Origin of the sequence: Mycobacterium asiaticum (assembly GCF_001673365.1) — a bacterium.
GTDB classification, from domain to species: domain Bacteria; phylum Actinomycetota; class Actinomycetes; order Mycobacteriales; family Mycobacteriaceae; genus Mycobacterium; species Mycobacterium asiaticum_A.
This window is the reverse complement of record NZ_LZLS01000181.1, coordinates 1-57,671: the sequence shown is the minus strand read 5'-3', so window position 1 is coordinate 57,671 and position 57,671 is coordinate 1. Positions and strand designations below refer to the sequence as shown.

The following is a 57,671-nucleotide window of genomic DNA, read 5'->3' as shown; positions in this document are numbered from 1 at the left end:
CCGCACCCGCTGCCGCGCAGAGCGAGCCCGGCGAAAGCAAGTTGGGGCTGTACCTGACTATCGCGGTCGCGTCGCTGGGCCTGTTGGCCTACTTCTTCAGTTTCGGGCCGATGCTCACCTATAAGTCGGAAGTCAGCGGGCTCGGCAGCGAGATTTCCGCGGACGCTGGATACGCGATTCCCATCGCTGTCCTGGCCGCCTTGCTGGCCGGTGTCAGCTTGCTGCCCAAAGCCAAGAGCTACCTACCGGTCGTCGCGGTGCTTTCGGTGCTCAGTGTGCTCTTGATTATCTACGTGATCTTCAACAAGCCCGATTCGTTCTCGGCCGGGTGGGCACTGTGGATCGTTCTGGTGTGCCTCGTGTTTCAGGCGGTGGCCGCCGTGGGCGCGCTGCTCCTGGACGCTGGCGTTATCACCGCGCCCACGCCGCGTCCCAAGTACGACCCGTTCGGTGGATACGGGCAATACGGCCAGTACGGGCAGTACGGCGGTCAGCCGGGCGGGTACTACGGTCAGCCCAATGCCCAGCAGCCCGCGCAGAACCCTGGCCAGTCCGGTTACGGCTCGCAGTACGGCGGCGGCTACTCGTCCAACCCGTCGTCGGGCGGGTTCGCGTCTCAATCGCCCACCCAGGTGGTGCCACAGTCCCAGCCCCAGTCCCAGCCTCAGCAGGGACAGTCTCAACCTCAGTCTCAGCAGGGACAGTCCACCCACACCCCGCCGACCGGTTTCCCGAGCTTCAGCCCACCGCCCGCGGTCAGCGCCGGCACCGGCTCCCAGGGCGGGTCGGCCCCGGTCAACTACGGCAACCAGGCCGGAGGTCAGCAGCAGTCCTACGGCCAGGGCCAGCAGTCGGCGCCTGGTTCAGCGCCGGTTTAACCGTGCGCTGTCGCGCCTAGTCGGGCCCGTGCGCGAAGAGTGACACGGGTGTCGGAAAGCCGCTGGGACAGGGGCCCCGAAAGACGCCCTGAAAGAGGACCTGGAAGAGGATCCGGAAGCGGGCAAGACCGGACAGCGGGAGCCCGCCAGGCGCGTGACCTGGTCCGGGTCGCGTTCGCACCGGCCGTGGTGGCGCTGGTCGTCATCGCCGCGGTCACGCTCCTGCAGTTGCTGATCGCCAATAGCGACATGACCGGCGCGCTGGGTGCCATAGCCAGCATGTGGCTGGGCGTGCACCAGGTGCCTATCTCGATCGGCGGACGCGAGTTGGGCGTGATGCCGCTGCTGCCGGTGCTGTTGATGGTGTGGGGGACCGCGCGGACTACGGCCCGGGCCACTTCGCCGTACTCGTCGTGGCTGGTTGTGCGCTGGGTCGTCGCCTCGGCGCTGGGCGGACCGTTGCTGATGACGGCGATCGCTCTGGCGGTCATCCACGACGCGTCGTCGGTGCTCACCGAATTGCAGACGCCCAGCGCGCTGCGCGCCTTCACCAGCGTGCTGGTGGTGCACCTGATCGGCGCCGCGATCGGGGTTTGGTCGCGGGTAGGCCGGCGCACCGTGGCGTCTTCGCCGCTGCCGAATTGGTTCGGCGATTCGCTGCGTGCCGCCACCGCCGGGGTCCTGGCCTTGCTGGGACTTTCCGGCATCGTGACCGCGGGATCGCTGGTGGTGCACTGGGCGACCATGCAGGACCTCTACGCGATCACCGAATCCATCTGGGGCCAGTTCAATCTCACCGCGCTGTCGGTGTTGTACACGCCCAACGTGATCGTGGGCGCCTCTGCTGTCGCGGTCGGGTCCAGCGCCCACATCGGTTTCGCGACGTTCAGCTCTTTTACCGTCTTCGGTGGTGATGTGCCGGCGTTACCGATCCTGGCCGCGGCCCCGACCCCACCGTTGGGACCGGTCTGGGTTGCGCTGCTGATCATCGGTGCGTCGTCCGGGGTGGCGGTCGGGCAGCAGTGCGCCCGACGACCGCTGCCGCCTGTTGCGGCCCTGGCCAAATTGCTGGTCGCGGCCGTGCTGGGGGCGTCGGCGATGACGTTGCTCGGCTACGGCGGGAGCGGCAAGTTGGGAAACTTCGGCGACGTCGGCGTCGACCACAGCGCGTTGTTTCTCGGTGTGCTTTTCTGGTTCACCACAGTCGGTGCGCTCACCGTGCTGATGACCGGTGGCGTCCGGTTCCGGCGTCCTGCGCTGCGACGGTCGCGCCCTAAGCCGGCGGAACCCGATCAGGAAGAGCCGGTGCTGGGGCGCTTCGACGACGACGTCATACTCGAGGAGAACGATACCGTCGAGCCCGCCTCCGAAGAACCCGAGCAACCCGAGGCGGACGGTCCAGCCACAGGGGATTCACCCGACAACCCGCCCCACTAGGCTCGCTTCGTGCCCGAACCGCTCCGTGTGCCCCCGAGTGCGCCTTCGCGACTGGTGGTGTTGGCATCCGGCACCGGTTCGCTGTTGAATTCGCTGCTCGAGGCCGCCCAGGGCGACTTCCCGGCGCGGGTCGTGGCAGTCGGCGTCGATCGTGCTTGCCGGGCCACCGAGATCGCTGCCGACGCCGCGATCCCGGTCTTCGCCGCCCGGGTCGGAGATTACGACAGCCGTGAGGCCTGGGATGCCGCGATCACGGCGGCCACCGACGCGCACCACCCAGATCTGGTGGTATCCGCGGGGTTCATGAGAATCCTTGGGCCGCAATTCCTTTCACGGTTCAGCGGACGCACCCTCAACACCCATCCGGCGCTGCTGCCGGCATTTCCCGGCGCGCATGGGGTGCGCGACGCGCTGACCTACGGGGTAAAAGTCACCGGCTGTACTGTGCACCTGGTGGATGCCGGCGTGGACACCGGTCCGATCCTGGCGCAACGGCCCGTCGAGGTATTCGACGGCGACAACGAAGAGACCTTGCATGAACGCATCAAGGTCGTAGAACGACAACTCCTGGTTGATGTGGTGGCCGCGATAGCGACGCGCGGCGTGACGGTATTTGAACGAAAGGCTGTGCTGGGATGAGCGACAAGAAGCCGATCCGGCGGGCGTTGATCAGCGTGTACGACAAGACCGGGTTGGTCGAACTCGCCCAGGGGCTGGCCGCGGCCGGCGTCGAGATCGTCTCGACCGGTTCGACGGCCAAGACCATTGCCGACAAAGCGATTCCGGTAACCCGCGTCGAGGAGCTCACCGGGTTCCCCGAGGTGCTCGACGGCCGCGTCAAGACGCTGCACCCCAAAGTGCACGCCGGGCTGCTGGCCGACCTACGCAAACCAGCGCATGAGGCGGCGCTGGAAGAGCTCGGAGTCAAGGCATTCGAACTCGTCGTGGTCAACCTCTACCCGTTCACCCAGACCGTCGCATCCGGGGCTGGCGTCGACGAGTGCGTCGAGCAGATCGACATCGGTGGGCCGTCGATGGTGCGCGCCGCGGCAAAGAACCACCCCAGCGTCGCCGTCGTCGTCGACCCGCGCGGCTACGACGGTGTGTTGGCGGCGGTGCGCGACGGCGGCTTTACCCTCGCCGAGCGCAAAACGCTGGCGTCGTTGGCTTTTCAGCACACCGCCGAATACGACATCGCCGTCGCCACCTGGATGCAGTCCACGTTGGCCCCCGAAGGGCCGGCGCAGGAATTCCCGCATTTCTTCGCACGCAATTGGCGGCGCGAGGCGACCCTGCGCTACGGCGAGAACCCGCATCAGCAGGCCGCGCTCTACGCCGATCCGGCCGCCTGGCCGGGTCTGGCGCAGGCCGAGCAGTTGCACGGAAAAGAGATGTCCTACAACAACTTCACCGATGCGGACGCGGCGTGGCGGGCCGCCTTCGACCATGAGCAGACCTGTGTGGCGATCATCAAACACGCCAACCCGTGCGGCATCGCGATCTCCGATGTCTCGGTCGCCGACGCCCACCGCAAGGCCCACGACTGCGACCCGCTGAGTGCATTCGGCGGCGTCATCGCGGCCAATACCGAGGTCAGCGTCGAAATGGCGGAGTATGTCAGCACCATCTTCACCGAGGTGATCGTCGCGCCCGCCTATGCGCCGGGTGCCGTGGAAGCGTTGACCCGCAAGAAGAACATCCGGGTGTTGGTGGCGTCGGAACCGCTGGTTGGTGGGCACGAGTTGCGGCCGATCAGCGGCGGACTGCTCATTCAGCAACGCGACCAACTCGATGCCGCCGGTGACAACCCGGCCAACTGGACGCTGGCCACCGGCGAGCCCGCTGATGCGGCCACCCTCACCGATCTCGTCTTCGCCTGGCGCGCGTGCCGGGCGGTCAAGTCGAATGCGATCGTCGTCGTCGCGGGCGGCGCCACGATTGGCGTTGGCATGGGCCAGGTCAATCGTGTCGATGCGGCGCGGCTGGCCGTTGAAAGAGGTAATGCACGCGGTGGCGACCGGGTCAAGGGCGCAGTCGGGGCCTCAGACGCGTTCTTCCCGTTCCCCGACGGACTGGAAACCCTGACCGGCGCCGGGGTCAAGGCGATCGTGCACCCGGGCGGGTCGGTGCGCGACGACGAGGTGACCGCCGCGGCCGCCAAGGCCGGGATCACGCTGTACTTGACCGGCGCCCGCCACTTCGCGCACTAACCAAGCGCCCGCGGCTACGCCGAGAGTGAAACTCACGACGCGAAACGCGAGAAATGCGTCGGGAAGCGCACTCTCGTCGGCGGAAGAAATCGCGGCGTCGTAGCGTGGAGAGGTGACTTCACCGACCAATCTGCCCCGCACCCTCGGCGAGCTGCGCGACTCCGGTCATCGCGAGCGCGGAGTCAAGCAGGAAATCCGCGAGAATCTGCTGACCGCGCTGGCCGACGGTGACGACGTGTGGCCCGGAATTCTCGGTTTCGACGACACCGTGATCCCGCAGTTGGAGCGGGCCTTGATCGCCGGGCACGACTTCGTTCTGCTGGGCGAACGCGGCCAGGGCAAGACCCGATTGCTGCGCGCGCTGACCGGACTGCTCGACGAGTGGACGCCGGTGATCGACGGCTCCGAACTCGGCGAGCACCCCTACACGCCGATCACCCCGGAGTGGATCCGCCGCGCAGCCCAGCTGCAGGACGACCTACCGATCGCCTGGAAGCACCGCAGTGAGCGTTACACCGAGAAGCTGGCGACTCCCGACACCAGCGTCGCCGACCTGGTCGGCGACATCGACCCGATCAAGGTGGCCGAAGGCCGCAGCCTCGGCGATCCCGAGACCATCGCCTACGGCCTGATCCCGCGTGCGCACCGCGGGATCGTCGCGGTGAACGAACTGCCGGACCTCGCCGAGCGCATTCAGGTGTCGATGCTCAACGTGATGGAAGAGCGCGACATCCAGGTCCGCGGCTACACGTTGCGGCTGCCGCTGGACGTACTGGTGGTCGCCAGCGCCAACCCCGAGGACTACACCAACCGCGGCCGCATCATCACCCCGCTCAAGGACCGCTTCGGCGCCGAGATCCGCACCCATTACCCGCTCGAACTCAGCGCAGAGATCGGCGTCATCGCCCAGGAGGCACACCTGAGCGCGCAGGTGCCCGACTATCTGCTGCAGGTGATCGCGCGGTTCGCCCGCTACCTGCGCGAGTCCAGTTCGGTCGACCAGCGTTCCGGGGTGTCGGCGCGGTTCGCCATCGCCGCAGCCGAGACGGTGGCTGCCGCCGCCCGGCACCGTGGCGCAATCCTGGGCGAGACCGACCCGGTGGCTCGGGTGGTCGACCTGGGCACGATCATCGACGTGCTGCGCGGCAAGTTGGAATTCGAGTCCGGCGAAGAGGGCCGCGAACAGGCTGTTTTAGAACATCTGTTGCGGCGCTCGACCGCCGACACCGCCTCCCGCGTGCTGGGCGGCATCGACGTGGGCACTCTGGTATCGGCGGTCGAAGGCGGTTCCGCGGTGACGACGGGCGAGCGGGTGTCGGCCAAGGACGTGCTGGCCGCTGTGCCCGGGCTGCCGGTCGTGGACAAGATCGCGGCGAAGCTGGGCGCCGAATCCGAAGGTGAGCGGGCCGCGGCATTGGAGTTGGCGCTCGAAGCGTTGTATCTGGCGAAGCGGGTGGACAAGGTGTCCGGGGAAGGGCAGACGGTCTATGGCTCGTAGCGGGCACTCATCGCGGTACTCGGCGTATACCGGCGGACCCGATCCGCTGGCTCCGCCGGTGGACCTGCGTGAGGCGCTCGAGGCGATCGGACAGGACGTCATGGCGGGCACCTCGCCGCGGCGCGCACTCTCCGAGCTATTGCGGCGTGGCACCGAAAACATGCGCGGTGCAGATAGATTGGCCGCCGAAGCTAATCGTAAGCGACGAGATTTGTTGCGCCGCAACAACTTAGACGGGACCTTGCAGGAGATCAAAAAGCTCCTGGACGAGGCGGTGCTGGCCGAGCGCAAAGAACTGGCCAGAGCCTTGGACGACGACGCCCGGTTCTCCGAGCTGCAGTTGCAGGCGCTGCCGCAGTCGCCGGCCAAAGCGGTTCAAGAACTCTCCGAATATGACTGGCGCAGTGGCGAAGCCCGGCAGAAGTACGAGCAGATCAAGGATCTGCTTGGCCGCGAAATGCTCGACCAACGCTTCGCCGGCATGAAAGAGGCACTGCAGGGCGCCACCGACGAAGATCGCCAGCGTGTCAACGAGATGTTGAACGATTTGAATGATCTGCTGGACAAGCACGCTAAAGGCCAGGACTCACCGCAGGATTTTCAAGAGTTCATGGACAAGCACGGCGAATTCTTCCCGGAAAATCCGCAAAACATCGAGGAGCTGCTCGATTCGCTGGCTAAGCGCGCCGCGGCCGCGCAACGTTTCCGCAACAGCCTGTCCCAGGAACAGCGTGATGAGCTGGATGCGTTGGCGCAGCAGGCCTTTGGATCACCGTCGTTGATGCAGGCGTTGGGTCGGCTCGACGCGCATCTGCAGGCTGCGCGTCCCGGTGAGGACTGGACCGGCGAGCAACAGTTCTCCGGCGACAATCCGCTCGGTATGGGGGAAGGCACCCAGGCTCTGGCCGACATCGGCGAGCTGGAACAACTGGCCGATCAGCTCTCCCAGGCTTATCCGGGCGCCACCATGGACGACGTCGATCTGGACGCGCTGGCCCGCCAACTCGGCGACGAGGCCGCCGTCGACGCCCGAACACTGGCCGAGCTCGAACGCGCACTGGTCAACCAGGGCTTCCTGGACCGCGGTTCGGACGGCAAGTGGCGGCTGTCTCCGAAGGCCATGCGGCGCCTGGGTGAGACGGCGTTACGCGATGTGGCGCAACAACTTTCCAGCCGACACGGCGAACGGGACCACCGCCGCGCGGGGGCCGCCGGGGAGTTGACCGGTGCAACCCGGCCCTGGCAGTTCGGTGACACCGAGCCGTGGAACATCTCCCGCACGCTGACCAATGCCGTGCTGCGGCAGGCGGGCACGCGCACGCTGGATGGTCCGCTGCGGATCAGTGTCGATGACGTCGAGGTCTCCGAGACCGAAATGCGCACCCAGGCCGCGGTTGCGCTGCTGGTGGACACCTCGTTCTCGATGGTGATGGAGAACCGCTGGCTGCCGATGAAGCGCACCGCGCTGGCGCTGCATCACCTGGTGGCCACCCGGTTCCGCTCAGATGCGTTGCAGATCATCGCTTTTGGACGCTATGCCCGGACCGTTTCCGCGGCGGAGCTGACCGGACTGGAGGGTGTCTACGAGCAGGGCACCAATTTGCATCACGCGCTGGCGCTGGCCGGACGTCATCTGCGCCGGCATCCCAACGCGCAGCCTGTCGTGTTGGTGGTGACCGACGGGGAGCCGACGGCTCACCTGGAGGACTTCGACGGCGACGGCTCCTCGGTGTTTTTCGATTACCCGCCGCACCCGCGAACCATTTCCTTCACCGTGCGAGGTTTCGACGAGATGGCACGGTTGGGCGCACAGATCACGATCTTCCGGCTCGGCAGCGACCCCGGCCTGGCCAACTTCTTGGATAAGATCGCCCGCCGCGTCGAAGGACGCGTCGTGGTGCCCGACCTCGACGGGCTGGGTGCCGCCGTGGTGGGCGACTACCTTAAGTCGCGGCGCCGCAGGTAATTTGGCTCGCGCTCTAGCGGCCCGCCATCCACGGTGTGATCAGGTCGGCGGGAAGTCCGGCCAGCACCACCGCCAGGTTGTAGGCGCTCATCCGGAGTTTCCCGTTGCTTCCCATTCGGGCGTACTCGGAATGCCCGTAGGCTCGCTCGTGCAACTGGCCGTCACCGTACCGGCCGCCGAGCGCATACCCCGTCTCGGTGGACAACGCCGCCATGCCCGGGACGTCCTGTGGTGGGGCACCGAAAGCTTCGAACTCCGGAATCAATTCGGCGACAACGTCGTCGGCGCCGACCATGAAGTAGGCGTGCCCGGGCCACACGCCGAGTTCTGCAGCGTCGGTGAGCTCGGCGCCCGGCGAGCCGTACAGCACGACATCGCTCACCGGGGCGCCCTGTTGCACAGCCAGGCTCGTAGTCAGCGAGCCGTAGGAATGGCCGAACGCCGCGATGTGCTGGTCGGCGACGTTGCTGGCCGCCGCCAAACCACGGTAGAAGCGATTGAGTGATCGAGCGCCGTCACGTGCCTGCCAGTCGTGGACCACGTCCCGCAAACTGTCTGGCGCGTCGTACCCGAGCCACGCGACGGAAGCCACCGCCTCAGGACGGGCGACGCCAGCCTTGCTCCGCAACGCGGCCGCCGCATCACGTTGAAAACCGGCTTGCTGCACCAGTTTCCCGACACTGGCACTGACCCGGCTGTTCAGTCCGCTCGCGGTGACGGCGACTCGTTCGGCGTTGTCGACGTCGCCGACGGCGACGGCCGACAGCACTTTGCTTCGGCTGGTGGTGGTATCGAGTAGCAGCAGAGCGGCTCCCGGGTTTGCGGCCAGGACGTCACGCAGCGCGGTCAGGTCCGCCACATGGCTGGGGTTGGTGTGCCACCCATAGGAGTCGATCCAGCCTTGCTGCAGTCGAGCCAATTCACGTTGCAGCGCAGGCCTGTTGAGTTCGTCGCGGACAGCACCGGGGATGCCGTCGAGGTTGCGCACCGCGTCGGGGAACCACTGTTTGACTCGGTCCTGCTGAGCGGGAGTGAGTGCTCGCCACCAAGCGCTCACCTCTTCGGCAGCGCTGTCGGGTTTCGGTAGTTGCGGCGTTAGCGGCGGCCGATGGCTGAGTTGAGTGTCGACTTGCGCGGCGGACAAGTCCCCAGCGCTGGCGCGGATCGCTGCGGCCAAGTCCTCGTCGGCGCGTTCGGCATCGGCTAGCAACCGCTGCAGGCTTTCGGTCAGCTGGACCGCGGCAACCAGAATGTTTTGTTGTTCCGTACCGGGAAACGAGGACAGATTCGATGGCGGCAATGCGAAACCGGTCTCGTCGTTGATGACCAGCCGGGCCTCGTGTGCGCTATCCCGAATCAGCCTGAGCCGCCACTTGATTGCGGCAACCTCCTCGGCCGATTGTTCGGCGGCGCGTGCCACGGCTTCGCACGCCTCGGCGTGCTCGTCGAGCATGAGGGTGGTCCGTTGGGTTGCCGCGTGTGCCGCCGCGGCGGCGTCACCGCCGAAGGTCCAAAGCCGCATCATCTCGGTAATTGCGGCTGATGCGGTGCGGGTGCCGTCGGCGCGTCGGATCGCGGCGTCGAACACGGTCCGGATGGTCACGGGATCCCAGTGGTCAATGTCGGCCAGGCGCAACGTCATCGCAGGGCGGCCGCGTTGCTCTGGTCCAGCTCGGTGAAGACGGCCGCCGCCACCCGCATGCCGCTCGAATGCTGATCGAAGCGGGCGACATGACCGGCGCTAGCCGACTCCCATAGCGTCAACAACCCCGACAGCGCGTGCGCCGACGAACCAACCCACCCTGCCTGGGCGTCGTCGGCATCGCGGTGACACGACCGCTGCAGCTCGGACAGCGATTGCCCATGGCCGGCCAGCTCGGTGCCGAGGTGGGACAGTACGTCAGGATTCGCCCGCAACTCATCTGCCACCGCGGCAGTCTGGCACCGTACAAATGCGACGGGCCACTCACTTGGAGTGGCCCGTGTGGATAGAAGTGACTCAGGTTCGCGGCTTGCGGGCCTTGCGCTTGATGCCCACGCCACCCCAGAACGAGAATCCCCCGATCTTCACCCTGGGTGCACCCGTTGAGCCTTCGCCTACCACCGTGCGGTCGAAGTTGCCCATCACCCCGTGGCCGTCGATTTCGACGTTGACCTCGGGAGGCAGCAGGATGGTCTGCGCGCCCATGACCGAGTACGCCTTGATTTGGACCTCGGTCGAGGTGAAGTCGGCGTAGCGCAGGTCGATCACTCCGCTACCCCAGAACGTGACGGCGGTCAGCTTCTTGGGCACGTTCCATCGGCCGCGTCGTTGGAACCCGCTCATGATGGCCAGCAGCAACGTGGACGGCGCCGGGTTGCAGTTGCCGCCGCGGCGCGCGCTGACGGCCGTGCCGGGTAGATCGGCCCGCAGTTGGTCGAGTTCCCGGTAAGTGGTCGCGGCGTAGGCCTTGGTTAGCCGGTCTTCGTACTCGTTGAGCTGGAGGCGTCCCTGCTCGGCCGCATAGGCCAGCAACTGGGCAACTTGGATGCGATCGGTGTCCTCAGCGCGCGACAGATCGTCGCGCGTGGCCTTAACATCACGCTGGGCTGGGTTGCTCATCTCACACGCGAGCTTACGACTTCATTTTTTTGCTGCAAGTAGTGTTGGCTAAACTGCAACCTCCGCGCGGCACGCACCCGGTGCTCAGCTCGAAGAAACCCAGCTCGGAGGCCTTTTTTGCAAAAAGGCGAGCATGCCTTCCCGCGCTTCGTCGGATACGAACAGCCGCGCAGACTCCTCGGTGAGCCGCTCGGCGTCGCGGTCGAACCCTTCGAGTACCGCGGCAGTGGTCAGCGCTTTGGACGCCGCCAGCCCCTGCGGTGAGCCGCGCCCGACGTCGGCGACCACCCCAGCCACCGCCGCGTCCATGTCGTCGACGGCCAGGGTGATCAACCCGATTTCGGCGGCTTCGCTGGCGCCGAACGTTTCACCGGTGAGGTAATAGCGCGCCGCTGCCCGCGCCGACAGCTTCGGCAGCAGAGTCAGCGAGATGATCGCGGGCGCGACACCGATCCGCGCCTCGGTCAGGGCAAAGGTGCAGCGCGGGCCGCCGACCACGATGTCGCACGCACCGACCAAGCCGAAACCACCGGCCCGGACGTGCCCATTGATGGCGCCGATCACCGGTCGCGGCGACTCGACGATGGCGCGCAACAGGGACGTCATCTCGTGGGCTCGCGCCACCGCCAGGTCATACGGAGCACCCTCGCCGGCCTCGCTCAAGTCCGCCCCCGCGCAGAACGTGCCGCCGGTGTGCCCGAGCACCACCACCCGCACCGCGGGATCGGCCGCGGCCGCTTGCAATCCCTCATGCAACTGGGTGACCAAGGTGGTCGACAGCGCGTTGCGGTTGTGCGGTGAGTTCAGCGTCAACCGCGCGACAACCCCGTCGCGGGTGTAGTCGACGAGGGTGTCCATCAGTAGCTGCGCGGCAGGCCGAGCGAGGTCTGCGCGACGAAGTTGAGCACCATCTCACGGCTGATCGGCGCGATCCGCGCCAGCCGGGACGCGGTCAGCATGGCGGCGACGCCGTACTCCTTGGTCAACCCGTTGCCGCCCATCGACTGCACGGCCTGGTCGACGGCACGTGTCGAGGCTTCGCCGGCTGCATACTTGGCCATGTTGGCCGCCTGCGCCGCGCCGCCGTCGTCGCCGTTGTCGTAGAGGGTCGCGGCCTTCTGCATCATCAGCTTTGCGAGTTCGACCTCGATGTGGCACTGCGCCAACGGATGCGCCAGTCCCTGGTGCGCCCCGATCGGGGTCGACCACACCTGGCGGGTCTTGACGTAGTCGACGGCCTTGTCGAGTGCGAACCGCCCCATGCCCACGGCACTGGCCGCGCCCATGATGCGTTCGGGGTTCAACCCGGCGAAAAGCTGTGCAATGGCCGCATCCTCGGCACCCACCAGCGCGTCGGCCGGCAATCGCACGTCATCCATGAAGACCTGGAACTGGCGCTCGGGACTGATCAGTTCCATCTCGATCGGTGTGTAGGTGAAGCCCGGCGCATCGGTGGGGACGACGAACAACGCCGGACGCAGCTTGCCGGTCTTCGCCTCTTCGGTGCGCCCCACTACGAGCACCGCCTGTGCCTGGTCGATGCCGGAGATATAAACCTTCTGGCCCTTGAGGATCCAGTCACTGCCGTCGCGACGGGCTGTCGTGGTGATCTTGTGCGAGTTGGATCCCGCGTCGGGTTCGGTGATAGCAAACGCCATGGTCAGGGAGCCGTCGGCAATGGGTGGGACCCAACGCTTCTTCTGCTCTTCGGTGCCGAACTTGCTGATGATGGTCCCGTTGATGGCCGGCGAAACCACCATCAGCAGCAGCGCACTACCCGCTGCCGCCATCTCCTCCATCACCAGTGCGAGCTCGTACATTCCGGCGCCACCACCGCCGTACTCCTCGGGCAGGTTCACTCCGAGAAAGCCCAGTTTTCCTGCTTCAGCCCACAATTCGGTGGTGTGCTCCTGCGCCCGCGCCTTCTCCAGGTAGTACTCGGCACCGTAGTTGGACACCCATTCGCGCACCGCCTTGCGCAGGTCTTGACGGTCCTCGTTTTCGATGAAGCTGGTGTCGGTCATTGCGAATCCCCTTCTGCGTCAGGCGCTTCCACTCTGGCTGTGTCTTGATGGTCGTGACCCGCTGCGCCCGGCTGCGCCGCGCTTGCGATCACTCCCAGCACAGCGCCTACTTCGACCTGTTGTCCTGTCTCGACATTGATTTCCGCTACCACCCCGTCGTTCGGGGCGGTGATGGTGTGCTCCATTTTCATCGCCTCCAGCCAGATCAATGGCTGGCCGGCGGTCACCGTGGCACCGACTTCCGCGCCGATGCGAATCACGTTGCCAGGCATCGGTGCTACCAAAGATCCTTGAGCGACGGTTGAGCCGGGCTCGGGGTAGCGCGGCAGTGCGACCAGATGTACTGGTCCGCGCGCCGAGTCGACGTAGACGTCGTCACCGAAGCGCGCCACAGCGAAGTTGTACGCCACGCCGTCGTCGGCAAGCACCACTTCGCCAGGGGACGCCGAGATCAGTTGCACGGAAGGGTCCTCCGGCAATGCTAAAGCTGTTCTGGTGAAACGGTACTGGACAGTCTGTTCGGTGCCCGAGTCATCGTGGTAGGTCTTGGTCTGGAACCCCGACGGCAGGTTGCGCCAGCCGCTGGGAACCGCGGGCAACGCCGTGGCGGTGACGCGGTTGTGGGCGGCGTCGGCGAGGGCTGCTGCCACAGCCGCAAGTCGCACCGTTGCGGCATCCGCAAGCGGCGCCGACAACTCCGAGAGGCCGTGGGTGTCGAAAAAGGCTGTGTCCGTGGCGCCGTCAAGGAATGCCTGATGACGCAGCACGTGCACCAGCAATTCGCGGTTGGTGCGTAACCCATGTACGTGAGTGCGGGCCAGTGCGTCGGCGAGCACCAGCGCCGCTTGCCGGCGACTGGGCGCCCAGGAGATCACCTTGGCGAGCATCGGGTCGTAATAGATCGACACCACCGAACCGTCGACGATCCCGGAGTCCAGCCTGATCCCGGTCCGGTGCTCCAGCGTGGCGAACTCGGCCCGCACCGAGGGCACGCGAAAGCTGTGTACCGCGCCGGCCTGCGGCTGCCAATCGCGCGCAGGGTCCTCGGCGTAGAGTCGCGCTTCGATCGAATGACCGTGAGCTGCAGGCGGTTCGGCGCCAAGTCGGCCACCGTCGGCGACGTCGAGCTGCAGTTCCACCAGGTCCAGACCCGTGGTTTCCTCGGTGACCGGATGCTCGACTTGAAGCCGGGTGTTCATCTCCAAGAAGAAGAAGTCGCCGTTATGGTCGGCAAGGAATTCCACCGTCCCGGCGCCGGTGTAGCCGATCGCAGCAGCGGCCAGCCGCGCCGCCTCGAACAGCTTGTCGCGCATGCCCGGGATGCGTTCCACCAACGGCGAGGGTGCTTCTTCGATGACCTTCTGATGGCGGCGCTGAATCGAGCATTCGCGTTCCCCAACGGCCCAAACGGTGCCGTGGGTGTCGGCCATGACCTGCACCTCGATGTGGTGCCCGGTCGGCAGGTAGCGTTCGCAGAACACGGTCGGGTCACCGAACGCGGACTGTGCTTCGCGTTGGGCGGCTTCGACTTCGCCTGACAGGGCGGACAATTCGTGCACCACCCGCATGCCGCGGCCCCCGCCGCCAGCGGACGCTTTGACCAGCACCGGCAGCTGCGCCTGCGTGACGGTCGCCGGGTCGAGCTCCTCGAGGACCGGGACGCCGGCGGAAGCCATCATCTTCTTGGACTCGATCTTGGAGCCCATGGCGCGCACCGCATCCACCGGTGGCCCGATCCAGGTAAGTCCGGCAGCTTGCACGGCGGCAGCGAATTCAGCGTTCTCCGAGAGGAATCCGTAGCCGGGATGGACTGCGTCGGCGCCTGAAGCGCGTGCCGCCGCGATGATCGCCTCGGCATTGAGATAGTCATTCGTCCTCGCCAGTCGCACGCGCGCGTCTGCCTCGGCCACGTGTGGCGCGGCCGCATCCGGGTCGGTGTAGACAGCGACGGTGCCCAGACCTAGACGACGGCAGGTAGCGAACACCCGTCGGGCGATCTCGCCGCGGTTGGCGACCAGCACTCGAGTAATCATCGGGCTCACATCCGGAAGACGCCGAAATTCGACGTCCCCTTGATCGGGCCATTGGCGATGGCGGACAGACAAATTCCCAACACGGTGCGTGTATCGCGCGGGTCGATCACGCCGTCGTCGTAGAGCATGCCGGAAAGGACCATGGGTAGCGACTCGGCTTCGATCTGGCCTTCGACGGCGGCCCGCATCGCGGCGTCGGCAGCTTCGTCGACCTGCTGGCCGCGGGCTTCGGCCGCGGCCCGCGCCACGATCGACAGCACGCCCGACAGCTGGGCACCGCCCATTACCGCGGATTTGGAGCTGGGCCAGGCGAACAGGAACCGGGGATCGTAGGCCCGTCCGCACATGCCGTAGTGGCCGGCGCCGTAGGACGCGCCGATCAGCAACGAGATGTGGGGAACGGTCGAATTCGACACGGCGTTGATCATCATCGACCCGTGCTTGATCATGCCGCCCTCTTCGTAGTCCTTGCCCACCATGTAGCCGGTGGTGTTGTGCAGGAACAACAGTGGAGTGTCGGAGCGGTTGGCCAATTGGATGAATTGGGTGGCCTTCTGGGATTCCTCGCTGAACAGCACGCCGCGGGCGTTGGCCAGGATACCGATGGGGTAGCCGTGCAACTGGGCCCAGCCGGTCACTAGCGACGACCCGTAAAGCGGCTTGAACTCGTCGAATTCGGAACCGTCGACGATGCGGGCGACCACCTCGCGCGGGTCGAACGGGATGCGCAGATCCGAGGGCACGATGCCGATGAGTTCCTCGGCGTCGAACAACGGCTCGGTGACCGGCTTGGGCTGCGGGCCCAGCTTCTTCCAGTTCAACCGCGCCACAATGCGACGCCCGATGCGAATCGCGTCGGGTTCGTCGACAGCAAAATAGTCGGCCAAACCCGATATGCGGGCGTGCATTTCGGCCCCGCCGAGTGATTCGTCGTCCGACTCTTCGCCGGTGGCCATCTTTACCAGCGGCGGACCGGCCAGGAACACCTTGGAGCGTTCCTTGATCATCACGACGTGATCGGACATGCCCGGTACGTAGGCCCCGCCCGCGGTGGAATTACCGAATACCAGTGCGATGGTTGGGATTCCGGCCGCCGAGAGCCGCGTCAGGTCGCGGAACATCCGTCCGCCGGGGATGAAGATCTCTTTCTGGGTGGGCAGGTCAGCACCACCGGATTCCACCAGCGATATGACCGGCAACCGGTTCTCGAAGGCGATCTGATTGGCCCGCAGGATCTTCTTCAGTGTCCACGGGTTACTGGTGCCGCCTTTGACGGTCGGGTCGTTGGCGACGATCATGCATTCGACACCCTCGACCACGCCGATTCCGGTGACCGTGCTGGCACCGACCTTGAATGCGCTGCCCCATGCGGCCAGCGGGCTCAGTTCGAGGAACGGGGAGTCGGCGTCGACCAACAACTCGATGCGCTCCCGCGCCGTGAGCTTGCCGCGCGCGTGATGGCGCTCAACGTATTTGGGCCCGCCGCCCTCGACCGCATTGGCAAACTCCGCGGCGATCTCGTCGAGTTTTGTGGTAGCCGCCGCGGCTGCCTCGGCAAAGGTGTCAGCGTTGGGGTCCAATGCCGACTGCAGCACGGTCATGACTGGTACCCAAGCAGTTTGGCGGCCAGTGCGGTGAGAATCTCGGTGGTGCCGCCGCCGATGCCGATGATTCTCATGTCCCGGTATTGACGTTCGATCTCGGATTCGGCCATGTAACCCATGCCGCCGAACAGTTGGACGCCCTGGTTGGCGACCCACTCGCCCGCTTCGACGGCGGTGTTCTTGGCGAAACACACCTCCGCGATCAGGTTGGTTTCGCCCGCCAGTTGCCGTTCCACCACATTGCGCGAGTAGACGCGTGCCACGTCGATGCGACGGGCCATCTCTGCCAAGGTGTTCTGCACCGCTTGACGCGAAATCAGTGGCCGGCCGAAGGTTTCGCGGTCGCGGCACCATTGGGCGGTGATGTCCAGGCAGCGCTGCGCACTCGAATAAGCCTGCGCGGCAAGGCCGATGCGCTCCGAGACGAAAGCCTGAGCAATCTGCGCGAAGCCGCTGTTCTCGGCGCCGACCAGATTGGTCACCGGCACGCGCACGTCGGTGTAGGACAGTTCGGCTGTGTCCGACGAACGCCAACCCATCTTGTCCAGCTTGCGGGACACCTCGAAGCCGGGTGTGCCCTTGTCAACCACCAGCAGCGAAACCCCGCCCGCACCGGGACCTCCGGTGCGTACAGCGGTGACGACGAAGTCGGCGCGCACCCCCGAAGTGATGTAGGTCTTGGCGCCGTTGACCACGTAGTGATCCCCGTCGCGCACAGCGCTGGTGCGCAGGTGCCCGACGTCGGAACCGCCACCCGGCTCGGTAATGGCCAACGCGCCGATCTTTTTGCCGGCCAGCGTCGGGCGCGCATAGGTGTCGATCAACTGTTCATCGCCGGACGCGATGATGTGCGGCACCGCGATCCCACAGGTGAACAGCGATGCGAACACCCCGCCCGGCGCGCCGGACTGATGCATCTCCTCGCAGATGATCAGCGCGTCGGCGCCGTCCCCGCCGCCACCGCCGGCCGACTCGGGAAAGTTTGCCCCCAGCAGGCCCGCTTCGCCGGCGAGTCGGTGTAGCTCGCGCGGTAATTCCCCGCTGCGTTCCCACTCGTCGATGTGCGGCAAGATCTCGCGTTCAGCGAACGAGCGCACCGTTTTTCGCAACTGCTCCCGTTCCGGCGTCGTCCACAGATTCACAACAGCCCCTCCGGAATTTCGATATGGCGACTGCGCAGCCATTCGCCCAGCCCCTTGGCCTGCGGGTCGAAACGCGCCTGATAGGCAACGCCCTGCCCGAGGATTCCCTCGATCACGAAGTTCACCGCCCGCAAATTCGGCAGCACGTGCCGGGTCACCGGCAAGTCCTTAGCTTCTGGGAGCAGCTCTTTGAGCCGCTCGACGGTCAACGTGTTGGCCAACCAGCGCCATTGATCGTCGGTGCGGACCCACACCCCGACGTTGGCGGAGCCGCCCTTGTCGCCGCTTCGGGCCCCGGCGATGCTGCCCAGCGGTACCCGCCGGGTCGGCCCGGCCGCCAGGGGTTCGGGAAGTGCCGGGGTAGCGGCGGGCTCCAAAGCCAATGTCTCGTCGGCACAAGCGATTTCGGTACGCGTGCCGTCAGCGTGTACCGCGACATGTGGCACCAGGGACGCGTCGACGTAGCCCGGGGTGAAGACCCCGTAGACCTGGCCGTCGCCGGGCGGGGTGGTGGCGGTGAATCCTGGGTAGCTGGCGAGTGCCAGTTCCACTGCCGCGCCGGAGAACTTGCGTCCGACGTTGGCGGGATCGGGATCGCGGACCACGCAACTCAGCAGTGCGCTGGCGGCCTCTTCGGTGTCGGCGTCGGGGTGGTCGGTGCGGGCCAGCGTCCACTCCAACTCGGCCGGCTTCACCGTCAACGTGGCTTCCAGCTGGCGCCGGACCAGCTCGGCCTTGGCCTCGATGTCCAAGCCGGTCAGCACGAACGTCATGGCGTTGCGGAACCCGCCGATGCTGTTCAGCGATACCTTCAGCGTTGGCGGTGGCGGTTCGCCGACCACTCCGCTGACGCGCACCCGGTCGGGTCCCTCGGCCGCCAGCTCGATGGTGTCCATCCGCGCGGTCACGTCTGGGTTGGCGTAGCGGGCGCCGGTGATCTCGTAGAGCAGTTGCGCGGTGACGGTGTCGACGCTGACCAGCCCGCCGGTGCCGGAGTGCTTGGTGATCACCGAAGACCCGTCCGGGTAGACCTCGGCCAGCGGGAATCCTGGATACGTCAGATCGGGAATCTCGGTAAAGAAGGAGAAGTTGCCGCCGGTGGCCTGGGTGCCGCATTCGATGATGTGGCCGGCTACGACCGCGCCGGCGAGCTGGTTGTAGTCGGTGCGGGCCCAGCCGAAATGCGCCGCCGCGGACCCGACGATCACCGACGCGTCGGTGACCCGCCCGGTGACCACCACGTCAGCCCCGCTGCCCAGGCAATCGGCGATGCCCCACCCGCCGAGGTAGGCGTTAGCGGTCAGAGGTGATCCCAGCCCTAGCTCGGCTGCCCGCGGCTGCAGGTCGTCACCCTCGACGTGGGCCACTCGTGCCGGTATGCCCAGCCGCTCGGCCAGCGCGCGCACGGCCTCGGCGAGCCCGGCAGGGTTCAAACCCCCGGCGTTGGCGACGATTCGTACACCGCGTTCGTGTGCGAGGCCCAGGCATTCCTCGAGCTGGGTCAGGAAGGTCTTGGCGTAGCCGCGTTCCGGGTTCTTCATCCGGTCGCGGCCCAGGATCAGCATGGTCAGTTCGGCCAGGTAATCCCCGGTCAGGTAGTCCACCTCGCCACCGGTGAGCATTTCGCGCATTGCCGACAACCGGTCGCCGTAGAAACCGGAGCAGTTCGCGATACGCACGGCGCCAGATTTGGGGGCCAATGCGCGTCCTTCCTCCGCTGGAATGATTCGGCGGGCGGATAAAAACCAACCAACCGGTAGGTTAGCGCGTGCGGGCCGCGCCGCGTCAACCGGACGCTCGATCGGCGCTTCAGATCGCCACCGCCCAATGCCCGCCGCGGCCCATTTTGGTGACCAGCAGCTCACCGACTACCCTGTGAGGCAACTGTCGTCGTTCGGCCTTTCCGGCCAGGAAGCGCGACAAACCCGACCGAAACCCCAAACCGAGGAGTTAGGCCCGACCATGGCCACACCCAAGCGCAGGATGTCGCGCTCGAACACCCGTAGCCGGCGCTCGCAGTGGAAGGCCACCGAGACCGGCCTGGTCGGCGTCAACGTAGCTGGTCAGAAGCACAAGGTGCCGCGACGGCTGCTCAAGGCCGCGCGACTCGGCCTGATCGATCTCGACAAGCGCTAGAGCAGCAAGCTCGGCGGATCGCCCGATTCCAAGCGGTCCGCATCGTCCTTCGTTCGGCGCGCCTCTCAGCCCGCTCTCAGACGTTCATACGAAACTAGGCAGCGTGCGAATTCTTGTCGTCGACGACGATCGCGCCGTGCGTGAGTCGCTGCGCAGGTCGCTTTCCTTCAACGGTTACTCGGTCGAATTGGCCCATGACGGGGTCGAAGCGCTCGAGCTGATCGCCAGCGACCGCCCAGACGCCGTGGTTCTGGATGTGATGATGCCGCGACTGGACGGCCTGGAAGTGTGCCGTCAGCTCCGCAGCACCGGCGACGACCTGCCGATCCTGGTGCTCACCGCCCGCGACTCCGTCTCCGAGAGGGTTGCCGGACTGGACGCCGGAGCCGACGATTACCTGCCTAAGCCGTTCGCGCTCGAGGAACTGCTGGCGCGCATGCGCGCACTGCTGCGGCGCACCAAGCCCGAAGACGCCGCCGAGTCGGTCGCGATGACGTTCTCCGACCTGAGCTTGGACCCGGTCACCCGCGAAGTAATCCGTGGACAACGCCGCATCAGCCTCACTCGCACCGAGTTCGCGCTGCTGGAGATGCTGATCGCCAATCCGCGCCGGGTACTGACCCGCAGCCGCATTCTCGAAGAGGTCTGGGGATTCGATTTCCCCACCTCGGGTAATGCGCTGGAGGTGTACGTCGGATATCTGCGTCGCAAGACCGAGGCCGACGGCGAGCCGCGGCTGATTCACACCGTGCGCGGGGTGGGTTACGTGCTACGCGAAACGCCGCCCTGATGCTTCGCTTCCGGTTCGGCCGGGCCGGTCGGCGCGCACCGCTACGGGCAACCAGCTCCCTGTCGCTGCGGTGGCGGGTCATGCTGCTGGCGATGTCCATGGTGGCGATGGTGGTCGTGTTGATGTCCTTCGCCGTCTACGCCGTGATCTCGGCAGCGCTCTACAGCGACATCGACAACCAGCTGCAGAGCCGGGCGCAGTTGTTGATCGCCAGCGGTTCGCTGGCCGCCGATCCGGGCAAAGCCATCGAAGGCACCGCTTATTCGGATGTCAACGCGATGCTCGTGAACCCCGGCAAGTCGATCTACACCGCGAATCAACCCGGACAGACCCTTCCCGTCGGAGCGCCGGAGAAAGCGGTCATTCGCGGTGAGTTGTTCATGTCGCGGCGCACAGCCTCTGACCAACGGGTGCTTGCCATCCACTTGAACAACGGCAGCTCACTTCTGATCTCCAAGAGTCTCAGACCCACCGAGGCCGTCATGGGCAAATTGCGCTTCGTGCTGCTGATGGTCGGGGGAGTCGGCGTCGCGGTCGCCGCAGTGGCCGGCGGGATGGTCACCCGGGCGGGGCTGCGTCCAGTCGGCCGGCTCACCGAAGCGGCCGAACGCGTTGCCCGAACCGACGACCTGCGACCTATCCCGGTCTTCGGTAGTGACGAATTGGCCAGGCTCACCGAGGCATTCAACTTGATGTTGCGCGCGCTGGCCGAATCTCGGGAGCGGCAGGCGCGGCTTGTCACCGACGCCGGACACGAATTGCGCACCCCGCTGACATCGCTGCGCACCAACGTCGAACTGCTGATGGCCGCGATGGAGCCTGGCGCACCACGGCTTCCCGAGCAGGAGATGGTCGATCTTCGCACCGACGTGATAGCCCAAATCGAGGAATTGTCAACGCTGGTAGGCGATTTGGTCGACCTGACCAGAAGCGACGCCGGCCACGCGGTGCACGAACCGGTCGATATGGCCGACGTCATCGACCGCAGCCTCGAGCGAGTCCGGCGGCGCCGCAACGACATTCATTTCGACGTCGCTGTCATTCCGTGGCAGGTCTACGGCGACTCCGCCGGACTGTCGCGGGCGGCACTGAACCTGATGGACAACGCGGCCAAGTGGAGTCCCCCGGGCGGCCACGTCGGTGTCACACTGCGCCAACTGGACCCCTCACACGCCGAACTTGTGGTCTCCGACCAGGGGCCCGGTATCTCTCCGCAGGAGCGCCGCCTGGTGTTTGAACGCTTCTACCGGTCGACGTCGGCGCGGGCGATGCCGGGGTCGGGCCTGGGCTTGGCGATCGTCAAGCAGGTGGTGCTCAACCACGGCGGATCGTTGCGTGTCGAGGACACCGAACCGGGCGGCCAACCTCCGGGAACGTCGATTTACGTGCTGTTACCCGGCCGCCCAATGCCGGCCCCGACCTACTCGGCGTCCACCGAGAACGACGCTGCCGACACGCCGAACCGCGACCTCAAAAAAGACCCCGAAAAGGACCCCGCAAAGGGCGCGCGGCGGAATTCGGCCAGCAGCGCGAACTCACGGGGATCGTCGAACGTTATCTCAGTGGATTCTTAGTCCGCGCGCGCAAGGTGGTTGTGCAGTTAGTGTTGAAAATCAACGCCATGCAAGCAAGGCATGCTCAGTTTTGTCGAAGTAAGCCCCGAAGTAGAGGAAGAACGTTTTAGCGCATGACGAATCACCCGAGGTATTCGCCACCGCCGCAGCAGCCGGGTTTCAGTGCCACGCCTAACCAGCCTGTGCCGCCCGCCTATGCCCAGGGGCAGCAGAGCTACAACCAGCAGTTCGACTGGCGTTACCAGCAGTCGACCCAGCAGTACCGCACCTTCGACCCGCTCAGTGGCACCGGGCCGGGTCCCATACCGGGCGGCACCGGGCCGGGCCCCATACCCGGTGGGACCGGGCCGGGCCCGATACCGGGCAACACCGGCGTGGGTCCGATTCCGGGCGGTACCGGTGCGCGGCCGATCCCGGGCCTCAGCGGTGCCGCTCCGATGCCCGGCATGCTTCCCCCGATGGGGCCGCCACCGCAGCGGCGGCGTTCGGCTGGACTGATCTTCGGCGCGCTGGCGATAGCGGTGGTCTCCGCCGGCATCGGCGGCGCGGCGGCGACGGTAGTCGAGATGGGGCACCAGTCCGGCGGTGGTCACAGCGCGACGGCTTCGTCGGGTTCGGCACCCAGCGTTCCGGCGGCGAACATGCCCGCGGGCTCGGTCGAGCAGGTTGCGGCCAAGGTGGTGCCCAGTGTCGTCATGCTGGAGACCGACCTGGGCCGGGCGTCCGAAGAGGGCTCCGGCGTCATCCTGTCCGCCGATGGACTGATCCTGACCAACAACCACGTCGTAGCGGCAGCGGCCAAACCCCCCGCCGGAAGTCCGCCGCCGAAAACCACGGTGACCTTCTTCGACGGCCGCACCGCCGCGTTCACGGTGGTCGGTGCCGACCCGACCAGCGATATCGCCGTCATCAAGGTGCAAGGCGCCTCCGGTCTGACACCGATCGCCCTGGGTTCGTCCTCGGGGCTGCGAGTCGGTCAGCCGGTCTTAGCGATCGGATCGCCGCTGGGCTTGGCGGGCACGGTGACCACCGGCATCGTCAGTGCGCTCAATCGGCCCGTGTCGACCACTGGCGAGTCCGGCAACCAGAACACCGTGCTGGACGCGATTCAGACCGACGCCGCGATCAACCCCGGTAACTCCGGTGGTGCGCTGGTGAACATGAGTGGGCAACTGATCGGCATCAACTCGGCAATCGCCACACTGGGGGCGGACTCTGGCGATGCCCAGAGCGGCTCTATCGGTCTGGGCTTCGCGATCCCGGTCGACCAGGCGAAGCGGATCGCCGACGAGCTGATCAGCACCGGCAAGGCGTCCCATGCGTCGCTGGGTGTGCAGGTAACCACCGACAAGGGCGTCCCAGGTGCCAAGGTGATGGAGGTCATCGGCAACGGAGCGGCCGCCAACGCCGGCGTGCCTAAAGGTGTCGTGGTGACCAAGGTCGACGATCGTCCGATCAACAGTGCCGACGCCTTGGTGGCCGCGGTGCGATCCAAGGCCCCGGGCGACAAGGTGGCATTGACCTACCAGGATCCCGGGGGCGGCAGCCGTACCGTGCAGGTCACGCTTGGTAAGGCGGACCAGTGATGAAGGCGGACGGGCAGCTGTCCGACCTCGGATATACGGTTGCACCCATGGAACAGGGCGCGGAGTTGGTCGTCGGTCGGGCACTCGTCGTCGTCGTGGACGACCGCACCGCGCATGGCGACGAGGACCATAGCGGGCCGTTGGTCACCGAGCTGCTCAGCGAGGCCGGCTTCGTCGTCGACGGGGTGGTCGCGGTCGAGGCCGACGAGGTCGAGATCCGAAATGCGTTGAACACGGCCGTGATTGGCGGGGTGGATCTGGTGGTGTCGGTAGGTGGCACCGGCGTGACGCCGCGTGATGTCGCACCGGAAGCCACCCGCGAGATCCTGGATAGAGAGATTCTCGGCATAGCCGAGGCCATCCGCGCCTCCGGGCTGTCGGCGGGAATCACCGACGCCGGCCTGTCACGCGGACTGGCCGGCGTCTCCGGCAGCACGTTGGTGGTGAACCTGGCCGGTTCCCGTTATGCCGTGCGCGACGGGATGGCCACGCTCAACCCGCTGGCCGCCTACATCATCGGGCAGCTGTCCAGCCTGGAGATCTAAACTCCCGGCCGGCTCAGGTGTCGGCGCGGGGTCCGTGTTCCGGCGGCGGCGACAGTTCGGCGGCGGCGTGGGTGCCGCCGTGCTTGCCCGACGAGCTTCCATTCGTCTGGGCCAGCAGGTCGCGGATCTCTTGCAGCAAGACGACCTGCGCGTCGTCTGCCTGCTCGACCTCGCCTTGCTTGCGCAGCTTGCTGTATGGCAGCACGACCAGGAAGTACACCACCGCCGCTACCAGCAAGAAGTTGATCGCGGCCGACAGGACGACGTTGAAGTCGACGTAGAAATCACCGGCGATATGCCGTTTCAGCAGCCCGATGTCCGGGTTGTTGCCTACGCCGATCGAGCTCACCAGTGGCTTGATGATGCTGTCGGTGAAGGCCGTGACCAACGCGGTGAATGCGGTACCGATGACGACCGCCACGGACAGGTCGACGATATTGCCTCGCGAAAGAAACTCTTTGAACCCTTTGAGCATCGGATGTCCTTTCTGCAACTGTCAGCTGCTATCCCCGGATTGGCACCCAAGAAAAACCTAGCCCAGTTCGGTCCGCTTTCCATGGACCACCTCGTCAATTAATGCAGGGTCAGTGTGACCGTCTGACCCAATACAGATCCGGCCACTGCGTTGGCCACGTGAGCCGGCAGTGCGACCAGCACGACGCGGTCGGCCTCGGTGGCCTGGGTCCGTTGCTTGGCCGACACCAGCACCACGACGGCGTCGGTGGCAACGACGCGGGTGACGGGCCGGGTGGCGGTTTCGTTGGTCGGCGCGGCCAGCACGTCGACGACGTCACCCACCCTGATCAGGTCGATCAGCGCGCTGTCCGCCAACCGCAACGGCACTATCCGGGCGCCGGGCCCGGCACTCGACTCGGCCAGTCGGCTGCCCAGCAACCTCACGTCAGTCAACACTTCGCCGCGGCGCGTCGGACCGGCGACAGTCGAGCCGAGCACCGCGTCGAGGTCGGCCTGCGATCCGTCCGGGACCGTGGTGGCGAGGCGGCTCTCCAGTCGGACGTCAGAGACGGTCAGCGCGGTGCCGGAGGCCAGGTCGTGGGCGGCCACCAGCACATCGACCCGATCCCCGGCAGGGTTCGAGCGCAGCGCGGCGACGCCGGCCAGCACGACCAACCCACCTGCCGCGACCCGACGAGCCAGCACCGTGCGCGCCCAGTCGGGCCGCAGCAGTGTCGAGATGCGACTGAATACCGTTGTTTTTAGCGATGATTCGCCCACGCCGTCACGTTAGGCGCGCAGACTGACCGGCTAATGCCAGTGCGAAGGGAGTTGTGGATAACCGCTAGCTGGATGCGGCCGCGGTGGCCGAAGCGGTGCTGGCCTTCTCGGTCGACCCCGACGACTTTTTCTCGCTGGAGCCTGAACTCGTTGAGTCCGAGCTGGACCCGGAGTCGCTCGAGGACGTGGACCCGTTGGTCGAGCTCTTCTCTTTCTTGCCGGCCTCGCGGCTATCGGTGCGGTAGAAACCGCTGCCCTTGAACACCACGCCAACCGAATTGAACAACTTGCGCAGCCGACCAGAGCACTTCTCGCAAGTGGTCAACGCGTCCTCGGTGAAGGCCTGCACCTTGTCGAAGCGGTTGTCGCACTCGGTGCACGCGTAGCTGTACGTCGGCACAAAAACCTCCGGGTGATTATTAAGTCTGGCTTAGCACTCTACCGTCTCAAGTGCTAGAACCGCCACGTGATGACGATCATTCCCGGATTGGCAACGCGATCAGCCCGCGTTCGGGCGTGAGGACGTGCGTCATCGGCACGTCGTGGGGTTCGGACGGCAACTCGTCCACCAACTCCGCGTCCCTGACCACCGCAACCAGGCGCGCCTGCGGATCCCGGCTCCCCAGCGAGCGGTCGTAGAAGCCACGACCGCGGCCCAGCCGCACGCCGTGTCGGTCGACCGCCAGGGCCGGCAGCAGCACCAAGCTGGCTTCGCCCACTGCCGTTTCCGGTAACCACGGCTGCGGCGGCTCAAGCAGGCCCCATCGCGCGGTCACCAGGTTGCCGGCGCGGTACTCACCCCATTGCAGCGGCAAGGGCGTGTCGTCGGAGGAAGTACGCGCCACCGGCAACAGCACCCGCCCGGCGCGTTGTAGCAACTGGTCAAGCAGTTCGATCGAACCCGGCTCCGATCCCACCGGCACGTACGCACACACCGTGCTGCCGGGGCTTACCACCTGCTCGAGGTGGTCGGCGAGCATCCGTGCCTCCACGGCCCGAACGTCGTCGGCAACGCGCCGCCGAGCCGCCACAAGCAGTTCCCGCAACGCGGACTTGCTCGAGGTGGCCATGCGCTCAACCATGACAGCCGTGGTGTTCTTGCCGCCAGACAGGTTTCGGACAGTTCATGCGGGTTATGGTGTGCAACGATGCCATCCCCTGAAGTTGCGGTCCCGTTCACGGCGATCGTCCCCGCTGCCGGCTTAGGAACGCGTTTCCTGCCGGCGACCAAGACGGTGCCCAAGGAACTGCTGCCCGTCGTCGACACCCCCGGCATCGAGCTGGTGGCCGCCGAGGCGGCAGACGCCGGCGCCGAACGTCTGGTGATCATCACTTCCGAGGGCAAAGACGGCGTCGTCGCGCACTTCGTCGAGGACCTGGTCTTAGAGGGGACCCTTGAGGCTCGCGGCAAGAAAGCGATGCTGGCCAAGGTTCGCCGGGCTCCGGCGCTGATCAAGGTCGAGTCGGTGGTGCAGGCCGAACCGCTCGGCTTGGGACACGCAATCAGCTGCGTGGAGCCGACGTTGTCGCCGGACGAGGACGCCGTGATGGTGCTGCTGCCCGACGACCTGGTGCTGCCGGCCGGCGTGTTGGAGACGATGTCGAAGGTGCGCGCCGAACACGGTGGCACGGTGCTGTGCGCCATCGAGGTGGCGCCCGACGAGATCAGCGCGTACGGCGTCTTCGACGTCGAGCCCGTGTCCGGCGGCAACGACGACGTGCTGCGGGTCAAGGGCATGGTCGAAAAGCCCAAGGCCGAGGACGCGCCGTCGCCGTATGCGGCCGCCGGACGCTACGTGCTGGACCGCGCCATTTTCGACGCGCTGCGTCGCATCGACCGAGGCGCCGGCGGCGAAGTGCAGCTCACCGATGCCATCGCTTTGCTTATTGCAGAGGGCCATTCGGTACACGTCGTCGTCCACCGCGGATCCCGACACGACCTAGGAAATCCCGGCGGCTACCTCAAGGCTGCGGTTGACTTTGCATTGGATCGCGATGACTACGGCCCGGAACTGCGGCGGTGGTTGGTAGCGCGATTGGGCCTGACCGAACAGTAGCCGGCGAGTCGGCGTCCGGGTTCAGGTCCGGACGGCAGGAAGGCGCACTGTGCGTTCTGTAGAGGAGCAACAGGCACGGATATCGGCAGCCGCGGTGGCCCCGAGGCCGATCAAAGTTGCCATCGCCGAGGCGCAGGGACTTCTGTGCGCCGAAGAAGTGGTGACCGAACGCCCTCTCCCCGGCTTCGACCAGGCCGCCATCGACGGGTACGCGGTGCGCAGCGTCGACGTGCTTGGGGTCGGTGACACCGGGACCCTGGAGGCCGTTAGCGACGACGGTGGTGTCGAGGGACGCGACGGGGTGACCCTGCCCGTCATGGGAACCATCGAGGCCGGCGCGCGCACCCCCAGCAGGTTGCAGCCGCGCCAGGCCGCGCGGGTGCAGACCGGAGCACCGTTGCCGACGCTCGCCGATGCGGTGCTCCCGCTGCGGTGGACCGATGGGGGCATGAACCGGGTGCGGATCCTGCGCGGGGCGCCCTCGGGTGCGTATGTGCGGCGCGCCGGCGATGACGTGCAGCCCGGTGACGTGGCGGTGCGGTCCGGGACGATCATCGGCCCCGCCCAGGTGGGTTTGTTGGCGGCGGTCGGGCGGGAGCGGGTGCTGGTGCATCCGCGGCCCCGGGTGTCGGTGATGGCGGTGGGCGGTGAGCTGGTCGACATTTCGCGCAGCCCGGGCAACGGGCAGGTCTACGACGTCAACTCCTACGCGCTGGCCGCGGCCGCCCGGGATGCCGGCGCCGAGGTGAACCGGGTCGGCATCGTCAGCAATAACCCGAAAGAACTCGGCGAAATCGTCGAAGGCCAGCTGAACCGGGCCGAAATGCTGGTGATCGCCGGTGGGGTGGGCGGCGCGGCGGCCGAGGCGGTTCGTGTCGTGCTGTCCGAACTCGGCGACATGGAAGTGGTGCGAGTCGCGATGCACCCAGGTTCGGTACAGGGATTCGGCCAGCTCGGCCGCGACGGCGTACCCGTGTTTCTGCTACCGGCCAATCCGGTGAGCGCGCTGGTGGTCTTCGAGGTGATGGTGCGGCCGCTGATCCGTCTGTCGCTGGGCAAGCGGCACCCGATGCGCCGGGTCGTGCAGGCGCGCACGTTGTCGCCGATCACGTCGGTCAGCGGGCGCAAGGGTTACCTGCGCGGCCAGTTGATGCGCGACCAGGAGAGCGGCGAATATCTGGTGCAGGCGTTGGGTGGGGCGCCGGGGGCGTCGTCTCATCTGCTGGCCACGCTCGCCGAGGCGAACTGTCTGGTCGTGGTCCCCAGCGGGGCGGAGCAGATTCGCACCGGGGAAATCGTCGACGTCGCCTTCCTGGCCCAGCACGGCTGAGGTCGCCCGCCTCTCGTGAACCTGTTGAGATCCAGTGCCCGGCATCCGGGCTGGCCGATGAGTGTGGGACCGCTGCGGGTTGCGGCGGGCGTGATTCGGTTGCGGCCGGTGCGGATGCGCGACGGCGCGCAGTGGAGCCGGATCCGGTTGGCCGACCGCGCCCAGTTGGAGCCGTGGGAACCCAGCTCGGAGGGTGACTGGTCGTTCCGGCACTCCGTGGCGGCGTGGCCGGCGGTGTGCTCGGGCCTGCGGTCCGAAGCGCGAAAGGGGCGGATGCTGCCGTATGTGATCGAGCTGGACGGGCAGTTCTGCGGCCAGCTGACCATCGGCAACGTCACGCATGGGGCGCTGCGATCGGCGTGGATCGGCTACTGGGTGTCCAGCGAGTGCACCGGCGGCGGGGTGGCCACCGGTGCGGTGGCGTTGGGGCTCGACCACTGCTTCGGCCCGATGATGCTGCACCGGGTGGAGGCCACCGTGCGCCCGGAGAACGCGGCCAGCCGAGCTGTGTTGGCGAAAGCCGGATTTCGTGAAGAGGGGCTGCTGCGCCGCTACCTGGAGGTGGACCGGGCTTGGCGCGATCATCTCCTGGTGGCGCTGACCGTCGAAGAGGTGAACGGATCGGTGACCTCGACGCTGGTTCGCGCTGGACGCGCGAGCTGGGTCTGATTTCTGCGCGCGGTTTTTGCTCGAGCGTCGTGTTGGCGTCGTGTTGGCGTCGTCGAGCGTCGTCGAGCGTCCTCTTCGGCGTCGAGCGTCACGCCAGCGTCGCGTTGGGCGTCGAGCGTCCCTCTAGCGACACGCCAGCGTTGCGTTCGGTGTCGAGCGTCGTCGAGCGTCACGCCAGCGTTGCGTTCGGCGTCGAGCGTCCCTCTAGCGTCGTCGAGCGTCGTCGAGCGTCGTCGAGCGTCCTCTTCGGCGTCGAGCGTCATCTTCGGCGTCGAGCGTCACGCCAGCGTTGCGTTCGGCGTCGAGCGTCCCTCTAGCGACACGCTCGGCGCCGGACGAGTAAGCAAACCGAAATAAAAGTGTGGCTAACGTGACATATGTGGCGTGTGATGCTTGAAAGAGGCAAATTACAGGTGTGTAATTGCCCTGGTCGCAGTGACCCGGCCGCGCTGGTCAGCAATGGGCTTCGCGGGGATCGGAAACCGAAGAGAGCAGGTCATCATGCCAAGCATCCCGCAATCGTTGTTGTGGATCTCGCTCGTGGTGCTTTGGTTGTTCGTGCTGGTGCCGATGCTGATCAGCAAACGCGATGCGGTCCGCCGAACCAGCGACGTTGCCCTGGCGACCAGAGTGCTCAACAGCGCCACGAATGCGCGGCTGCTCAAGCGATCTGGACCTGCGGCGGGTCATCGCAGTGACCCCGACTGGAAGCCAGAAGAAGAGTGGGAGACCGAGCCGATCAACGGACCGTTCGCCGATGCCGACAGGGACCACGAAGAGGACATGCCGGTACTGGAGGATGAGGACACCGGCGTGGTGATGCGCCGCCGGTCGGTGGTGACAGCAATGGCCAAGTCCGACAAGCTCATTGAGGCCGCCGAGCCCGACTACCTGGACGTCGATGTTGTCGATGAGGATGCCGCCGCGTTGCCCGTGGGCGAAAGCGCCGGGGCGGCGTTGCTCGCCGTCGAGGAGGCCGCAGGTTCGGAAGACGAGGCCGAAGATGTCGAGGCCCGCGCCGAGGAGACCGACGACCTCGCCGACGACGAGTACGAATACGTCGAGGACTCTTCGGGTTTGGAGCCCGAGGAAGACGACGACCTAGACGACGAAGACGCTGTGCCGTCCTACCCGTCGGGGGTGAACCGACGGCGCCGGTTCGACAACAAGACCGCCGCTGCGGTGAGCGCTCGCAAGTACGCCTTCCGCAAGCGGGTGTTGGTCGCGATGGCGGTGATCCTGGTCGGGTCAGCGATCGCGGCATTCGAGGTGACGTCGATGGCGTGGTGGCTGTGTGGCACCGCCACCACCATTACCGTGCTGTACCTGGCCTACCTGCGTCGACAGACCAAGATCGAGGAGAAGGTGCGCCGGCGGCGGATGCAGCGGATGGCCCGCAGCCGGTTGGGCGTGGAGAACACCCAGGACCGCGAATACGACCTGGTTCCCTCGCGATTGCGGCGCCCAGGTGCGGTGGTGTTGGAGATCGACGACGAAGACCCGATCTTCGAGCACCTGGACTACGCGGTGTCGATGCGCCACTACGGCTACCCGCGAGACCTGCCGCGCGCTGTCGGGCAATAGCGGTTCGGCTCGTCGGCCCGTTGGCTGGTAGCCTGCTAGCCGTCAGGGGCTATGGCGCAGTTGGTAGCGCGACTCGTTCGCATCGAGTAGGTCGGGAGTTCGAATCTCCCTAGCTCCACAGAGTTTGTCCGCGATCAAGCTATCGAAGCCTGGCTTCGCGACGAGGTCGCTGCCGCGTACGATGCCGTCATCGCCGACCCTGCGCGTACGGTCACTGTGCAGAAGTTGCGAGCGCGACTTGCCGCCGAGCAGGCCGGGAGCGTGTGAGTCTCAGCGTCGTCTTCACGCCCGAGGCGGAAGATCAGCTTGTCGAGCTGTACCGCTATATCGTCGCCGTGAAGTCAGCCGAGGTCGCGGCACGCTACACGGACGCGATCATCGACTTCTGCCAAGAACTGGCCTTCGTCCTTGACTTCACTTTCCAACCGCAATTGGACGCCGCGTAAGCCCAACCCCCGCGGCGTACGGTGACCCGGTGGCCCCGCGACGTCTCGACACACCGTCCGGGCCGCTGCTCGTTGACGACGACGGTGTGTTGATCCATGCGCGCGGGATTCCCTACGCGAGCGCCGCCCGTTTCGAAGCCCCGGTACCTGCTCCAGCCCACGCCGAAGTGCTCGACGCGACCGCGCGCGGACCGGTGTGCCCGCAGCTGCCGTCGAGGTTGGAGTTCGTGACCGGGCCGGTGGTCGCCGGCATGTCAGTCAGCGAGCAATGCCAAGTGCTAAGCGTCACAGCGCCTTTGCACGCCGAGCGGCTGCCGGTGATGGTCTGGTTTCACGGTGGCGCCTACGTGTCGGGCAGCGGGGAGGCACCGAAGTACGATCCGGACGCGCTCGTCGCAGCGGGTCGTGTCGTCGTAGTCAACGTCAGCTACCGACTGGGCATCTTCGGCTACCTCAATCCCGACCCGGACGGGGAAGCCAACTTAGGCTTGCGAGACCAGATTCTTGCGTTGCAGTGGGTCAACGAAAGCATCGCTGCATTCGGTGGAAACCCCTCGTGTACAACAATTTTCGGCCAGTCCGCAGGCGGGGATTCGGTGCTGTCGTTGATCCTCGCCGCGGGGACAGCAGGTCTGTTCAACCGCGCCATCCTGCACAGCGCGCCGTTGGGTCTGCGGGCCGGCAGAGACGAGATGACCGCCGCGATGCGCCAATCCGTCATCGCCGCGTTGGCTGACGCCCCGCCTGCTGAGGCCAGCATCGACCAGCTGCTCAACGCCCAGACCGCGGCGGTCCAAACGGCACAGCGGTTCGGTGCGCTCGGCGGGTTCCCGTTCGCGCCGATCGCCGGGCTTACGCCGCTGCCGGCCGCTGGTGACGAAAGCTCCCGGCTTGCCGAGGCGGCCGCCGCGATCGAAGTCCTTATCGGATACACCCGAGACGACGCAGCTCCCTTCGTCGCGATGCACCCGCGAGCGCGGTGGTTGCGGGGCCGCATCGGGACGCGCCCGATCCTGCTGGTTGGTCGGGTGATGACAAAACGGATATTTGCCCGACCCGCCCTTGACCTCGCGCGGTTCTGGACGCGCCACGGCGGACAGGCCGTGACATTCCGGGTCGACTGGTCGCCGCCGGACGCACCCCTGGGCGCATGTCACTGCATTGACCTGCCCCTATTGTTCGGTTCGTCGCAATCCTGGGAGGATGCGCCGATGCTCGGTCGCGGGCCCGGACCCATCGACCAGGAACTGGCCGCCACCACGCGAACACGCTGGGCTGCGTTCGCTCATCACGGCGCGGGAGCCTTTGGTGGCTCGTCATTGCGCATCTGACCACGATTGGAAGCGAACTCCCAGTTACCAGCGCTTCGCGTAGTGGATAATGGGTCAAGTCGGTTCAACAAGTTGCCGCAGCTACTTGTCTCCTGCTCGAAAGCCGGCTCATGTTCAAAGTCTTGTTAGACACCAAGGACCTCGGCGAGGCCGAAGCTGTCCTCAGCGCCAACTTCGCGAAGATTCGCATCAAGAAAACGTCCGGTGACACGTCGTCCATGATCAGGATGGAGCGCGCCACCGTCGGGTCGATAGCCGTCAACACCGCCAACTACGGACTCGATTTCAGCTACGAGATGGAGCCGCCCGCCAAGATCGTCATCTGCCGAGTGCTCTCTGGTGCGTTGGAGGAGCGGTTCAATGGGCTTTCCACCGCCGTGTTCAACCCGGGCGAGGTCGGCGTCATCGGAGCCCCTCAGGGAGTTCCCTGCGCGGGCCATGTTCAGCAAGGCCACTACGAGCAGCTGATAATCCAGCCGAGCTTGTTGACCCGCCGCGCCCCCGGACCGGGCGGCGGTGACGAGCCAGTGCGGCTGACCGGGTCGGTCCCGGTCTCGCCCGAAGCGGCTCGGCAGCTGTTCGACGTCGTCGGCTACTTCGGACGTGTCGCCGCCAACCGGTATGCCTATGAAAGCCCGTTGATCACCGCGGGTCTGGAGCGGTACGTGGCGAGCACCCTGCTGGCCACCTTGCCCAACAGCGCGCGGGAGGCAACCCACAACAGGCACGATGGCGACGATGCGCCCGTGCTGCTACGTCGTGCCGTTACCTACATCGATGACAACGCGCACGACGACATCTCGTTGGGTGACATCGCTTCGGCGGTTTACGTCACCCCCCGGGCATTGCAGTACATGTTCCGCAAGCATCGCGACTCAACCCCGATGGAGTACTTGCGCAGAGTCCGCCTGCACTACGCGCACCGCGACCTGGTGACTGCCGACCGCGCGACGACGACGGTGAGTGCAGTCGCCCGGCGTTGGGGATTCACGCACATGGGCCGCTTTTCGGTCTACTACCGAGAACACTACGGCCAGAGCCCGCACGTCACGCTGCGCGAGGGCTAACCGTCGCGCGTCGAAAACAACTCGGGTGCAACGGGTTTGGTGGTGTAGGTGCGCGTGCCGGAGGACACCGTCAGCACTAGGCGCCGAGTCCCATCTTCGGTGCCCTCGCCGGCAGCGGCAAAACGGTGAGCGTGGGCTAGCTCGGTGAGAAAGACGGCACTGCCGCCCGGCGCAACGTCATGGGGGACATCTGCCCCGGCGATCGGCTTCTCGACGGGCACCAACGAGTTGCCGTCGTGCTCAGACCGAATCGCCCACCCGGCCACGTGAAACGACGAACGTCCGGCATTGATTACTTTGACGCCGATGATGAGCGGACTTTCGTCGGCCTGCTCGGCAGCGCCCACCAATGACTCGCGAACCTCCGCACTGGCATCGTTGGTGACCAGTCCGTCTCGAGTCAGCCGCCCGACTACCGCGGTGAGCTTCGGCCGTGGCCGTTGCAATCGCAGCAGAGTCACCTGCCAACCGAGCGATAGCACCGCAAGCACGGTGGCAACGATGCCGAGAACCAATCCGGCGACGCTCATCGAAGACTCCAAGTGTCCGGCATGTTGTCAACGCTACTTGCTCTCGCGGCGCCTACCGTCGGTGTGGTCCGGAAGACGGCGGTAAACCACTGCGGCAGGCGGGAATCCGTCGCAAAGTCTGAAGAACATCCAATAATCGCCTGAGCATCCGTTAAGACCGCGAGTCAGCACAGGATTGTGTCAGGCCTCGCCCCTAGTCTCGGCGGCATGAGCACCAAGTACTACCTGCAGAAGGTTCCCGTCGAGTCCGTCGAACCGGGCTATTCACTGGCCATCCGCGAACCCGGCCGCAAGGGCGGCAAGTTCCGGCTCTTCCAGGTCGAATGCACGCAACAGTCGCAGCGCAGCGGGCAACCCGTGATGATCACACTGACGTCGCAATCCGACGAAGCGGTGGAATACGAAGCCGGCACGCCGGTCGTGCGGCTGTTCGGAGTCTGCGAAGCCGCCGCGTCCTAAAGCGGCTTCGCGGCAGTGACGAACTGCAAGGCACGCTGGGTCTGCTGCTCGATGTCGACCAGCCCCGCCTCGGTGAACAGGTCGACGAACGCAGCCCCGTCAAACATCGTCAACCCGATCACTCGCGCTGTGGTCTGCAGGGCGAAGTTAATTGGTGGCGGCTGCCCGGCGTAACTGGTCAGCAGGGCGATCCGTCCGCCGGGGCGCAACACTCGGATCATCTCCCGGGCAACGCGGAACGGCTCGGGAATCAGATACAGCGCACCGAAACAGGCCACCGCGTCGAAAGTATCGTCAGCGAACGGCAATTCGCGCGCGTCGCCGCGGACATAACAGGTGCGTGGGCCACTGTTGTCCTGGACGGCCCGGGTGAGCATCGGTTCGGAGATGTCGAATCCGACCGCGAGGCTTCCCGTGGACAGTTGCTCGGCCAGTGGCGCGGTGAAATTGCCGGGTCCGCAGGCAACGTCGAGCAACCGCTTGGCGCCGCGCAGGTGCAGGGCCGTCGCCGCGCGGCGCTCCTCGGCCTGCGTGGTGACACCACTGGCCAGGAAGAACGACAGTGGCCGCCAAAGCCCTTCGTAGACGGCAGCGACCAACGGGCTATTCATGGCCTGCTGGGCGATGGTGGGGATCGAAGGCGCCGTCGATTCGCCCAAGACGTCGAGGTAACCGTGCCGCAGCTCGGCGTCTTTGGTGAGCAGACTGCGAGTCAACTCGACTCGATCCTGGTTGTCGATCATTAGCTCCAGGCTAGTTGGCAGTGCGCGTGCGCTCCTTGCAGGGGCGGCGACGTACGCCATAACCTGAGTCGCAGCAGACCGCGGAGGGATGGCCGATTTGAGCGGCGTGGGGGCCGAAGAACTCGCGGGAATGGACGTCTTCCGGGGATGTCCTGCTGACGATTTGCTGCCGTTGGCGTCTTGCCTCGCTCCGCTGCGCGCCCCGGCAGGTCAGGTATTGATGCGACAGGGCGAACAGGCCTTGTCGTTTTTGCTGATCGGCTCCGGTAGCGCCGAGGTTATGCATGTGGGTGACGACGACACGGTGGTGGTCGAGCAGCTGTTGCCGGGGATGATCGTCGGGGAGATCGCGTTGCTGCGCGATATCCCGCGGACGGCCACAGTCACCACTCTCGAACCGCTGACCGGGTGGATCGGCGGCAAAGAAGCGCTGACGCAGATGATGCACGTCCCCGGGATTATGGAACGGTTGGTGCGCACGGTCCGCCAGCGACTGGCCGCCTTCATCACGCCGATTCCGGTACGGGTACGCGACGGCACGGAGTTGCTGCTACGGCCCGTGCTGCCCGGTGACAGCGAGCGCACGGTGCATGGCCACGTCCATTTCTCCAGCGAGACGATCTACCGACGGTTCATGTCGGCTCGGGTGCCCAGCCTGGCGATGATGCAGTACCTCGCCGAAGTCGACTACGTCGACCACTTCGTCTGGGTAATGGTCGACGGCACCGACCCGATTGCCGACGCGCGGTTTGTGCGAGACGACCGAGACCCGACGGTGGCCGAAATTGCGTTCACCGTCGCCGATGCGTATCAGGGACGCGGCATCGGGACATTCCTGATCGGTGCACTGGCCGTAGCGGCCCGGGTGGATGGCGTCGAAAGGTTCTCTGCGCGAATGCTTTCCGATAATTTGCCGATGCGCACCATCATGGACCAGCACGGCGCGGTGTGGCAGCGCGACGACATCGGAGTCATCACCACGATCATCGACGTGCCGCGCAATCTCGGTTTCGGGCGGGACCTGGAAAGCCGAATCAGGCAGGTCGCTCGGCAGGTCATCGAGGTGGTCAGTTGACCGGGACGCGAGCTGTCTAAGTGGGTCACCAGCCAACAACGTTGCGGCCGTTGTGGTTTGGTCCGCTGCTCATCCTACTGGCCGGCTGCGCGACGGCCCCCGAGCCGGCGTCGGCGCCCGCGGTCCCGGCGTCCCCGACGTCGCACGCCGCCGGCATCAACCCCGCGAACATCCGACGGGTCGGACGCGAACTGCCGCCCGGCTACGAGGTGACCAACATCGCGCGCGCACCGTCCCCGCGGGCTATCTGGAGCCTCACCGCCGACGCCGCCGCGACACCGCCGCAATGCATGGCCCTGGCCGACCCGGCCGGCGGGCGCGACCAACCCGCACAAGGCGTGTCCGGATCTGGGCCGGGTGGCATCCTCGACGCGGTGGTGGTGCCGGCGGGAGTGGCACTGGACGCCAACGTCGTGACGGCTTGTGCGCACTGGGATTTGACCGCTGGGCGCACGACGGCGGGAATTGGTCTCATCGACGCACCGCACATCGATGGTGCGCAAACCGTCGCAATGGTCGCCGATATTCGGGCAGCCGCCGAGTCGGGCAGTGAAATCGATTCTCGGGCATACACATTCGTCGCCTACCTGGGCGATCACTTGGCCTTCACCACGCTGACCACCGACCCCGGCTCGATGCTGCCGGCGCTGCCGCCGCAGTTCGCCGCTGATCTGTTGGTCAAAACGGTGTCGACGCTACGCGGCTGAGCATTCGTGTTTGGGTAGATTGACCACGATGTCGAAGGTGGTGCTCGCAGTCGCGACGGTGTGCCTGCTCGTCGGGTGCTCCCCGGGGGCGAATTCCGCGCAGTCCACCAAGGGCGATATCGCCAAGATCGCCGACGTGAAGTCGAGCTTCGGACCCGAGTTCAAGGTCACCGACGTGCCGTCCCGCGCGATCGACCCGCAATTCTTTGCCGCCCGCAAGCTGCCCGACGGGCTGACCTTCGATCCGGCGAGCTGCGCCAAGGCTGCCGTCGGACCGGACATGCCGCCCGGTGTGGAGGGCAATATGGCCGCGGTGTCCGCCGAAGGCAACGGCAACCGGTTCGTGGCCATCGCGGTGGAAACTTCCAAGGAATTGCCGCTCAATGATCCCGGCAAGGAGTGCGCCAGGGTGGGATTTTCCGGGGCCCAGCTGCGCGGTGCCATCGAGGTGATCGACGCACCGAAGATCGACGGTGTGCACACCCAAGCCGTGCACCGCGTGTTGCAGGCGATGGTCGCCGGGTCTGCCCGCACCGGCGAGCTCTACGACTATTCCGCGCAGTACGGCGACTACCAGGTGATCGTCATCGCCAATCCGCTGGTGGTGCCGGGTCAGCCGATCGCGAAGGTCGACACTCAGCGGGCGCGGGATCTGCTGGTCAAAGCGGTTGCCGCCGTTCGCGGTTAACGCACGCCACGGGGCCGGAACTGGATGCTGACCCGCGGTCCGGCCGCCCCAGCCGTCTTGGGAACCGAGTGCTCCCAGGTGCGCTGGCAGGATCCCCCCATCACCAGCAGATCGCCGTGCGCCAGCGGAAAGCGCAGCGACGGGCCGCCGCCGCGCCGCCGCATCGCGAACGTGCGGGTGGCGCCCAGGCTGACGATCGCGACCATGGTGTCCTCGGTGCTGCTGCGGCCGATGGTGTCGCCGTGCCAGGCCACACTGTCGTAGCCGTCGCGGTAGCAGCACAATCCGACCGTGGTGAAGGGCTCGCCCAGTTCTCCGCCGTAGATGTCGTTGAGTCGCCGGCGCAGCCGTGCCAGCCCGGGATGTGGCGGATCTTCGACGGAGAGATCGTGAAAGCTCACCAGCCGCGGCACGTCGACCACCCGGTCGTACATTTGGCGGCGCTCCGTGCGCCACGGCACCGTGCGCAACAGCGCTTCGAGCAGGTCCAAGCCGTCAGTAGGGCTGTCGCGCAGCCAGTTTGCGCGGACGTCGATGAAGGCGCCGTCGCCTAGTTGTCTGCGTTCGTTGTGCTCGAATAGCGAGCCCTGAGCCGCGATCGCCACGAACCTGAGTCTATCGCACATCAGTTCGATCGATCGGCGTGTGACGCGCCTCCCGGCGTTTGCGCCGCTACGGTTTGACCTGTGGGCGTCGAACTGGGGACCAATTCCGAGGTGGGTGCGTTACGGGTCGCCATCTTGCACCGCCCCGGCGCCGAACTGCGCCGCCTCAATCCCCGCAACAATGACCAGTTGCTGTTTGACGGGCTGCCGTGGGTGTCCCGCGCGCAGGACGAACACGACGAGTTCGCCGACCTGCTGCGCGAGCGCGGCGTGGAAGTGCTGATGCTCTCGGAGCTGCTGACCGAGGCGTTGGAGCACAGTGGCGCCGCCCGGATGCAGGGGGTTGCCGCGGCCGTTGACGCGCGGCGGCTCGGAACTCCGCTGGCGCAACGGCTTTCGGAGCACCTGCGGGGACTTGAACCCGCGGAGTTGGCCGACGTGCTCACCGCTGGCATGACGTTCGCCGAACTCCCGCGCGGCACCCGTACCGACGTGTCGCTGGTGCTGCGAATGCACCACGGGGCCGAGTTCGTGATCGAACCGCTGCCGAACCTGGTGTTCACCCGCGACTCGTCGATCTGGATCGGGCCGCGGGTGGTGATCCCGTCCCTGGCGTTGAAGGCGCGCGTGCGAGAAGCGTCGCTGACCGACATCATCTACGCCCATCACCCGCGCTTCACCGGTGTGCGGCGCGCCTACGAGTCGCGCACCGCGCCTGTCGAAGGCGGCGACGTGCTGCTGCTCGCCCCCGGGGTGATCGCCGTTGGCGTCGGCGAGCGGACCACGCCCGCCGGGGCGGAATCGTTGGCGCGCAGTCTTTTTGACGATGACCTCGCCCATACGGTGCTCGCGGTGCCGATCGCGCAGCAGCGTGCGCAGATGCACCTGGACACGGTGTGCACGATGGTCGACACCGACACGGCGGTGATGTACGCCAATATCGTCGACACCCTCTCTGCCTTCAGCATCGCGCGCACCCCCGACGGTGTCGCCATCGGCGATGCCGCGCCTTTCGTCGAGGCCGCCGCGACGGCGATGGGGATCGACAAGCTGCGCGTGATCGACACCGGAGGCGATCCCGTCGTCGCCGAACGCGAACAGTGGAACGACGGCAACAACACGCTCGCGCTGGCGCCGGGCGTTGTCGTCGCCTACGAGCGCAACGTCCAGACCAACGCCCGGCTGCGGGAGGCCGGCATCGAGGTGCTCACCATCGCAGGATCCGAATTGGGGACCGGTCGCGGTGGGCCGCGCTGCATGTCCTGCCCCGCTGCCCGCGACGCGCTCTAGGTTTGCGCCAAACTAGCGCCAGCTCGGCAGCCAGATCTCCATGTCCCAGGTCTGCTGGGAAATCGGCAGACCGGTCAACACCGGGAACAACCAGGCAAAATTCGTCACCACCAGCGCCACATAGCAACAGACCAGGATCATCCCCAGCGTTCGCCGCTCTTTGTTCTGCCGTGGCTGATGCAGGATGTCGCCCAAGATCAAAGCAATGGCCATGACCAGGAACGGGCCCATCGTCGACGCGTAGAAGAAGTACATCTGCCGGTCGATCTCGGCGAACCACGGCAGCCACCCCGCGCAGTAACCCACCCACACCACCGCATACCGCCAGTCGCGGCGCACGACCATGCGCCAAGAGGCATACAGCAGGACCGGTACCGCCAGCCACCACATCGCCGGGGTGCCCACCAGCATTACCGCTTTGACGCACGACTGTGCCCCGCAGCCCGGAACGTTGTTCTGGTCGATGGCATACAGCACCGGCCGCAACGACATCGGCCAGCTCCACGGCTTGGATTCCCACGGGTGGTAGTTGCCTGCGGAGTTCGTCAGCGTGGCGTGGAAATGGAACGCCTTGGCGGTGTAGTACCACAGCGAGCGGATCGCGTCGGGCAGCGGGACGACGCTGTCCGGGCCGATGGTCTGCCCGACTTGGTATCGGTCGATCGACGTCTCTGAAGCGAACCAACCCGCATAGCTGGCCAGGTAAACCGCGAACGGAATGACCAGCAGCGCATACGCGGTGGGGATGACGTCGCGCCGCAATGTTCCCAGCCACGGCCGTGGCACCTGGTACTGCCGGCGGGCCGCGATATCAAATGCCAGCGTCATGATGCCGAAGAACGCGATGAAGTAGAGGCCCGACCACTTGGTCCCGAATGCCAGGCCCAGCAGCACCCCGGCGCCGAACCGCCACCAGCGCACCCCCAGCCGCGGACCCCACACCGTCGCAGCACAGCGACCCTCGAGGAACGCCACGTGCATCCGCGCGCGAACCTGATCGCGGTCGACAATCAGTGCGCCGAACGCCGCCACCACGAAGAAGGTAAGGAAGCCGTCCAACAGGGCAGTCCGCGCGGTGACAAAGCTGACACCGTCGCAGATGAGCAAGAGCCCCGCGATACCACCGACCAGGGTCGAGCGGCTGATTCGCCGGACGATCCGCGTCACCAACGCAACCAGCAGCACCCCCAGCAGCGCACCGGTGAACCGCCAACCTAACCCGGTGTAGCCAAACAGCGCTTCACCGATCGCGATCAGCTGCTTGCCGACCGGCGGATGCACCACCAGGCCAAACCCGGGATTGTCCTCAATCCAGTGGTTGTTGAGTACCTGCCAGGCCTGCGGCGCGTAGTGCTTCTCGTCGAAGATCGGGGTGCCCGCATCGGTCGGTGAACCCAGATTCAAAAACCGGGTGACCGCGGCGAACAGGGTGATCACGCCGGTCACAATCCACCCGCGCAACCGGTCTACCGGGCCGAAGTCGGCGACCGGCACCAGTGGTTCGGGGCTGATAACCGGTGCCACGCGCTCCTCGGCACGATCCTCGCTCACAGCGGAGGCTTCTTGGGGCGGAGCGGTCATCACGTCGATCGTAGGCTGTCCGTCATGACCACTGGGCGCCTATTGCTTGGCGCAACGCCGTTGGGCCAGCCCTCGGACGCATCACCCCGCCTCATCGAAGCGTTGGCCGAAGCCGATGTGGTGGCGGCCGAGGACACCCGTCGCGTGCGCAACCTCGCGAAAGCACTCGATATCCAGATCGGCGGGCGCGTGCTGAGCCTGTTCGACCGCGTCGAGGCCACCCGCGTCGCCGGCCTCGTCGACGCGATCGCGACCGGGGCCACGGTGCTGGTGGTCAGCGACGCCGGCATGCCGATCATCAGCGACCCCGGCTATCGACTGACCGCGGCGTGCATCGAGGCGGGTCTGCCGGTGCAGTGCCTGCCCGGGCCGTCCGCAGTGACGACCGCGCTGGTCGTCTCCGGTCTGCCTGCGGAAAAGTTCTGTTTCGAAGGGTTCGCCCCGCGCAAAGGTTCCGCGCGGCGAGCCTGGCTGGCCACCCTGGCCGACGAACGACGAACCTGCGTGTTCTTCGAATCACCACGCCGGCTCGCGGCTTGCCTGCGCGATGCGGTCGAAACGCTCGGCGGTGCCCGGCGGGCCGCGATTTGCCGGGAGCTGACCAAGGTGCACGAGGAGGTCGTGCGCGGATCACTCGACGAGCTGGCCGCCTGGGCGTCCGATGGTGTGCTCGGCGAGGTCACCGTAGTGCTGGCCGGGGCGACCCCGCGCGCCGACTTGTCGACGTTGGTGACGGACCTCGTGACCGAGGTGGAAAACCTTGTCGCAGGCGGGATTCGGATCAAGGACGCATGCAGCCATGTGGCAGCCGGATATCCCGAGGTGCGATCGCGCCAACTCTACGACGCGGTCCTCCAGTCACGCCGCGACGACTAGCGCGGCTTTTCCTGCAACCCTAGATGCAGGGGCCGCCCGGGATCGGGCACAGCGGCGGGTGCGGCGGCAGGGCCGGCGGAGGCGGCAATGCAGGCAGGGCCGGTAGCCCCGGAGGGGCGGGCAACGCCGGCAGGCCAGGCAGGGCCGGTAGCCCGCCGGGGATTCCCGCCGCGGCCACCAGGGCCGGCAGCGCCGCTGCAATAGTTGCCGGGTCCACGCCCGGTAGTCCCGGCACACCGCCGGCCAACGCCGGCAACGCGGCGGCCAGCATCGCCGGGTCCACACCCGGCAGGCCCGGCAGACCAGGCACACCGGGCAGACCGCCGGCGGCCAACGCCGGCAGCACTGCGGCAATCGTCGCCGGGTCTATGCCGGGCAGAACGCCCGGCAACCCGGGCAGAACGGCGGCCAGCATCGCGGGGTCCAGTCCAGGAATCGGTGGCAGGCCCGGAATCCCCGCCGCCAGGGCCGGCAGCGCTGCGGCGATGATCCCCGGGTTCACGCCGGGCAGACTCGGCAGACCCGGGATGCCGCCCGCGGCCGCCAGTGCGATCAGGTCGGTTGGCGACACACCCGGCAGGCCGGGCAGACCGTTCGCCGCCAAGGCCATCAGTTCGGCGGGCGACATGCCAGGAAGTCCCGGCAGGTTCAAGCCCGGCAAGCCGCCGGCGGCGGCCAGCCCGATCAGGCCTGCGGGCGAGATACCCGGCAGACCCGGCAGGCTCAGACCCGGTAGGCCCGGAATGCTCAGGCTCGGCAGGGCCATGGCGGGCAGCCCCGCTGTGGAGGGCAACAGCAAGGAGCCGATGGAGTTGAGTCCTCCTTCAGCCGCCGGCAGGAGGCCCGAGGATTGCAGCGTGTTGTAGGCCAGTACGACATAGGTGACGGCTAACGCGCTGGACGTGACCACGCTGGAAATAGTGCCTCCGACGCCCAACACTCCGTTGATGACGGAGGAGGCCGCGTTCACTCCGTAGGGAATGCCGGCGAGGCCGGTCACGCCGCCTGCCATGCCATACAGGTCCGGTACGCCTGGGATGCCGATGCCGGGGATGCCGCCGATGCCCGGGAGCGCCGCGGCGGCCGGGTCGAAGCCCGGTGGCAACGCGTTGGCCGGAGGCATGACGGGGCTGATCGCGTTGGACGAACCGGGCGCCAGGGCGCTCGCCCCAGGCGACGGGGGAGTGTAGGCAGCCGGTTCGGCGGGGCGCGGCGCTACCGCCGGCGATACGGGCTGCGGAGGCTCGATCGGCGACGGCACCCCCTTGGGCGCCGCGGCCGCCGGCTTACTCGTGTCGGGCATCAGGACTGAGGCCAGCCGATCACACTGCTGACCTGCGCTGCAGGTGCCGCCGGACACCGTCCGGCTGTGGTTGGTGACGGTCAGGGGCGTTACCGCCAGCGCACCGCCTAGAACGGCGGCAGCCGCGGCACCAGCGATGGCGACTCTCATGACAATCCCTCGCACCCTTCCGGACCCGTTTTGGATCCTCACGCACCCGCGACTAAACCCGCGTTGATGGCTGAAGCTTATGCGTACCGCGCCGCGCGCGTGGGCGTTCGGTGAAATTGGACCCCACCGCGGTTGCGAGTCGAAATTTGCTGAGCTAACTCACTCGGCTGGTGGAAACGGCGGCGGGAAGGCCCACTACCGGCGCGGCCTTGTGTAGACATTCCGCCCATTCGGCGTCCGGATCGGAGTCGGCGGTGATTCCGCCGCCCACGCCGAGTACCGCCCTGCCGCGGGTATCGAACTCGACCGTGCGGATCGCGACGTTGAGCTCGCAACCAGCTAGCGGTGATGTCAAACCTACAGTGCCGCAATATATTCCGCGCCTATGCTGTTCCCATTGCGAAATAAGTTGGCGGGCACGAAGTTTCGGAGTTCCGGTGACCGACGCCGGTGGGAAGGTGGCATCCAGCAATGCCGACATCGGCAATTCGGCGCGAACCTGTGCCGACACCGTCGACACCAGGTGCCACACCCCAGGTGCCCGACGCACCACCAACAGTTCGGGCACCGCGACGCTGCCGGTAACTGCTACTCGCCCAAGGTCATTGCGGACGAGATCCACGATCATGATGTTCTCGGCTACCTCTTTGGGCGATGCCCGCAGCGCGGACGGCCAGGCATCCAGCGGCAGCGTCCCTTTGATCGGGCTGGATGTCACGACGTCTCCGCGCCGGCGCAGGAACAATTCAGGCGATAGCGAGGCAACCGCTCCCCAGTTTCCGGCGACGTAGGCCGCTCGGGCCGGGGCGGTCCGGGCGACGCCGTCGACGAAGAAATCCAGCGGTGATCCGGTGACCTCGCCGACGAACCGGGTGCAGACGCAGGCCTGGTAGACCTCGCCGGCGGCGATCGCCTCCAGGCAGGCCAGCACACCATCACGGTGTGCTGTGCGGTCACCCGGAGCCCAATCGATCTGGCACATCGGTGCCGTTCTGGGGGTCACGCTGAACGCGTCAGCCAACCAGTCCGGTGCCGCTGCGCCGCTGAGGCTCTCGTACCACCACTGACCGTCCCGGTCGCGGCGCAAGACACAGTCGGTCCAACCGCCGGCGGCTTCGGGGATGCGGTGCGGCAGCCGGTCGGAACCGGGATCGGGATAGCACAGGTAGCCGATCCAGCCCCCGCCTACCGGGCCGGCCGGGGCGGTTGTCGAACGATCGGGGACGGCGAACACCTCGTCGGCGGTGACCGGCTGTATTGACACGCTCGGGGCTATTACGGCCAGCGCGCCGAACCATTCGCCGGTCAGCGCGGCCGGCGGCGGCAGTCCCAGCCGGCTGGTGGCGCGGCCGAGCGCGCGCAGCACCTGTGGCGCCGCGCCCAGATCGCCGAGCCGGTCGATTCGCACCGCCCTAGCTTGACAGAACCGTGGGTTTCCGCACCCCAGCAGCCCTGCCGGGGTCGGCTAGCCTCGGCTGATCTCGCGCGCGGTAGCCAGCGCGACCAACTTGTCCGGGTTGCGCATGACGTAGAAGTTGGTGATCTTGTCCTTGACGATCTCGATCGAGATGACGCCTTCCAACTGCTCGTCGAGGTAAAACAACACCGCCGGAGCGCTGTTGCACGTCACCACCTGCACCCGCACCACCCCCGCGGCCTTGCGCATGATGCCGGTGATGGCCCGGGCCACCCGTTCGGCGCCGACGACGGGTTTGCGAGCGGCGCTCACCTTGCCGCCGCTGTCGGCCATCCAGGTCGCGTCCGGCGCGAGCGTCGACACCAGCGCCGCCACGTCGCCACTGGCCGCCGTGGCGAGGAACTGCGCGGTGATCTCCTCGTTGCGCTGCGCGTCCACCTCGCCGAATCGTTTGCGGCGGGCCTGGACGTGCGCGCGGGCCCGGTGCGCGACCTGTCGCACAGTCGGCGCCGGCTTACCGACCGCATCGGCGATCTCGTCGTACTCGAAACCGAACACTTCGCGCAGCACGAACACCGCCCGCTCGTCGGGGCTGAGCGTTTCCAGCAGCACCAGCATGGCCATCGAAACCGATTCCGCCAGAACGACATCCGCGGAGGCGTCGTGCTGGTCGAGCAGCAGCGGCTCGGGCAGCCACGGTCCCACGTACTCTTCGCGGCGGCGGGCTTGCGCCCGCAGCGTGTTGAGCGACTGCCGGGTGACCAGCTGGGCCAGGTAGGACTTGGTGTCCCGCACGGTCGACAGGTCGACCTCGGCCCAGCGCAGGTAGCTGTCCTGCAACACGTCGTCGGCTTCGGTGGCCGAACCCAATATCTCGTAAGCGATGGTGAACAGCAGCGGGCGCAGCAGCGTGAACCGGTCTGCGTGCCCGCCGCTGTCCGATAACCAGGTCACCGCAGCGCAGCCTGCGTTTCGGCGGGCTGCTGGGCAGGCCGGTTGCCACCTTTGAGCCAGCGGTACCAGCCGGGCTTCGCCTGTTCTTTGCGCAGGCCCCACAGCGTGCCCTTGCAGACCAGCTCCTTGATGGTCGCGGCCATACGTCCGCCGATGTAGAGCTTGATCGGGGTGTCGTCGGTGCGGGCCAACTGGATGGTGCCGTAGCTGCGACCGACACTGATGCACTGCCCGGTGAACGCCTGGTTCAGCGGTGCCGGAGTAGTGCCGGCCAGGCGGGACAGCACCGTGTTGGCGGCCTGGGCGGCCAGCGGGATGGCGGCCTGGCAGCTCATCCGCAACGGCTGGTTGGAGGGCGCGGCGGCATCACCGGCGGCGACGATCCGCTCGTCGCTGACGCTGGTCAGTGTCTCGTCGGTGAGCAGCCGGCCCAGCGAATCGGTGCTCAACCCACTGCGGGCGGCCAGGTCGGGAACCCCGAAACCGGCTGTCCACACCGTCGCCGCACTCGGCAATACGGTGCCGTCGTTGAGGACCACCGAATCCCAGCGCACCTCGCTGACCGCGACGGACTCGCGCACGTCGACGCCGAGTTTGCGCAGCTGACGTGCCACCGAACGCCGGCCGGGTCCGCTCAGTGAGGGGCCCAGCACGCCGCCGCACACCAGGGTCACCGAACGTCCCAGCTCGCCGAGTTCGCCGGCCGCCTCGATGCCGGTCAAGCCGCCGCCGACGACCGTTACCGGTGCATTGACGGGCAGATCGGCCAGGGCGTAGCGCAGCCGCTCCGCGCCTTCGAGCTCGGCCAGGACGTGGGCGTACTCGGCGGCGCCCGGGACCGCTACGGGTGTGGCGCCGGTGCTGCCGACGGCGTAGATCAGGTAGTCGTAGTCCAGCGCGGCACCCGAGGCCAGCAGCACGCGTCGGGCCGCGGCGTCGATGGTCTCGGCGCTGTCGATGACCAGCCGCACGCCGGCTCCGAGCAGCGTTCCGTAGTCGGCGGTGGCGGTGCCGGTCCCGGCGGCCAGCTGGTGCAGGCGGATCCGCTCGACGAACTGCGGGCGCGGGTTGACCAGCGTGATGTCAACGTCGGTGCGCAGTCGCAGGTGGTTGACCGCCATGGTTCCGGCGTAGCCGCCGCCGATGACGACGACGTGGGGCCGGGGGCCGGTCGGTTCGGTTAGCTCAGACATCTTTGGCTCCTTCGGGTCGCGAGGCTTACGACCTTCAGACACCGCAGAGCGGCGATCCGTGACAGAACCAGCGATAATTGTGAGCTGTCTCACGTCCTAGGGGAGTGTGCTGGTTCGAAGACGAAGTTGTTCACATACACCCCGCGCGGCGCCCAGTCGTCTTCCGCGCCGCCGATGTTGGCGGGGTTCTGATGGGTGCCGGCGTCGAACTCCTCGATGGGTCGGCGCTGGTCGTCCAGGGTGAAATAGCCTCGGTAACCCAGCCCGGTCAGCAGCGCGGTGATGTCGGCAACCGCGTTTGCGTGGTGGCGTTCTTCGGCTTCCACGACGATGGTCGGCTGGTTGCGCCGCAACGTGTCGACGGCGCCGCGCAGGACTGCCAGCTCGTGGCCCTCGACGTCGATCTTGACCAGGCCGACGTCCGTCAGACGCAGATCGTCGAGGCGCTTGACCGGGACGTCGATGGATCCGACGGCACCGCCGACCGCGGTGTCCAGCTCGTTGTGCTGGTCGATGGTGCTGCGTCCGGGGTCGGACTCCACGACGCGCATCGCGGTGACGCCCGGGGTGTCCGACAACGCCACGGCTTCGATGCGCACCGCGGCGCCGGCGGCGGTGAACATCGACGCCAGGTCGCGGGCCTGCGCGGGGCGGGGTTCGAATGCGATCACCGAGCGTGACGAAGCCAGCATCGCGATCGCGAACTCGCCGACGTCGGCGCCGATGTCCAGCGACACGCGATTGGGATCGCACAACGACCGCACCAGCGCTACGTCCGGGCGGGACTCGCCAAGACGCTGCAGGATCTTGAATTTGCGCTTCCAAAACCAATGTGGCGCCACGGTCTTTGCCGCTGGGGCCAACAGCCGTTTGGCTGACTGCGCGACAGACACCAACCGACCCTAGCCGACCGGGCAATCGGCCCTTCGGATCAAGCGCGGCGCCATCGTTGGCGAAAGTGCCGAAATCGGCTCGCGTGATAGTCTCGGCTAACCAGAATCCATCCGTGACCTGCGCTGGTCCGGCTACTTCCCAGGGCTCCGGCAGATCGGTGAAGCCACTTCGATGCGCATCGGCGGGCATTCGAATACGGCGGCTAAGAAGACTGTCCGCTGGCCGGGTTTGTCGCCGATAATTGGCGTAGTTCTCGTCAGGGCACTCGACACGGGCACACCAATCGGAGGTCTTCGTTGCCACGCAGCTTGGACCTCGTAGTCACCTCCGTAGCTACCCAGCTCATGGAGGCGACGGCGTCCACCGCTACGCAGGTCAGCGAACGAGTTCTCGCGCAGCTTGTCGAGCAGTTCGACGTCGACGCCAGTTTCCTGCGCCACCACGACCACGACATCCGCGCTTCGGTCCTGGTCGCGGAGTGGCCGCCGCGAGTGAACGTTCCGGATCCCGACCCGCAGGCTGTCGTGCACTTCACCAGCGCCGACCCGGTGCTCGCGCAGTGCGAGCACGGCCGCAAACCGGTGGTGATCCGGCCCGAGCAGAACACTCGCTCGCCGCGTTGGGTCGGCGGTGCCAAGCAGGCCGCATCGCCGTCGGTGGCGGCGGCCCCACTGGTGTCCGGGGAGATGACGACCGGCGTGCTGGGCTTCGTCAAGTTCGGCGCCAGAAAGTGGAAGCAGGAAGAGATCAACACTCTCGAGGCGGTCGCGGCGCTGTTCGCTCAGCTGCAGGCCCGAATCGCCGCCGAGGAGAAGCTGCGCTACCTGGCCGAGCATGACGATCTGACCGGTCTGTACAACCGCCGGGCGCTGGTCGCTCACCTGTCCGACCGCCTGATGGCCGGCAACCCGGGACCGGTTGCCGTGCTGTACATGGACCTGGACCGACTGAAGTCGATCAACGATTACCTCGGCCACACCGCGGGGGACTGGTTCATCCGCGTCTTCGCCCAGCGGTTGCGGGTTTGTGCGGGCAGCCAGAGCATGATCGCGCGCCTCGGTGGGGACGAGTTCGTGGTCATTCCGGACCAGACGATGTCGAGTGCCGCGGCCGAATCGTTCGCCCGACGGTTGGGCACGATGCTGCGCGAGCGCCTCGCGATCGGGGGACACCAGATCACCCGCACGGTCAGCATCGGTCTGGCGGTGGGCATGCCTGGCCGCGACAACAGCACTGACCTGCTGCGCCGCGCCGACGAAGCGGTGCTGACGGCCAAGCGCGCGGGCGGCAACCAAGTCGCCCTGTCCACCGACGACATGTCGCTTAAGAGCGCGTTCCGCAATGACATCGAGCTGCATCTGCAGGGCGACATCGACAGCGAGGCGTTGCTGCTGCACTATCTGCCCGAGGTGGACCTGTGGACGGGCGCCATCGTGGCGGCCGAAGCATTAGTGCGCTGGCGGCATCCGATCTGGGGTCTGCTGCTGCCGGACTCGTTCATCGGGGTCGCCGAATCGACCAACCTGGCCGGGGAACTCGGCCGTTGGGTGATGCGCAGCGCCTGCTCCGAATTCAGCCGGTGGCGGGCCAACGGCGTCGGGCAAACCGCCATCTTGCGGATCAACGTCTCGCCCGTTCAGCTGATCACCAGAGGATTCGTCCGCAACGTCGCCGACACCATCGAGGAGTTCGGCATCGACGGCGGGTCGGTATGCCTGGAGATCACCGAGCGCGCCGTGGTGCACGACATCGAAGCCACCCGCAAGACGCTGCACGAGCTCAAAGAGGTCGGGGTACAGATCGCCATCGACGACTTTGGCACCGGTTACGCCGTGCTCTCGCACCTGAAGTCGCTTCCGGTGGACATGCTCAAGATCGACACCGGCTTCGTCCGTGACCTCGGCACCAACGCCGGTGACTTAGCGATCGTGCGGGCCATCATCGGTCTGGCCGAAGCCTTCGGGCTGCAACTGGTCGCCGAGGGCGTCGAAACCCCTGCTGCCGCACTGACTTTGATGCAGCATGGCTGTCATCGGGCGCAGGGCTTCTTGCTGTCGCGCCCCGTTCCGGGCAACGCCATGGAGGCGTTGCTGTCCGCTCGCTGGATGCCGATGCCGTTCCTCGCCGACCGTGAGGCACTGACGCTCGGCGCGATCTAGCTCAACTGTGAGAGTGGTTGAAAACAATTAGAAAAGTCACCTTGATCGTTGTCGCGTGCGCAACCGTCGTGGTTGCCTGCACCGCTCTATTGATCGGCGGTTGCGGCCGCAATCACACCGACCCCGGTCCGCTGGCGGCGATGGTGAGCCCGGCCATCCCGCCGGCCGCCCAGGAAATCCCCAACCCGCTGCGCGGCCAGTACGAAGACCTGCTGGAGCCGCTCTTCCCTCAGGGTCGGCCCGCCCAGCAGCGCTACCCCGCCTGGCCCGCGTCGTATGACGCGAGCCTGCGCGTGACCTGGCGGCAGTTGCAGCCCATCGACCCGGCCACCTTGCCGCCCGATGCGCCCGACGAGCTCAAGTTCGACTTCAGCGCCATCGACGACGCGCTGAACAAGCTGGCCGAGCGCCGGATGAGGTTGACGCTGCGAGTGCAGGCCTACAACTCGTGCTGCAACGCGACCTATCCGGACAACACCAACATCGAGATTCCGGACTGGGAGCGGGCCAAGCCGGGTACCAGCACCAGCTACCCGGGTTCGGCCACCGGGTCGCCGGCGGGCGTGACCCAGGTGGTGCCGAACTTCAACGATCCGACCTACCTGAACGACTTCGGCCAACTGCTGGCCGCACTGGGGCGTCGCTACGACAACGACGAGCGGCTCAGCGTCTTCGAATTCTCCGGCTACGGCGACTTCAGCGAGAACCACATCGCGTATCTGCGCGACGCACTGAACGCCGCCGGCCCGGGACCCGAGCAGAGCGAAGCCGTGCTGGGCTACTACAGCCAGTTCCGCGACCAGAACATCACCAAGGCGTCCATCCAGCAATTGGTCGCGGCCAACGTCAACGCGTTCCCGCACACGCAACTGGTGGCCGCACCCAACAACCCCGAAATCGTTCGTCAGTTGCTCACCGACGACGTCACTCGCAAACTGGCCGGGCCGGTCGGTATCCGCTCGGACTGCCTCGGGGTTTATGCGCCGCTACCTACGTGGGCGGAGTCCAGCACGTCGCACTACGTGCAGACGCAAGACCCACTTGTCAACGCGCTCAAAGACCGCCTCGGCAAGGCGCCGGTGATCACCGAGTGGTGCCAGCTGCCGAGCGGAACGTCGCCGCAGTCGTACTACGACAAGGGATTACACGACGTCATCAGGTACCACGTGTCGATGACTTCCAGCATCAACTTCCCGGACCAGGATGCGACGTCGCCAATGGATCCCAAGTTGTACGTGCTGTGGGCGCAGGCCAACGCCACCGCCGGTTACCGGTACTCGGTGGAGGCGCGAGCGGGGTCCCAAGCGCTGCAGGACAACGTGGCGTCCATCGCGGTGACCTGGACGAACTACGGCTCGGCCGCGGCGACCGAGAAATGGGTTCCGGGCTATCGCCTGGTGGACTTCACCGGGCAGACGGTCCGTGCCATCCCGGCCACGGTGAACCTGAAGGATCTGGTCCCGGAGTCCTCCGGCGACCGCAGCATCGACGCGCCGCCGCCGGCATCGACGACCGAGACGGTCAAAGTCGACCTCAAGGGCCTGGCGCCCGGCCACTACACGCTTCGGGCCGCGGTGGGCTGGCAACAGCACAAGCCGAACGGCACGCATGTGGTGAACTACCCGCCGATGCAGTTGGCCCGCGACGGCCGCGATGATTCCGGTTTTTATCCGATTGCCACCCTCGATGTCTCCCGGGAAGTGCTGGTCACGCCCTCGAAAGCGTGATCCGGACGAGCAGCGCCATACCAAGTGGCGCTTACTGGGTTGTTTTACGTACCAATAGTCGGTAAATTACCGTTCCAGAGAACTGTTAGTTTTCGACTTGTTGGGGCGGTATCGGACGTCGATTACCGGGGCGGGATCGGATGGGACCTGGCTGCTGGGCCGGCGTCTGCCAAGAGAGGTTATTAGGGGATGGATTTCCGCACGTTTGTCCGGACTCTCTTGCTGCATTGGAAGCTGGTCCTCGGCGCGGTGCTGGCCTGTCTGGCCGGCGCGGCGGCCATCACGGCGTTCCAGACCAAGAGCTACGAATCCTCTGCCACCGTGCTGATCTCGTTCTCTGGTGAAACCGACCTCATGCAGGTCTACCAAGGCACTCAGGCCGCCCAGGAGCGGCTGTCGTCGTATGCGACGATCGCCGGCGGGCACGCGGTGGCCGAGCGCGCGGTGACGCAATTCCACCTGCCCGTCAGCGCGGACGCGCTGGCCAGTCAGACCAAGGTGGCGTTCACCCCCAAGACCACGCTGTTCACCATCACGGTCACTGACACCGATCCGAAGCGCGCGGCGACACTGACCAAAGCCGTCGCTGACGAGTTCACCATCATGGTCGGCACGCTGGGAACCAACCCCAGGACTCCGGTGACACCGCTGGCCACGACCGCGCCGTCACCATCCCCGTCGGCAGCGCCGTCGGCAACGCCGGTCGCTGAGGATGAACAGCCCACCACGCAACCAGGTGAGACACCCGTGGTGGCCGCGCCTTCGGGCTCGGGCTCGGGCTCGGGCTCGGGCTCGGCCGCGCCCTCGGTGTCGGCCGAGTCGCCGCAGACGTCACCCACCGGCGCGCCGTTGCCGATGGCTAAAGCGACCGTCGTCGAGCAACCCGGCGTACCCGACAAGCCGGTCAAGCCGGTGCCGGTGCGCAATATGGCGATGGGCTTAGTCGCCGGGTTGCTGCTGGGTACGGGTGTGGCGCTGACTCGGTCTGCCGCCGACCGGACGGTACGCGATCGCGCGAAGCTCGAAGAGCTCTCGGAGTTGCCGACACTGGCCGAGCTACCCGGACATCGCGGCAGCGCACCACGATTCGGCACCGACATCTCCTTTGACGACGCGGTGCGCGGTCTGCGGGCCCGGCTGCTGCGCGCGATGGGACCCGGAGCCAACCGGGTGCTGCTGACCGCGCCGTTCGGCGGCGAGGGCACCACGACGACGGCGATCAACCTGTCCCGGTCCTTCGCCGAACTCGGCGAGGACGTGCTGCTCGTCGAGGGCGATACCCGTCGCCCGGTAATCGCCGGCTTGCTGAAAGTCGAATCCGGCGAAGGCTTGTCGAACGCGTTGAGCAACCCCGGGATCGCCACGGAGGCCACCAAGCCGACCTCGATTCCCAAGCTCTTCGTGCTCGCGGCGCGTTCGGTGCGCCGGGAAACCCTGCCCACCAGTGCCTACCTGCCCGAGGTGCTGGACAGGGTGCTCAAGGATGTGGCCAAAACTTTCGAGCGCACGGTCGTCGACGGTCCGCCGGTGCTGGCGACGGCCGACTCGGGTCTGCTCGGCGGTGCCGTCGACGCCACCGTGTTGGTGCTGCGAGCCGGTCGCACCACCGAGGACGAACTCGCGGACGCGCTCACCGCGCTACGGGCCGCAGGAGCCAATGTGGTGGGCACCGTGTTGACCGACGCGCGAATCGCCCGGCACACCAGGGCGGCGACCAAGACCTACCGCGCCAAGGTCAGCGGACCCGCGTGATCCGCTACCTGCGGAGTCGTCATCGCTTGGCGATGGCCGCAGTTATGTTGGCGCTGTTTGCCTTTGGTTGCTTTGTCTACGGCGCGCTGTCGGTGCGTAACACCACCCAGGGCATCATGCTGGTCGGTTTGACATTCTTTCTGATCGTCTACTGGGCCAAGCCGGAACTGATGATCGGTCTGGCCTTGTTCCTGGGCTGTGCGGCACTGCCGCAAGGCCTGCACGTGGGCAAAGTGATTGGGCCCGTGTCGATTTACGCCGCTCATGTGGTGCTGATACTGGCCATCTGCTTCGTGCTGCCCGTTGTGCGGTTGCGCATGTCCGACTACTTCTTGCCCGGGGCATTCGGCCTCATGGTGGTTTACTCCGCCGCCGTTGGTTTCAGCACCGGACACAACACCGCTGTCGTGGTGCGCGAGACGACCTTCCTGTTCGAGATGCTCGCCGGGTTCGTGCTGGCGCTGGTAGTGGTGTACGGCGAATACATCATCTTGACGATCCACGCGATGGCGTTCACGTTGTGGTTTTCGGCGGGCATGGCCGTATTGGGTTCCTCTGGCGGCATCCGATTGGCCGGTCGCACTGAGAGCTTGCAGATGGATACCGGTGACGCGGCCAACCGGGTCATCACGTCCACGTTGATACCGGCAATCGCCGTATTGACCGCGCTGGTTGCCGCTCAGATCGCCGGACGTGTCAAGCCGTCGGCCTACCTGACGCTGGGGCTGCCCGCCTTGGTCATTGCCGTTCTGGCGTTCTCCCGCAACACTTTGCTCTCGGTGGGTGTGGCCGCCATCGTCGCGTTCTTCGCCAGCATGGGGTGGTCCGCGGTGCGGCGCGCGGCGCGGCTGACCCTCATCGGCGTCGGGATCTTGGCGGTGTCGATACCGGGCGCGCTGTTCTTACTCGGCGATACCTCCGCTGGGGTATGGCTGGCCAATCAGATCACCGGGTTCAGTCACCGCGTGCTGGGGAGGTCGACCGGAACCGCGCTGACCCAAGACCCTTCGACGTTGGCGAGGTTTGCCGAAGACCGGCACCTCAACGAGGCGATTGGGGCCGCGCCGGTGTTCGGGCATGGGCTGGGTTACGCCTACCAGCTGCCGTTCGGAGGCGACGACCCAACAGAATTCACCCAGACGCTGGGCACCACCTATGCTCACAACTTCTATCTGTGGTGGCTGGCCAAGTCCGGTGCCGTCGGTATGACGGCGTTTGCGGTATTGGCGTTGACGCCGTTGGTGCGGGCGCTGCGCAGCGCGTCGGTGCCGGCGAAGATCGCCGCATCCACCAGTGCCGGCCTGCTGGTGATGTGCGTCGTCGATCCCCTGCCGGAGGATCCGGCAAACGCGATGACACTCGGCTTGGCCCTGGGAGCGGCGATGGCCTTCGCTGCCCTGCGCCACCGTCGATGCTTGGAAAGTCAAGTGGTCGAAGATGTTTCGGACATTGAGCCTCCAGCCCTACCCGTCGGGGCCCTGCGATGAGGGTACTGGTGGTGGGTCCGGCACCGGCGCAGGCGGCCAGTCGGGGCGGGATGGCCACAGTCATCACGTTGATGGCCGCGCATCCGGCTGACGGAGTGAGCATCGTCATGGTGCCGACGTACATCGAAGGCCCACTGTGGTATCGGCTCTGGGTCGGCGGTTCGGGGATGCTGCGCGCCACGTGGCTGGTGCTGCGGCGGCGCGTCGACGTACTGCACGTTCACCTCGCGCACGGCGGCAGCGTGGTGCGCAAGGCGCTGCCGCTGACGGCGGCGCGAGTGGTGAACGTGCCCACGATCGTTCATGCCCACAGCTACGACTTCGGCGGCTGGTTCGACGGGATACCCGCGATTGCTCAGCGTGCGGTTCGTCGGCTGTTGGTTGCCGATCAGTGGCTGGTGCTGGGCAGCCGACATGTGGAGGAGTACGCGTCCCGATTGCGGTTGGCGGACGGTCAGATCTGCGTGTTGAACAACGCGGTACCGATCCCGCAGCGCGCCGTCGAGCAGACGAATATCGATCGGGTACACGCGGTTTCGCTGGGGCGGCTGGGCGTGCGCAAAGGCAGCTACGACCTGATCGCCGCGGTAGGTGCCCTCGACGAACTGCTTCGCGACCGACTGCGGCTGACGCTTGCCGGGGACGGAGAGGTAGACGAGGTGCGGGCCGCGGTTGCGGCGGCCGGCCTGGCCGACACAATTCACGTCGCGGGCTGGCTGGGGCCAGATGAGCGGGACGAATTGCTCGGTGATGCACACATTTTCGTGCTACCAAGCCATGACGAAGGCTTGCCGATGGCGCTGCTGGAGGCAATGGCCTACGGGTTGGCCCCGGTGACGACATTAGTGGGCAGTATCGGTGAGGCGGTCGCCGACCGCGTCAATGGGTTGGTGGTCGAGCCCGGCCGTCCCGACCAGATCGCCGAGGCGCTAACCGAACTCCTCAAAGACGACACCCTGCGGGCGAGCCTCGGCGCGGCCGCACGCAGCCGTGCCAGCGACTTCGGTTTGGACCGTTGGTATCAACGGTTGCAGCAGGTCTGGCGCATATGCATTGCGGAGAAAGGCGAGCGAGAATTGTCAGTCAAGGATCGACTGCTGGTCAGTGAAGCGGCCAATGTGGCCGCGAAGTACGTGACGATGCGCAACGTCGGCCGGTTGTTGGGCCGGCCCGCGATGACCGCCACCACCGAAGCGCTGTGGCGCCGACGGCGCACGAGCGACCTGGCCATGAGGGTGGCCGATCACTTTTCTCCCAGTGGCGCAACGGTTGTCGACGTCGGGGCGAGTTGGGGCCTATTCACTTACCATTTGGCGCGCCGCGTCGGGAACTCCGGGCGCGTCTACAGTTTTGAACCGCACCCGGACAACGCGCCGATGCTGCGCAAGCTCGACGAGGCGCGGCGCTATGTGCATTTCCGTCAGGCCGCGGTTTCCGACGAGCCCGGTACCGCGCAGTTACTGGTGCCCGAGCAGCACAACCGTCAGGTGACCGCGCAGGGCAGCCTGGCGCACGGGTTCGACGGGCAAGACGTCGGCGTGCGCCGGATCGAGGTGCCGACGGTGCGTCTCGACGACGCATTGCGGCCCGACCTCGACGTCGATTTCGTCAAGATCGATGTCGAAGGACACGAGATGTCGGTGTTGCGGGGTGGTGCGACGATGCTGCGGCGTTGCCGCCCTACGATTTTGATCGAGATCGAGCAGCGTCACCTCTCGGTGCCGATCAGTGAGGTGTTCGAGCAGATCGAGGATCTCGGATATGAGTTGTTCTACGTGACTGATTCCGCGCTGCGGCCAATTGCCGAGTTCGACGTGGAGCGCGACCAAATGTCGATGGTCAATTCGGGTGAGTTCCATCCCTTCTCGATGCCGAAGGGCTACGTGCATGACTTCTGCGCGGTGCGGTCGGCGGAATTGGTTGACGAGTTTCGTTAAAGGGGCAGCCTGGTCTGCAGTCGAGGCTGCGAGTCCCATCTGTCACTTGCGCACCTGTCTAGGGGACAATGTGATTTTTGCCCGGCTTCGAGCGACAAGTGGTCGGGCGGGGGATTGGTCAATTCTGCCAAGGTCTTTCGTTCGGGCAAGAACCGTTCTTGTCGGTAGGTCTTCGTAGAATTGGACGCGTGGCTGCGAGCACATATGCGGAGATCTCCGAGATTCTCGGTGAGCTCGACGGGTGCGCGGATCGGTTGTGTGAGTCGACTTTCGATGCACCGGCGACCGCGGAGTTGCTGGGCATCATGGAGAGTGCGCAGCGGGTGGTGCGTAAGTTGCGGGTATCTGGGCATGCGGTGATCAATCAGCTGGGTGTGGTGGCCACCCCGGCGGAGTTGG

General features: G+C 66.4%; 51 protein-coding genes, 1 tRNA gene and 1 pseudogene (1 of these 53 running past the window's edge). 31 read left to right on the top strand and 22 right to left on the bottom strand.

Annotation, left to right across the window (positions count from 1 at the left end; genetic code table 11):
* The 6 genes from A5634_RS19685 to A5634_RS19660 form a co-directional block, all read left to right on the top strand.
* Nucleotides 1-878, top strand: partial view of a DUF5336 domain-containing protein gene (locus tag A5634_RS19685; RefSeq protein ID WP_065145702.1) — the 3' portion only. It extends 79 nt beyond the left edge of the window; 878 of the gene's 957 nt are visible here — the last part of the coding sequence; its start codon lies off the left edge, out of view; it ends in the stop codon at nucleotides 876-878.
* A gap of 48 nt (nucleotides 879-926) precedes the next feature.
* Nucleotides 927-2,315, top strand: coding sequence for a cell division protein PerM (locus A5634_RS19680; RefSeq protein ID WP_437339991.1), 1,389 nt, complete (start codon nucleotides 927-929; stop codon nucleotides 2,313-2,315).
* Nucleotides 2,316-2,324: 9 nt separating this feature from the next.
* A complete protein-coding gene (gene purN / locus A5634_RS19675) occupies nucleotides 2,325-2,954 on the top strand; it encodes a phosphoribosylglycinamide formyltransferase (RefSeq protein WP_065145701.1) in 630 nt (209 codons plus the stop codon).
* Nucleotides 2,951-4,525 carry a bifunctional phosphoribosylaminoimidazolecarboxamide formyltransferase/IMP cyclohydrolase gene (gene purH / locus A5634_RS19670; protein WP_065145700.1) on the top strand — a complete coding sequence of 525 codons (1,575 nt, stop codon included), beginning with the start codon at nucleotides 2,951-2,953 and terminating at the stop codon, nucleotides 4,523-4,525. Before purN ends, purH begins: the two co-directional genes overlap by 4 nt.
* 112 nt (nucleotides 4,526-4,637) lie before the next feature.
* The gene (locus A5634_RS19665; RefSeq protein ID WP_065145699.1) at nucleotides 4,638-6,023 is read left to right on the top strand and encodes an ATP-binding protein; all 1,386 of its coding nucleotides are present in this window, start codon (nucleotides 4,638-4,640) and stop codon (nucleotides 6,021-6,023) included.
* Nucleotides 6,013-7,989, top strand: coding sequence for a vWA domain-containing protein (locus tag A5634_RS19660; protein WP_065145698.1), 1,977 nt, complete (start codon nucleotides 6,013-6,015; stop codon nucleotides 7,987-7,989). Before A5634_RS19665 ends, A5634_RS19660 begins: the two co-directional genes overlap by 11 nt.
* Nucleotides 7,990-8,002: 13 nt before the next feature.
* On the opposite strand, the gene A5634_RS27595 is transcribed toward A5634_RS19660, so the two are convergent.
* The 9 genes from A5634_RS27595 to A5634_RS19615 form a co-directional block, all read right to left on the bottom strand.
* Nucleotides 8,003-9,631, bottom strand: a complete 1,629-nt coding sequence (locus tag A5634_RS27595; RefSeq protein ID WP_081290545.1) for an alpha/beta hydrolase — start codon at nucleotides 9,629-9,631, stop codon at nucleotides 8,003-8,005.
* Complete coding sequence (locus A5634_RS19650) at nucleotides 9,628-9,918, bottom strand: WXG100 family type VII secretion target (RefSeq protein WP_253861767.1); 291 nt, start codon at nucleotides 9,916-9,918, stop codon at nucleotides 9,628-9,630. The genes A5634_RS27595 and A5634_RS19650 overlap by 4 nt, the downstream gene beginning before the upstream one ends.
* Before the next feature lie 70 nt (nucleotides 9,919-9,988).
* A complete protein-coding gene (locus A5634_RS19645; RefSeq protein ID WP_065145697.1) occupies nucleotides 9,989-10,591 on the bottom strand; it encodes a DUF1707 SHOCT-like domain-containing protein in 603 nt (200 codons plus the stop codon).
* 84 nt (nucleotides 10,592-10,675) lie between these two features.
* Nucleotides 10,676-11,449 (bottom strand): enoyl-CoA hydratase family protein, encoded by a 774-nt coding sequence (locus A5634_RS19640; RefSeq protein WP_065145696.1) that lies wholly within the window; start codon nucleotides 11,447-11,449, stop codon nucleotides 10,676-10,678.
* Nucleotides 11,449-12,615: an acyl-CoA dehydrogenase family protein gene (locus tag A5634_RS19635; RefSeq protein ID WP_065145695.1), complete on the bottom strand. Its 1,167-nt coding sequence runs from the start codon at nucleotides 12,613-12,615 to the stop codon at nucleotides 11,449-11,451. Before A5634_RS19635 ends, A5634_RS19640 begins: the two co-directional genes overlap by 1 nt.
* A complete protein-coding gene (locus A5634_RS19630) occupies nucleotides 12,612-14,648 on the bottom strand; it encodes a biotin carboxylase N-terminal domain-containing protein (protein ID WP_081290544.1) in 2,037 nt (678 codons plus the stop codon). The genes A5634_RS19635 and A5634_RS19630 overlap by 4 nt, the downstream gene beginning before the upstream one ends.
* 5 nt (nucleotides 14,649-14,653) lie before the next feature.
* Nucleotides 14,654-16,243 carry an acyl-CoA carboxylase subunit beta gene (locus A5634_RS19625; RefSeq protein ID WP_155769627.1) on the bottom strand — a complete coding sequence of 530 codons (1,590 nt, stop codon included), beginning with the start codon at nucleotides 16,241-16,243 and terminating at the stop codon, nucleotides 14,654-14,656.
* A 2-nt stretch (nucleotides 16,244-16,245) separates the two neighbouring features.
* Complete coding sequence (locus A5634_RS19620) at nucleotides 16,246-17,394, bottom strand: acyl-CoA dehydrogenase family protein (protein WP_065145693.1); 1,149 nt, start codon at nucleotides 17,392-17,394, stop codon at nucleotides 16,246-16,248.
* Complete coding sequence (locus A5634_RS19615) at nucleotides 17,391-19,073, bottom strand: acyclic terpene utilization AtuA family protein (RefSeq protein ID WP_155769625.1); 1,683 nt, start codon at nucleotides 19,071-19,073, stop codon at nucleotides 17,391-17,393. The genes A5634_RS19620 and A5634_RS19615 overlap by 4 nt, the downstream gene beginning before the upstream one ends.
* Before the next feature lie 283 nt (nucleotides 19,074-19,356).
* Here A5634_RS19615 and rpmF point away from each other — a divergent pair, with 283 nt between their 5' ends.
* From rpmF to A5634_RS19590, 5 genes are all read left to right on the top strand, one after another.
* Nucleotides 19,357-19,530 (top strand): 50S ribosomal protein L32, encoded by a 174-nt coding sequence (gene rpmF / locus A5634_RS19610; RefSeq protein ID WP_065145706.1) that lies wholly within the window; start codon nucleotides 19,357-19,359, stop codon nucleotides 19,528-19,530.
* A gap of 103 nt (nucleotides 19,531-19,633) precedes the next feature.
* Nucleotides 19,634-20,320 carry a two-component system response regulator MprA gene (gene mprA / locus A5634_RS19605; RefSeq protein WP_055576902.1) on the top strand — a complete coding sequence of 229 codons (687 nt, stop codon included), beginning with the start codon at nucleotides 19,634-19,636 and terminating at the stop codon, nucleotides 20,318-20,320.
* A complete protein-coding gene (locus tag A5634_RS19600; RefSeq protein ID WP_065145691.1) occupies nucleotides 20,320-21,894 on the top strand; it encodes a HAMP domain-containing sensor histidine kinase in 1,575 nt (524 codons plus the stop codon). The genes mprA and A5634_RS19600 overlap by 1 nt, the downstream gene beginning before the upstream one ends.
* A gap of 113 nt (nucleotides 21,895-22,007) precedes the next feature.
* Nucleotides 22,008-23,480, top strand: a complete 1,473-nt coding sequence (locus A5634_RS19595; RefSeq protein WP_065145690.1) for a S1C family serine protease — start codon at nucleotides 22,008-22,010, stop codon at nucleotides 23,478-23,480.
* Complete coding sequence (locus A5634_RS19590; protein WP_065145689.1) at nucleotides 23,480-24,025, top strand: MogA/MoaB family molybdenum cofactor biosynthesis protein; 546 nt, start codon at nucleotides 23,480-23,482, stop codon at nucleotides 24,023-24,025. The genes A5634_RS19595 and A5634_RS19590 overlap by 1 nt, the downstream gene beginning before the upstream one ends.
* 13 nt (nucleotides 24,026-24,038) lie before the next feature.
* Here A5634_RS19590 and mscL read toward each other — a convergent pair whose 3' ends face one another.
* From mscL to A5634_RS19570, 4 genes are all read right to left on the bottom strand, one after another.
* A complete protein-coding gene (mscL, locus tag A5634_RS19585; protein WP_065145688.1) occupies nucleotides 24,039-24,500 on the bottom strand; it encodes a large-conductance mechanosensitive channel protein MscL in 462 nt (153 codons plus the stop codon).
* Nucleotides 24,501-24,598: 98 nt separating this feature from the next.
* Nucleotides 24,599-25,261 (bottom strand): SAF domain-containing protein, encoded by a 663-nt coding sequence (locus A5634_RS19580; protein WP_065145687.1) that lies wholly within the window; start codon nucleotides 25,259-25,261, stop codon nucleotides 24,599-24,601.
* A 64-nt stretch (nucleotides 25,262-25,325) separates the two neighbouring features.
* Nucleotides 25,326-25,661 (bottom strand): FmdB family zinc ribbon protein, encoded by a 336-nt coding sequence (locus tag A5634_RS19575; protein ID WP_065145686.1) that lies wholly within the window; start codon nucleotides 25,659-25,661, stop codon nucleotides 25,326-25,328.
* Nucleotides 25,662-25,737: 76 nt separating this feature from the next.
* Nucleotides 25,738-26,331 (bottom strand): 5-formyltetrahydrofolate cyclo-ligase, encoded by a 594-nt coding sequence (locus A5634_RS19570; protein ID WP_065145705.1) that lies wholly within the window; start codon nucleotides 26,329-26,331, stop codon nucleotides 25,738-25,740.
* 78 nt (nucleotides 26,332-26,409) lie between these two features.
* Here A5634_RS19570 and A5634_RS19565 point away from each other — a divergent pair, with 78 nt between their 5' ends.
* The 8 genes from A5634_RS19565 to A5634_RS19530 all read left to right on the top strand — a co-directional run bounded on the left by A5634_RS19565 (nucleotide 26,410) and on the right by A5634_RS19530 (nucleotide 33,745).
* Nucleotides 26,410-27,318 carry a UTP--glucose-1-phosphate uridylyltransferase gene (locus A5634_RS19565; RefSeq protein WP_065145685.1) on the top strand — a complete coding sequence of 303 codons (909 nt, stop codon included), beginning with the start codon at nucleotides 26,410-26,412 and terminating at the stop codon, nucleotides 27,316-27,318.
* Nucleotides 27,319-27,367: 49 nt separating this feature from the next.
* Entirely contained in the window at nucleotides 27,368-28,648 is a 1,281-nt protein-coding gene (gene glp / locus A5634_RS19560; RefSeq protein WP_065145684.1) for a molybdotransferase-like divisome protein Glp, read from the top strand.
* Between the two features lie 15 nt (nucleotides 28,649-28,663).
* Complete coding sequence (locus A5634_RS19555) at nucleotides 28,664-29,317, top strand: GNAT family N-acetyltransferase (protein ID WP_081290543.1); 654 nt, start codon at nucleotides 28,664-28,666, stop codon at nucleotides 29,315-29,317.
* Nucleotides 29,318-29,818: 501 nt separating this feature from the next.
* The gene (gene sepX, locus A5634_RS19550; protein ID WP_216638753.1) at nucleotides 29,819-30,901 is read left to right on the top strand and encodes a divisome protein SepX/GlpR; all 1,083 of its coding nucleotides are present in this window, start codon (nucleotides 29,819-29,821) and stop codon (nucleotides 30,899-30,901) included.
* 45 nt (nucleotides 30,902-30,946) lie between these two features.
* A tRNA-Ala gene (locus tag A5634_RS19545) sits at nucleotides 30,947-31,019 on the top strand.
* Nucleotides 31,020-31,164: 145 nt separating this feature from the next.
* Nucleotides 31,165-31,347 (top strand): type II toxin-antitoxin system RelE/ParE family toxin, encoded by a 183-nt coding sequence (locus A5634_RS19540; protein WP_065145681.1) that lies wholly within the window; start codon nucleotides 31,165-31,167, stop codon nucleotides 31,345-31,347.
* A 29-nt stretch (nucleotides 31,348-31,376) separates the two neighbouring features.
* Nucleotides 31,377-32,678, top strand: a complete 1,302-nt coding sequence (locus tag A5634_RS19535) for a carboxylesterase family protein (protein WP_065145680.1) — start codon at nucleotides 31,377-31,379, stop codon at nucleotides 32,676-32,678.
* Nucleotides 32,679-32,788: 110 nt separating this feature from the next.
* Complete coding sequence (locus A5634_RS19530; RefSeq protein ID WP_065145679.1) at nucleotides 32,789-33,745, top strand: helix-turn-helix transcriptional regulator; 957 nt, start codon at nucleotides 32,789-32,791, stop codon at nucleotides 33,743-33,745.
* On the opposite strand, the gene A5634_RS19525 is transcribed toward A5634_RS19530, so the two are convergent.
* Nucleotides 33,742-34,275: a hypothetical protein gene (locus A5634_RS19525; protein WP_065145678.1), complete on the bottom strand. Its 534-nt coding sequence runs from the start codon at nucleotides 34,273-34,275 to the stop codon at nucleotides 33,742-33,744. The two genes, A5634_RS19530 and A5634_RS19525, sit on opposite strands and share 4 nt — an antisense overlap.
* 207 nt (nucleotides 34,276-34,482) lie before the next feature.
* On the opposite strand from A5634_RS19525, the gene A5634_RS19520 reads away from it, so the two are divergent.
* Nucleotides 34,483-34,734, top strand: coding sequence for a hypothetical protein (locus tag A5634_RS19520; RefSeq protein ID WP_065145677.1), 252 nt, complete (start codon nucleotides 34,483-34,485; stop codon nucleotides 34,732-34,734).
* On the opposite strand, the gene A5634_RS19515 is transcribed toward A5634_RS19520, so the two are convergent.
* On the bottom strand, nucleotides 34,731-35,477 hold the full coding sequence (locus tag A5634_RS19515) for a class I SAM-dependent methyltransferase (RefSeq protein ID WP_065145676.1): 747 nt from the start codon (nucleotides 35,475-35,477) through the stop codon (nucleotides 34,731-34,733). The two genes, A5634_RS19520 and A5634_RS19515, sit on opposite strands and share 4 nt — an antisense overlap.
* A gap of 88 nt (nucleotides 35,478-35,565) precedes the next feature.
* Here A5634_RS19515 and A5634_RS19510 point away from each other — a divergent pair, with 88 nt between their 5' ends.
* Genes A5634_RS19510 through A5634_RS19500 form a run of 3 tightly spaced genes read left to right on the top strand, consistent with a single transcriptional unit; the run spans nucleotide 35,566 to nucleotide 37,947 of the window.
* Nucleotides 35,566-36,552: a GNAT family N-acetyltransferase gene (locus A5634_RS19510; RefSeq protein ID WP_065145675.1), complete on the top strand. Its 987-nt coding sequence runs from the start codon at nucleotides 35,566-35,568 to the stop codon at nucleotides 36,550-36,552.
* A 41-nt stretch (nucleotides 36,553-36,593) separates the two neighbouring features.
* Entirely contained in the window at nucleotides 36,594-37,259 is a 666-nt protein-coding gene (locus tag A5634_RS19505) for a DUF5642 family protein (protein WP_065145704.1), read from the top strand.
* Between the two features lie 28 nt (nucleotides 37,260-37,287).
* Nucleotides 37,288-37,947, top strand: coding sequence for a DUF5642 family protein (locus tag A5634_RS19500; RefSeq protein WP_065145674.1), 660 nt, complete (start codon nucleotides 37,288-37,290; stop codon nucleotides 37,945-37,947).
* Here the strand turns inward: A5634_RS19500 and A5634_RS19495 are convergent.
* On the bottom strand, nucleotides 37,944-38,552 hold the full coding sequence (locus tag A5634_RS19495) for an alpha-ketoglutarate-dependent dioxygenase AlkB (RefSeq protein ID WP_216638752.1): 609 nt from the start codon (nucleotides 38,550-38,552) through the stop codon (nucleotides 37,944-37,946). The two genes, A5634_RS19500 and A5634_RS19495, sit on opposite strands and share 4 nt — an antisense overlap.
* Before the next feature lie 81 nt (nucleotides 38,553-38,633).
* Between A5634_RS19495 and arcA the strand changes: the two genes are divergently transcribed.
* Entirely contained in the window at nucleotides 38,634-39,842 is a 1,209-nt protein-coding gene (gene arcA / locus A5634_RS19490) for an arginine deiminase (protein ID WP_065145672.1), read from the top strand.
* Between the two features lie 12 nt (nucleotides 39,843-39,854).
* Here the strand turns inward: arcA and A5634_RS19485 are convergent, their stop codons facing one another.
* Complete coding sequence (locus A5634_RS19485) at nucleotides 39,855-41,366, bottom strand: dolichyl-phosphate-mannose--protein mannosyltransferase (RefSeq protein ID WP_155769626.1); 1,512 nt, start codon at nucleotides 41,364-41,366, stop codon at nucleotides 39,855-39,857.
* Between the two features lie 81 nt (nucleotides 41,367-41,447).
* Here A5634_RS19485 and rsmI point away from each other — a divergent pair, with 81 nt between their 5' ends.
* On the top strand, nucleotides 41,448-42,299 hold the full coding sequence (rsmI, locus tag A5634_RS19480) for a 16S rRNA (cytidine(1402)-2'-O)-methyltransferase (RefSeq protein WP_065145670.1): 852 nt from the start codon (nucleotides 41,448-41,450) through the stop codon (nucleotides 42,297-42,299).
* 19 nt (nucleotides 42,300-42,318) lie between these two features.
* On the opposite strand, the gene A5634_RS19475 is transcribed toward rsmI, so the two are convergent.
* The 5 genes from A5634_RS19475 to A5634_RS19455 all read right to left on the bottom strand — a co-directional run bounded on the left by A5634_RS19475 (nucleotide 42,319) and on the right by A5634_RS19455 (nucleotide 48,209).
* Entirely contained in the window at nucleotides 42,319-43,752 is a 1,434-nt protein-coding gene (locus tag A5634_RS19475; RefSeq protein WP_065145669.1) for a hypothetical protein, read from the bottom strand.
* 154 nt (nucleotides 43,753-43,906) lie between these two features.
* The gene (locus A5634_RS19470; RefSeq protein ID WP_065145668.1) at nucleotides 43,907-45,160 is read right to left on the bottom strand and encodes an aminodeoxychorismate synthase component I; all 1,254 of its coding nucleotides are present in this window, start codon (nucleotides 45,158-45,160) and stop codon (nucleotides 43,907-43,909) included.
* A gap of 57 nt (nucleotides 45,161-45,217) precedes the next feature.
* A complete protein-coding gene (locus A5634_RS19465) occupies nucleotides 45,218-46,123 on the bottom strand; it encodes an RNA polymerase sigma-70 factor (protein ID WP_065145667.1) in 906 nt (301 codons plus the stop codon).
* Nucleotides 46,120-47,316 (bottom strand): NAD(P)/FAD-dependent oxidoreductase, encoded by a 1,197-nt coding sequence (locus A5634_RS19460; RefSeq protein ID WP_065145666.1) that lies wholly within the window; start codon nucleotides 47,314-47,316, stop codon nucleotides 46,120-46,122. Before A5634_RS19460 ends, A5634_RS19465 begins: the two co-directional genes overlap by 4 nt.
* A gap of 89 nt (nucleotides 47,317-47,405) precedes the next feature.
* A complete protein-coding gene (locus A5634_RS19455; protein ID WP_065145665.1) occupies nucleotides 47,406-48,209 on the bottom strand; it encodes an FkbM family methyltransferase in 804 nt (267 codons plus the stop codon).
* A gap of 297 nt (nucleotides 48,210-48,506) precedes the next feature.
* Here A5634_RS19455 and A5634_RS19450 point away from each other — a divergent pair, with 297 nt between their 5' ends.
* The 6 genes and pseudogenes from A5634_RS19450 to A5634_RS19425 form a co-directional block, all read left to right on the top strand.
* On the top strand, nucleotides 48,507-50,369 hold the full coding sequence (locus A5634_RS19450) for a putative bifunctional diguanylate cyclase/phosphodiesterase (protein ID WP_065145664.1): 1,863 nt from the start codon (nucleotides 48,507-48,509) through the stop codon (nucleotides 50,367-50,369).
* Nucleotides 50,370-50,386: 17 nt separating this feature from the next.
* Nucleotides 50,387-52,096 (top strand): hypothetical protein, encoded by a 1,710-nt coding sequence (locus A5634_RS19445; RefSeq protein WP_065145663.1) that lies wholly within the window; start codon nucleotides 50,387-50,389, stop codon nucleotides 52,094-52,096.
* Between the two features lie 189 nt (nucleotides 52,097-52,285).
* The gene (locus tag A5634_RS19440) at nucleotides 52,286-53,848 is read left to right on the top strand and encodes a polysaccharide biosynthesis tyrosine autokinase (protein ID WP_065145662.1); all 1,563 of its coding nucleotides are present in this window, start codon (nucleotides 52,286-52,288) and stop codon (nucleotides 53,846-53,848) included.
* Between the two features lie 32 nt (nucleotides 53,849-53,880).
* Nucleotides 53,881-55,335 (top strand): O-antigen ligase family protein, encoded by a 1,455-nt coding sequence (locus A5634_RS19435; RefSeq protein WP_065145661.1) that lies wholly within the window; start codon nucleotides 53,881-53,883, stop codon nucleotides 55,333-55,335.
* Complete coding sequence (locus tag A5634_RS19430) at nucleotides 55,332-57,272, top strand: FkbM family methyltransferase (protein ID WP_065145660.1); 1,941 nt, start codon at nucleotides 55,332-55,334, stop codon at nucleotides 57,270-57,272. The genes A5634_RS19435 and A5634_RS19430 overlap by 4 nt, the downstream gene beginning before the upstream one ends.
* A gap of 188 nt (nucleotides 57,273-57,460) precedes the next feature.
* Nucleotides 57,461-57,671, top strand: a pseudogene (locus tag A5634_RS19425) (hypothetical protein); the annotation flags it as partial.

Coding starts and splice junctions, on each gene's coding strand:
- purH (WP_065145700.1), top strand. CDS start 2,951: ATGAGCGACAAGAAGCCGATCCGGCGGGCGTTGATCAGCGTGTACGAC.
- A5634_RS19660 (WP_065145698.1), top strand. CDS start 6,013: ATGGCTCGTAGCGGGCACTCATCGCGGTACTCGGCGTATACCGGCGGA.
- A5634_RS27595 (WP_081290545.1), bottom strand. CDS start 9,631: ATGACGTTGCGCCTGGCCGACATTGACCACTGGGATCCCGTGACCATC.
- A5634_RS19645 (WP_065145697.1), bottom strand. CDS start 10,591: ATGAGCAACCCAGCCCAGCGTGATGTTAAGGCCACGCGCGACGATCTG.
- A5634_RS19640 (WP_065145696.1), bottom strand. CDS start 11,449: ATGGACACCCTCGTCGACTACACCCGCGACGGGGTTGTCGCGCGGTTG.
- A5634_RS19635 (WP_065145695.1), bottom strand. CDS start 12,615: ATGACCGACACCAGCTTCATCGAAAACGAGGACCGTCAAGACCTGCGC.
- A5634_RS19630 (WP_081290544.1), bottom strand. CDS start 14,648: ATGATTACTCGAGTGCTGGTCGCCAACCGCGGCGAGATCGCCCGACGG.
- rpmF (WP_065145706.1), top strand. CDS start 19,357: ATGGCCACACCCAAGCGCAGGATGTCGCGCTCGAACACCCGTAGCCGG.
- A5634_RS19600 (WP_065145691.1), top strand. CDS start 20,320: ATGCTTCGCTTCCGGTTCGGCCGGGCCGGTCGGCGCGCACCGCTACGG.
- A5634_RS19595 (WP_065145690.1), top strand. CDS start 22,008: ATGACGAATCACCCGAGGTATTCGCCACCGCCGCAGCAGCCGGGTTTC.
- A5634_RS19590 (WP_065145689.1), top strand. CDS start 23,480: ATGAAGGCGGACGGGCAGCTGTCCGACCTCGGATATACGGTTGCACCC.
- mscL (WP_065145688.1), bottom strand. CDS start 24,500: ATGCTCAAAGGGTTCAAAGAGTTTCTTTCGCGAGGCAATATCGTCGAC.
- A5634_RS19570 (WP_065145705.1), bottom strand. CDS start 26,331: ATGGCCACCTCGAGCAAGTCCGCGTTGCGGGAACTGCTTGTGGCGGCT.
- A5634_RS19565 (WP_065145685.1), top strand. CDS start 26,410: ATGCCATCCCCTGAAGTTGCGGTCCCGTTCACGGCGATCGTCCCCGCT.
- sepX (WP_216638753.1), top strand. CDS start 29,819: ATGCCAAGCATCCCGCAATCGTTGTTGTGGATCTCGCTCGTGGTGCTT.
- A5634_RS19530 (WP_065145679.1), top strand. CDS start 32,789: ATGTTCAAAGTCTTGTTAGACACCAAGGACCTCGGCGAGGCCGAAGCT.
- A5634_RS19525 (WP_065145678.1), bottom strand. CDS start 34,275: ATGAGCGTCGCCGGATTGGTTCTCGGCATCGTTGCCACCGTGCTTGCG.
- A5634_RS19520 (WP_065145677.1), top strand. CDS start 34,483: ATGAGCACCAAGTACTACCTGCAGAAGGTTCCCGTCGAGTCCGTCGAA.
- A5634_RS19515 (WP_065145676.1), bottom strand. CDS start 35,477: ATGATCGACAACCAGGATCGAGTCGAGTTGACTCGCAGTCTGCTCACC.
- A5634_RS19510 (WP_065145675.1), top strand. CDS start 35,566: ATGGCCGATTTGAGCGGCGTGGGGGCCGAAGAACTCGCGGGAATGGAC.
- A5634_RS19500 (WP_065145674.1), top strand. CDS start 37,288: ATGTCGAAGGTGGTGCTCGCAGTCGCGACGGTGTGCCTGCTCGTCGGG.
- rsmI (WP_065145670.1), top strand. CDS start 41,448: ATGACCACTGGGCGCCTATTGCTTGGCGCAACGCCGTTGGGCCAGCCC.
- A5634_RS19475 (WP_065145669.1), bottom strand. CDS start 43,752: ATGAGAGTCGCCATCGCTGGTGCCGCGGCTGCCGCCGTTCTAGGCGGT.
- A5634_RS19460 (WP_065145666.1), bottom strand. CDS start 47,316: ATGTCTGAGCTAACCGAACCGACCGGCCCCCGGCCCCACGTCGTCGTC.
- A5634_RS19440 (WP_065145662.1), top strand. CDS start 52,286: ATGGATTTCCGCACGTTTGTCCGGACTCTCTTGCTGCATTGGAAGCTG.
- A5634_RS19435 (WP_065145661.1), top strand. CDS start 53,881: ATGGCCGCAGTTATGTTGGCGCTGTTTGCCTTTGGTTGCTTTGTCTAC.
- A5634_RS19430 (WP_065145660.1), top strand. CDS start 55,332: ATGAGGGTACTGGTGGTGGGTCCGGCACCGGCGCAGGCGGCCAGTCGG.